Origin of the sequence: Bradyrhizobium erythrophlei (genome assembly GCF_042430365.1) — a bacterium.
Taxonomy (GTDB): Bacteria; Pseudomonadota; Alphaproteobacteria; order Rhizobiales; family Xanthobacteraceae; genus Bradyrhizobium; species Bradyrhizobium erythrophlei.
The window spans coordinates 1-56,725 of the sequence record NZ_JBHMET010000224.1; the positions used below are offsets into that span (position 1 = coordinate 1).

At 58.4% G+C, this 56,725-nt stretch carries 56 protein-coding genes and 4 pseudogenes (1 of these 60 cut by a window edge); 14 read left to right on the forward strand and 46 right to left on the reverse strand.

The features are described from left to right. Together ACFFWD_RS31175 and ACFFWD_RS31180 are read right to left on the reverse strand one after the other, a co-directional pair. Positions 1–345: LLM class flavin-dependent oxidoreductase (locus ACFFWD_RS31175; protein WP_376971934.1), on the reverse strand; the 345-nt coding region annotated here is incomplete at its 3' end. A gap of 764 nt (positions 346–1,109) precedes the next feature. Next, positions 1,110–2,837, reverse strand: a complete 1,728-nt coding sequence (locus tag ACFFWD_RS31180) for a hypothetical protein (RefSeq protein WP_376971936.1) — start codon at positions 2,835–2,837, stop codon at positions 1,110–1,112. Positions 2,838–3,513: 676 nt separating this feature from the next. Between ACFFWD_RS31180 and ACFFWD_RS31185 the strand changes: the two genes are divergently transcribed. Beyond that, positions 3,514–4,263 carry a P-loop NTPase family protein gene (locus ACFFWD_RS31185; protein WP_376971938.1) on the forward strand — a complete coding sequence of 250 codons (750 nt, stop codon included), beginning with the start codon at positions 3,514–3,516 and terminating at the stop codon, positions 4,261–4,263. A 59-nt stretch (positions 4,264–4,322) separates the two neighbouring features. Further along, positions 4,323–4,994, forward strand: coding sequence for a hypothetical protein (locus tag ACFFWD_RS31190; RefSeq protein WP_376971940.1), 672 nt, complete (start codon positions 4,323–4,325; stop codon positions 4,992–4,994). Between the two features lie 955 nt (positions 4,995–5,949). Here the strand turns inward: ACFFWD_RS31190 and ACFFWD_RS31195 are convergent. From ACFFWD_RS31195 to ACFFWD_RS31215, 5 genes and pseudogenes are all read right to left on the reverse strand, one after another. Then, positions 5,950–7,548 (reverse strand): hypothetical protein, encoded by a 1,599-nt coding sequence (locus tag ACFFWD_RS31195; protein WP_376971942.1) that lies wholly within the window; start codon positions 7,546–7,548, stop codon positions 5,950–5,952. Between the two features lie 425 nt (positions 7,549–7,973). Then, positions 7,974–8,293: pseudogene (locus ACFFWD_RS31200) on the reverse strand (cation:dicarboxylate symporter family transporter); the annotation flags it as partial. Positions 8,294–9,116: 823 nt separating this feature from the next. Then, on the reverse strand, positions 9,117–10,001 hold the full coding sequence (locus tag ACFFWD_RS31205; protein ID WP_376972315.1) for an omptin family outer membrane protease: 885 nt from the start codon (positions 9,999–10,001) through the stop codon (positions 9,117–9,119). A gap of 72 nt (positions 10,002–10,073) precedes the next feature. Further along, a pseudogene (locus ACFFWD_RS31210) lies at positions 10,074–10,730 on the reverse strand (outer membrane protein); the annotation flags it as partial. A 2,500-nt stretch (positions 10,731–13,230) separates the two neighbouring features. After that, positions 13,231–13,578 (reverse strand): hypothetical protein, encoded by a 348-nt coding sequence (locus ACFFWD_RS31215; RefSeq protein WP_376971944.1) that lies wholly within the window; start codon positions 13,576–13,578, stop codon positions 13,231–13,233. A gap of 666 nt (positions 13,579–14,244) precedes the next feature. Between ACFFWD_RS31215 and ACFFWD_RS31220 the strand changes: the two genes are divergently transcribed. The 5 genes from ACFFWD_RS31220 (at position 14,245) to ahpD (ending at position 18,098) form a co-directional block, all read left to right on the forward strand. Next, positions 14,245–14,790, forward strand: coding sequence for a hypothetical protein (locus ACFFWD_RS31220; protein ID WP_376971946.1), 546 nt, complete (start codon positions 14,245–14,247; stop codon positions 14,788–14,790). Further along, a complete protein-coding gene (modC, locus tag ACFFWD_RS31225) occupies positions 14,787–15,941 on the forward strand; it encodes a molybdenum ABC transporter ATP-binding protein (RefSeq protein WP_376971948.1) in 1,155 nt (384 codons plus the stop codon). Before ACFFWD_RS31220 ends, modC begins: the two co-directional genes overlap by 4 nt. Continuing rightward, positions 15,913–16,638: a DUF2478 domain-containing protein gene (locus ACFFWD_RS31230; protein ID WP_376971950.1), complete on the forward strand. Its 726-nt coding sequence runs from the start codon at positions 15,913–15,915 to the stop codon at positions 16,636–16,638. Before modC ends, ACFFWD_RS31230 begins: the two co-directional genes overlap by 29 nt. Positions 16,639–16,988: 350 nt before the next feature. Continuing rightward, entirely contained in the window at positions 16,989–17,543 is a 555-nt protein-coding gene (locus tag ACFFWD_RS31235; protein ID WP_376971952.1) for a peroxiredoxin, read from the forward strand. A 6-nt stretch (positions 17,544–17,549) separates the two neighbouring features. Next, positions 17,550–18,098 carry an alkylhydroperoxidase, AhpD family gene (gene ahpD, locus ACFFWD_RS31240; RefSeq protein ID WP_376971954.1) on the forward strand — a complete coding sequence of 183 codons (549 nt, stop codon included), beginning with the start codon at positions 17,550–17,552 and terminating at the stop codon, positions 18,096–18,098. A 194-nt stretch (positions 18,099–18,292) separates the two neighbouring features. Here ahpD and ACFFWD_RS31245 read toward each other — a convergent pair whose 3' ends face one another. The 6 genes from ACFFWD_RS31245 to nifW all read right to left on the reverse strand — a co-directional run bounded on the left by ACFFWD_RS31245 (position 18,293) and on the right by nifW (position 22,421). Continuing rightward, positions 18,293–18,589: a ferredoxin family protein gene (locus tag ACFFWD_RS31245; RefSeq protein ID WP_376971956.1), complete on the reverse strand. Its 297-nt coding sequence runs from the start codon at positions 18,587–18,589 to the stop codon at positions 18,293–18,295. 33 nt (positions 18,590–18,622) lie between these two features. After that, on the reverse strand, positions 18,623–19,930 hold the full coding sequence (locus ACFFWD_RS31250) for an FAD-binding protein (RefSeq protein WP_376971958.1): 1,308 nt from the start codon (positions 19,928–19,930) through the stop codon (positions 18,623–18,625). Between the two features lie 10 nt (positions 19,931–19,940). Continuing rightward, positions 19,941–21,050: an electron transfer flavoprotein subunit alpha/FixB family protein gene (locus tag ACFFWD_RS31255; RefSeq protein ID WP_376971960.1), complete on the reverse strand. Its 1,110-nt coding sequence runs from the start codon at positions 21,048–21,050 to the stop codon at positions 19,941–19,943. A gap of 15 nt (positions 21,051–21,065) precedes the next feature. Next, complete coding sequence (locus tag ACFFWD_RS31260; RefSeq protein WP_376971962.1) at positions 21,066–21,359, reverse strand: hypothetical protein; 294 nt, start codon at positions 21,357–21,359, stop codon at positions 21,066–21,068. 283 nt (positions 21,360–21,642) lie between these two features. Beyond that, on the reverse strand, positions 21,643–22,035 hold the full coding sequence (locus ACFFWD_RS31265; protein ID WP_376971963.1) for a hypothetical protein: 393 nt from the start codon (positions 22,033–22,035) through the stop codon (positions 21,643–21,645). Between the two features lie 44 nt (positions 22,036–22,079). Continuing rightward, positions 22,080–22,421, reverse strand: coding sequence for a nitrogenase stabilizing/protective protein NifW (gene nifW, locus ACFFWD_RS31270; protein WP_376972317.1), 342 nt, complete (start codon positions 22,419–22,421; stop codon positions 22,080–22,082). 412 nt (positions 22,422–22,833) lie between these two features. On the opposite strand from nifW, the gene ACFFWD_RS31275 reads away from it, so the two are divergent. Further along, entirely contained in the window at positions 22,834–23,064 is a 231-nt protein-coding gene (locus ACFFWD_RS31275) for a hypothetical protein (protein ID WP_376971966.1), read from the forward strand. 150 nt (positions 23,065–23,214) lie between these two features. On the opposite strand, the gene nifV is transcribed toward ACFFWD_RS31275, so the two are convergent. From nifV to nifH, 3 genes are all read right to left on the reverse strand, one after another. Beyond that, entirely contained in the window at positions 23,215–24,402 is a 1,188-nt protein-coding gene (gene nifV / locus ACFFWD_RS31280; protein ID WP_376971969.1) for a homocitrate synthase, read from the reverse strand. A 571-nt stretch (positions 24,403–24,973) separates the two neighbouring features. Next, positions 24,974–25,687: a nitrogen fixation protein NifQ gene (locus ACFFWD_RS31285; protein WP_376971971.1), complete on the reverse strand. Its 714-nt coding sequence runs from the start codon at positions 25,685–25,687 to the stop codon at positions 24,974–24,976. A 153-nt stretch (positions 25,688–25,840) separates the two neighbouring features. Continuing rightward, positions 25,841–26,725 (reverse strand): nitrogenase iron protein, encoded by an 885-nt coding sequence (gene nifH, locus ACFFWD_RS31290; protein WP_376971973.1) that lies wholly within the window; start codon positions 26,723–26,725, stop codon positions 25,841–25,843. A 413-nt stretch (positions 26,726–27,138) separates the two neighbouring features. Here nifH and ACFFWD_RS31295 point away from each other — a divergent pair, with 413 nt between their 5' ends. The 3 genes and pseudogenes from ACFFWD_RS31295 (at position 27,139) to ACFFWD_RS31305 (ending at position 29,201) form a co-directional block, all read left to right on the forward strand. Next, positions 27,139–27,405 carry a hypothetical protein gene (locus tag ACFFWD_RS31295; protein WP_376971975.1) on the forward strand — a complete coding sequence of 89 codons (267 nt, stop codon included), beginning with the start codon at positions 27,139–27,141 and terminating at the stop codon, positions 27,403–27,405. A 167-nt stretch (positions 27,406–27,572) separates the two neighbouring features. Further along, positions 27,573–27,985, forward strand: a pseudogene (locus ACFFWD_RS31300) (thioredoxin domain-containing protein). Positions 27,986–28,463: 478 nt separating this feature from the next. Further along, entirely contained in the window at positions 28,464–29,201 is a 738-nt protein-coding gene (locus ACFFWD_RS31305; protein WP_376971977.1) for an OmpW/AlkL family protein, read from the forward strand. 527 nt (positions 29,202–29,728) lie between these two features. Here ACFFWD_RS31305 and ACFFWD_RS31310 read toward each other — a convergent pair. From ACFFWD_RS31310 to ACFFWD_RS31385, 16 genes are all read right to left on the reverse strand, one after another. Continuing rightward, the gene (locus tag ACFFWD_RS31310; protein WP_376971979.1) at positions 29,729–30,076 is read right to left on the reverse strand and encodes a (2Fe-2S) ferredoxin domain-containing protein; all 348 of its coding nucleotides are present in this window, start codon (positions 30,074–30,076) and stop codon (positions 29,729–29,731) included. A 1,473-nt stretch (positions 30,077–31,549) separates the two neighbouring features. Then, complete coding sequence (locus ACFFWD_RS31315) at positions 31,550–32,023, reverse strand: Rieske (2Fe-2S) protein (RefSeq protein ID WP_376971981.1); 474 nt, start codon at positions 32,021–32,023, stop codon at positions 31,550–31,552. Beyond that, on the reverse strand, positions 32,020–32,238 hold the full coding sequence (locus ACFFWD_RS31320) for a hypothetical protein (RefSeq protein ID WP_376972319.1): 219 nt from the start codon (positions 32,236–32,238) through the stop codon (positions 32,020–32,022). Before ACFFWD_RS31320 ends, ACFFWD_RS31315 begins: the two co-directional genes overlap by 4 nt. Positions 32,239–32,585: 347 nt before the next feature. Then, the gene (locus ACFFWD_RS31325; RefSeq protein WP_376972321.1) at positions 32,586–33,740 is read right to left on the reverse strand and encodes a DegT/DnrJ/EryC1/StrS family aminotransferase; all 1,155 of its coding nucleotides are present in this window, start codon (positions 33,738–33,740) and stop codon (positions 32,586–32,588) included. 44 nt (positions 33,741–33,784) lie between these two features. Beyond that, on the reverse strand, positions 33,785–34,054 hold the full coding sequence (locus tag ACFFWD_RS31330) for a DUF6129 family protein (protein WP_376971983.1): 270 nt from the start codon (positions 34,052–34,054) through the stop codon (positions 33,785–33,787). Between the two features lie 33 nt (positions 34,055–34,087). Next, complete coding sequence (locus ACFFWD_RS31335) at positions 34,088–34,447, reverse strand: DUF3024 domain-containing protein (protein WP_376971985.1); 360 nt, start codon at positions 34,445–34,447, stop codon at positions 34,088–34,090. A 15-nt stretch (positions 34,448–34,462) separates the two neighbouring features. Continuing rightward, positions 34,463–34,702 (reverse strand): nitrogen fixation protein NifZ, encoded by a 240-nt coding sequence (locus ACFFWD_RS31340; protein WP_376971987.1) that lies wholly within the window; start codon positions 34,700–34,702, stop codon positions 34,463–34,465. Further along, positions 34,699–35,019 (reverse strand): nitrogen fixation protein NifZ, encoded by a 321-nt coding sequence (locus ACFFWD_RS31345; RefSeq protein WP_376971989.1) that lies wholly within the window; start codon positions 35,017–35,019, stop codon positions 34,699–34,701. Before ACFFWD_RS31345 ends, ACFFWD_RS31340 begins: the two co-directional genes overlap by 4 nt. Then, positions 35,016–35,435 (reverse strand): 4Fe4S-binding leucine-rich repeat protein, encoded by a 420-nt coding sequence (locus tag ACFFWD_RS31350; protein ID WP_376971991.1) that lies wholly within the window; start codon positions 35,433–35,435, stop codon positions 35,016–35,018. Before ACFFWD_RS31350 ends, ACFFWD_RS31345 begins: the two co-directional genes overlap by 4 nt. 346 nt (positions 35,436–35,781) lie before the next feature. Continuing rightward, positions 35,782–36,006 carry a 4Fe-4S binding protein gene (locus ACFFWD_RS31355; protein ID WP_376971993.1) on the reverse strand — a complete coding sequence of 75 codons (225 nt, stop codon included), beginning with the start codon at positions 36,004–36,006 and terminating at the stop codon, positions 35,782–35,784. A gap of 11 nt (positions 36,007–36,017) precedes the next feature. Next, a complete protein-coding gene (gene nifB / locus ACFFWD_RS31360; protein WP_376971995.1) occupies positions 36,018–37,559 on the reverse strand; it encodes a nitrogenase cofactor biosynthesis protein NifB in 1,542 nt (513 codons plus the stop codon). Between the two features lie 340 nt (positions 37,560–37,899). Next, on the reverse strand, positions 37,900–38,763 hold the full coding sequence (locus tag ACFFWD_RS31365; RefSeq protein WP_376971997.1) for an SIR2 family NAD-dependent protein deacylase: 864 nt from the start codon (positions 38,761–38,763) through the stop codon (positions 37,900–37,902). Beyond that, positions 38,760–38,984: a putative nitrogen fixation protein NifT gene (gene nifT / locus ACFFWD_RS31370; RefSeq protein ID WP_376971999.1), complete on the reverse strand. Its 225-nt coding sequence runs from the start codon at positions 38,982–38,984 to the stop codon at positions 38,760–38,762. The genes ACFFWD_RS31365 and nifT overlap by 4 nt, the downstream gene beginning before the upstream one ends. Then, positions 38,981–40,174, reverse strand: coding sequence for a cysteine desulfurase NifS (nifS, locus tag ACFFWD_RS31375; RefSeq protein ID WP_376972001.1), 1,194 nt, complete (start codon positions 40,172–40,174; stop codon positions 38,981–38,983). Before nifS ends, nifT begins: the two co-directional genes overlap by 4 nt. 11 nt (positions 40,175–40,185) lie before the next feature. After that, positions 40,186–40,476 carry a NifU family protein gene (locus ACFFWD_RS31380; protein ID WP_376972003.1) on the reverse strand — a complete coding sequence of 97 codons (291 nt, stop codon included), beginning with the start codon at positions 40,474–40,476 and terminating at the stop codon, positions 40,186–40,188. Between the two features lie 19 nt (positions 40,477–40,495). Continuing rightward, on the reverse strand, positions 40,496–40,816 hold the full coding sequence (locus ACFFWD_RS31385) for a HesB/IscA family protein (protein ID WP_376972005.1): 321 nt from the start codon (positions 40,814–40,816) through the stop codon (positions 40,496–40,498). A 282-nt stretch (positions 40,817–41,098) separates the two neighbouring features. On the opposite strand from ACFFWD_RS31385, the gene ACFFWD_RS31390 reads away from it, so the two are divergent. Further along, complete coding sequence (locus tag ACFFWD_RS31390; RefSeq protein WP_376972007.1) at positions 41,099–41,689, forward strand: hypothetical protein; 591 nt, start codon at positions 41,099–41,101, stop codon at positions 41,687–41,689. Between the two features lie 10 nt (positions 41,690–41,699). On the opposite strand, the gene ACFFWD_RS31395 is transcribed toward ACFFWD_RS31390, so the two are convergent. From ACFFWD_RS31395 to ACFFWD_RS31410, 4 genes and pseudogenes are all read right to left on the reverse strand, one after another. Next, positions 41,700–42,110: a Rieske (2Fe-2S) protein gene (locus ACFFWD_RS31395; RefSeq protein ID WP_376972009.1), complete on the reverse strand. Its 411-nt coding sequence runs from the start codon at positions 42,108–42,110 to the stop codon at positions 41,700–41,702. A 1,222-nt stretch (positions 42,111–43,332) separates the two neighbouring features. After that, entirely contained in the window at positions 43,333–44,196 is an 864-nt protein-coding gene (locus ACFFWD_RS31400) for a host specificity protein (protein WP_376972011.1), read from the reverse strand. Between the two features lie 202 nt (positions 44,197–44,398). Then, positions 44,399–44,680 (reverse strand): annotated as a pseudogene (locus ACFFWD_RS31405) (IS701 family transposase); the annotation flags it as partial. Between the two features lie 169 nt (positions 44,681–44,849). Further along, entirely contained in the window at positions 44,850–45,734 is an 885-nt protein-coding gene (locus ACFFWD_RS31410; protein WP_376972013.1) for a radical SAM/SPASM domain-containing protein, read from the reverse strand. Between the two features lie 1,051 nt (positions 45,735–46,785). Here ACFFWD_RS31410 and ACFFWD_RS31415 point away from each other — a divergent pair. Further along, on the forward strand, positions 46,786–48,027 hold the full coding sequence (locus ACFFWD_RS31415) for a cytochrome P450 (RefSeq protein ID WP_376972015.1): 1,242 nt from the start codon (positions 46,786–46,788) through the stop codon (positions 48,025–48,027). A 556-nt stretch (positions 48,028–48,583) separates the two neighbouring features. Here the strand turns inward: ACFFWD_RS31415 and ACFFWD_RS31420 are convergent. The 5 genes from ACFFWD_RS31420 to ACFFWD_RS31440 all read right to left on the reverse strand — a co-directional run bounded on the left by ACFFWD_RS31420 (position 48,584) and on the right by ACFFWD_RS31440 (position 53,537). After that, positions 48,584–49,354 carry a UPF0149 family protein gene (locus ACFFWD_RS31420; protein WP_376972017.1) on the reverse strand — a complete coding sequence of 257 codons (771 nt, stop codon included), beginning with the start codon at positions 49,352–49,354 and terminating at the stop codon, positions 48,584–48,586. 162 nt (positions 49,355–49,516) lie between these two features. Continuing rightward, the gene (locus ACFFWD_RS31425; RefSeq protein WP_376972323.1) at positions 49,517–50,347 is read right to left on the reverse strand and encodes a class I SAM-dependent methyltransferase; all 831 of its coding nucleotides are present in this window, start codon (positions 50,345–50,347) and stop codon (positions 49,517–49,519) included. Positions 50,348–51,402: 1,055 nt separating this feature from the next. Beyond that, positions 51,403–52,065, reverse strand: coding sequence for a nucleotidyl transferase AbiEii/AbiGii toxin family protein (locus ACFFWD_RS31430; RefSeq protein ID WP_376972020.1), 663 nt, complete (start codon positions 52,063–52,065; stop codon positions 51,403–51,405). Beyond that, on the reverse strand, positions 52,037–52,378 hold the full coding sequence (locus ACFFWD_RS31435; protein ID WP_376972022.1) for a hypothetical protein: 342 nt from the start codon (positions 52,376–52,378) through the stop codon (positions 52,037–52,039). Before ACFFWD_RS31435 ends, ACFFWD_RS31430 begins: the two co-directional genes overlap by 29 nt. A 715-nt stretch (positions 52,379–53,093) precedes the next feature. Beyond that, positions 53,094–53,537: a YbgC/FadM family acyl-CoA thioesterase gene (locus tag ACFFWD_RS31440; RefSeq protein WP_376972024.1), complete on the reverse strand. Its 444-nt coding sequence runs from the start codon at positions 53,535–53,537 to the stop codon at positions 53,094–53,096. Positions 53,538–53,833: 296 nt separating this feature from the next. On the opposite strand from ACFFWD_RS31440, the gene ACFFWD_RS31445 reads away from it, so the two are divergent. Next, positions 53,834–53,962, forward strand: coding sequence for a hypothetical protein (locus ACFFWD_RS31445; protein WP_376972026.1), 129 nt, complete (start codon positions 53,834–53,836; stop codon positions 53,960–53,962). Between the two features lie 532 nt (positions 53,963–54,494). Here the strand turns inward: ACFFWD_RS31445 and fdxB are convergent. The 5 genes in view from fdxB to nifN are tightly spaced (at most 12 nt apart) and all read right to left on the reverse strand, a layout consistent with a single transcriptional unit that may run on beyond the window. Next, a complete protein-coding gene (gene fdxB, locus ACFFWD_RS31450) occupies positions 54,495–54,791 on the reverse strand; it encodes a ferredoxin III, nif-specific (protein ID WP_376972028.1) in 297 nt (98 codons plus the stop codon). Positions 54,792–54,803: 12 nt separating this feature from the next. Further along, on the reverse strand, positions 54,804–55,004 hold the full coding sequence (locus tag ACFFWD_RS31455; RefSeq protein ID WP_376972030.1) for a CCE_0567 family metalloprotein: 201 nt from the start codon (positions 55,002–55,004) through the stop codon (positions 54,804–54,806). A 9-nt stretch (positions 55,005–55,013) separates the two neighbouring features. Further along, positions 55,014–55,484 (reverse strand): NifX-associated nitrogen fixation protein, encoded by a 471-nt coding sequence (locus ACFFWD_RS31460; RefSeq protein WP_376972032.1) that lies wholly within the window; start codon positions 55,482–55,484, stop codon positions 55,014–55,016. Between the two features lie 7 nt (positions 55,485–55,491). Beyond that, on the reverse strand, positions 55,492–55,887 hold the full coding sequence (gene nifX, locus ACFFWD_RS31465) for a nitrogen fixation protein NifX (RefSeq protein WP_376972034.1): 396 nt from the start codon (positions 55,885–55,887) through the stop codon (positions 55,492–55,494). Further along, on the reverse strand, positions 55,884–56,725 hold the 3' portion of the coding sequence (gene nifN, locus ACFFWD_RS31470; protein ID WP_376972037.1) for a nitrogenase iron-molybdenum cofactor biosynthesis protein NifN. The gene runs 565 nt beyond the window's last position; only the last 842 of its 1,407 coding nucleotides appear in the window; its start codon lies off the right edge, out of view; the stop codon is at positions 55,884–55,886. Before nifN ends, nifX begins: the two co-directional genes overlap by 4 nt.

Here is a 56,725-nt window from a genome sequence, read left to right on the forward strand (position 1 = left end):
CCTCGGGGTGGAGGAATTTGACTGACCATACCCGGAGGAATTTGAAGTGACCCGCGGGGGGCGCTCGGCGACGCGCGCCGGATGGTTGTAATTTGGCGCCGATAGACAAACACCATGACCGATGCGGATATTCTTTGTCCGCTGCGAAACGGCTCCCAAAAAGACCTCCGGTGCCGACGAGTGGGAGTATTCCTCCAGGAAATGATGCTCGACCTCCCACACGTGGTCGAATCCGATCCGATCTGCCAATTCGATCTGCTCCAGCGCGTCAGCGAACAGTTTTCGTTCGCTGCCCTCTTCCCAAGGCTGCGGCAACTGGTGTTCATAAAACAGTCCAAGCTTCATCCGTTCTTCCCTAGGGTGCGATGGGCGTAAGCCGTTTCATATTTCGCGGGCCGCAGCGCGGAACCACGCTATGGCAGCTTGCTGGAGCACCACGAAATGGCTCGGTTGAAGATCAAGCGTGTCTGTCGGAAGTCTGTCAGATACCTACCCGATTAGCCGGAACGGTCGCCGCCCTCACACCGAAGGTAATGCTCCGCATCTCATAAGTGCGGACCATCCCTACAGCCGCCTGAGTGGGAGCTGCCCAGCTTGTCACCAACCGAAACAGTGTGACAGGCCTCTCTGCCGACGCTTGGACCCGATAGGAAGCACCGCTGCTGGTCGAACGTCACCGCTATCCATCACGACGCGGCAAACTCCTAAGCTGCGGCACCGCACTCAGCGGTACAACGTCTACTAGTCGAACACGCCTTATCCAAGCTCCCGGGCCGGTAACTGCCCTCCTGCCACCTTGAGGATCCTTCACCGTCTCCTAGCAACCGGCGTGCCACAGCTCTCGTGCGGGAGGCTTACCCGGACAGGAAGAAAATATCCACGCCGGCGGAATACTAGCTCGATACTGTCGAGCTCAAGAAATAGGTGTCCTAAACGGGACAAGCCAAATACGACAATCGGGCCGTCAAATGAAACATCCTGGTTTGCGTGTCGAGTGTCGAGGTCATTCGAAGCTGATGTTTTCTACGTCAACCTCTCGCCGTTGGCGACGTCGCAGCATCGCCCGAGATGTTGTGCATGGCGCGGGTGTTTGCCGCAGATCCTCGTAGCTATCGTAATTGCAAACCATGGCTTTTGAGCTCTCTGGTTGTGCCCGCCAGCGCACGGTGGCACTCGGCCTCCCCAGGGAACATGCTGAAACCATCCACCAAGCTCGTCAGCTCCTCATGAGTAAAACCAGAGAGCGCCCCATCACGGTCGACGCGGCGAAGGACCTCGCCAGCGATTGCGACCCCAGCTTGGCGAGAAGCCAACTCTTCCGGCCGCTTGCCGAAGCCATTCAAGAGGCTTGCCAGATCCTGCCGAGTAAAGTCAGCAAGGCGCTCCTTGCGGTTGGCGCGGCGAAGGACTTCACCCGCGATCGCGACTATAACTTGACCAGACGGCAGCTCTTCCGGCCATTTGCAAAAACCGTCTACCAGGCTTGCCAATCCCTCGTGACTAAAACCAGAGAGACGGGCAGCACCGCACAGGACCTCACGGGCGAGTGCGACTGCAACTTGGCGGCAGGCAGCCTCGTCCGGCCACTTGCTGAAACCGCTCACCAGGTTCGCCAGGTCCCGCTGGGTAAAGTGAGAAAGCTCGGCGACACGGTAAAGGACTTCACGGGCGAGTGCGACTGCGGCCTGGCGAAACGCCTGCTCTTCCGGCCATTTTCTGATTCCGTTCACCAGACTCACCAATCCCTGCTGAGTATAACTGGAGAGCCGGGCGGCATCACAGTGAAGGACTTCACGGGCGAGTGCGACTGCAGCTTGACGACAGGCCGCCTCCTCCGGCCATTTGCTGAACGCGCTGACGAGATTCGGCAAGCCCTGGCGAGTATGGTCAGACAGCTGGGCGGCACGTCGAAAGATCTCCCCCGCGATCGACACTGCAGCTTGACGACAGTGGCCGTCCTCTGGCCACTTGCTGAAACCGTTCACCAGGATCGCCAAATCTTGCTGAGTAAAGCTGGTAAGCCAATCGGCACGGCGAAGAACCTCGACTGCGATCGCAACCGTGGCCTGGCGAGAGGCCGCCTCTTCCGGCCGTTTGCTGAAACCATTCACCAACTTCGCCAGTTCCTTCTGAGTAAAACTGGAGAGCCGGGCGGCACGGCGAACGAGCTCACCCGCGATCGCAACCGTGGCCTTGCGAAGGTCCTCCTCTTCCGGCCACTGGCTGAAACCATTCACGAGGCGTGTCATTCCCTGTTGAGTTAATTCCGAGAGCCGCGCAGCGCGGCGAATGACCTCTCCCGCAATCGCGATCGTCGCTTCCCGACAAGCCGCATCTTCCGGCCAGTTGCTGAAACCGCTCACCAGCATTGTCAGGTTCTGACTGTGCAGCTCCTGAAACGCTCCGCTATGATCGCGACAGAATTCGGCTATCCTGATCGTCCCATTGCGGCATTCCGTCACGCTGGAACGCCGAGCGAATGATGATGCGAAGAGCGAAAGAGCTCTGATCCCGATCTGCTTAATCCTGGCATTGTCAAGCTGTGACACACGCGCAGCCATGCGCTCGCAAGCTTGTATGCCCATAAGGCCTCCCGCTTCCCGGCTCACCGCGTTGCATGTCGTGGCATACCCCCACGACTCTCCGGCGCGGATGTTTTCCTCGAAGCTCGATACAAATCTGAGATAAAACTCCGCGGCAGCCTTTTGCAGAAATATTGTGCGCTCCGCCTTCCGCAGCTGCCTTTCATGCTTGACTAGTGCAGTTGAGAATTCGCGGATGTTGTGAGCGCGATCAATCTCGGTCAACGCTTTGCTGAATGTCGATACAACATACATAATCCCGTTCCCGCGAACGCTCTGCGCCCCCGCATGGTTGACGCGTATTAGTCCCGACCCAGAGTAAGGCTGGACACGGACACCGTCTGCAGCCGGAGCGCATTTGTTTGCGAAACTCTGGTTGCTAGTTCACGCTGGTCGGGCGCCGGCAGATGCGATCTCAACGCCCTTCACGAAGCACCACTCAACTCATCCGACGGCCCCTGCATCGAATGATCTGCCACCCCCCCCTGGGCAACAAACGTCGGATACTAACCAGCCTTCGCCAATCGACTTCGATTTATCTATCGGTCATAGAATCGCATCCGAAGGCCGTCGCTTTTCCAAAGCCTACAACCTGACGCCACGTGCGATTCAAGTCATTTAATGTCGATCCATGCACGAACTTCCGCGATATGATCTTATGTAACCTCATCGTGCAGTCGCTATTAACCGAGCCGCTCTTTTGATGTTCGTAACTCGTTGAGCATCACTATCAGCGACTGCCAATTGCTCTCGGCTTTCATCGTCAATGCGCTCAAGGTCCTGACGGTCTTCAGAAGAAACTCGTCCAGCAATCAAGTTGGCAACACCTCAAAGGTCAATCGTCCCTTGTTCTGCCATGTTCGCGGCCAAAGCAGACACTTGCCGTTGGCGCATGTCGCGTCAGCGATAGCGAGTGTCTCAGGGGAATTCCATGGTGAAGCCAGTTGTGATTGTGGTCGGTGCGGACAAGGGTGGCGTTGGCAAGACGACGGTATCCCGAACGCTTCTGGACTACTTCGGCACCAATACCGTGCAGACGCGCGCCTTCGACACGGAGTCGCCTCGAGGAACGTTGAAGCGCTTCCACCCAGAGATTACCGAAATCGTCGACATGACGACGACCGCGGATCAGATGAAGATCTTCGACACTCTGAACTCGGGGCTGTCCGTCACCGTAATTGATGCTCGCGCAGGCTTGCTATCTTCAGCGTTGGGCTCCCTGCGCGACATCGGTTTTTTGGACGCGGCGCGGTCCGGCCAGATTACCTTTGCCGTGTTCCATATTTTGGGTCCCTCTATCGCTTCGCTGGACGAGATAGCTGAGACCGCCAATTTCATGGGCGGCGCCAAATATTTCCTGGTCAAGAACTTCATCAACGACACTCAGTTCTTCCAGTGGGACCAGTCGACCTACAATTCCTATTTCCACCGCATCAAGCACGCGACCGAGTTGACCATACCCAAGCTCAATGCGATGGCCTATGAGCAGGTCGAAGTCGCTTCCGTCCCATTCGTGGATTTCGTCGCGAACAAGGCTCGGCACGATGAGCCCGCGAGCTACTCCTTCGTGCTGCGCGGCTATGTCCGGCACTGGCTGGCAAATGTCTGGAGCGAATACGACCGCATCAACTTGACTGAATTGACCGGCGCCAAGTCAGTGACCCGAGGCGGCGATAAATAGTCAAATACTTGGCGATAAGGGTTGCACCTACCTTAGAAACTCGACTGATTTTGGTGGCTATGTTAGCAACGCCCATCTACATCATCTGCTCTCCTAGCCCCCAGGTCGGTAAAACCCTCATCGCTCGCCTCGTGAGCGAATTCTTGCTGCTGAAGAACGGCACGGCGCTCTCCTTCGATGTCAATCTGAAGGAGCCGTCATTGCTCGATTACCTTCCCAACATTACGGAGACCGCAGATGTGATTGACACCTACGGCAAGATGCAGCTGATTGATCCGCTTATCGTCCACGATCGGGTGGCCAAGGTGATAGACCTCGGCTTCCATGCCTTCGACGAATTCTTCACGATGTGCGAGGAGATCGGCTTCATGGAGGAGACGATGCGCTGCTATGTCGTGCCGATCATCCTATTCGTCGCGGGCGCTGACCGGTCCTCGTGGCGCAGTTATGAGATGCTGCGGCGACGGATTCCGCCAGGAGCGCTGGTCGTCGTTCACAATGAATTCGTGCTGCGCGGCGGGTTACCTGAAGCCATGGATGGCGAACGTGTGCTTCACATTCCCGCGCTGCCGGTATTTCTAAAGGCCTACATAGACCGACTGAGCTTCTCCTTCACTGGATACCTGCACGACGAAAAGGATTGGTCGAGCGAGTTGCATCAATGGATCCGACGGAGCTACACCATGCTTCGCGACCTGGAACTGAGCGCAATCATGCGAAGATTGTCATGAAAAAACAAGGACACGATGTAAACGGCGCAGGAGCAAGCGTAGCACTCGCGATTTGATCGACGCTTGTACCAGAATGTGCGCTTGTGGGCATGGTCGTAGACTATTGGCCAAAATGGCCTCCGCGATGTAAGGTGACCACGCGACCGGCGATCGCGCAAGGGCAGTTGCGCGATACTGTTGTCAACCCTCCTAAGTTTTAAGGGCGGCAACTCCCTGTGCTGATGTCAGCAATGCACCACATCCATTCAAGCACAAAGAGCACGGGTCAGGTCGCGCCGTCCGTCTTCCTGGCTTCGATGATCTCCAGCGCTACATTCGTATTCAGGCCGCTACGCGCTCGACCTCGTTCGAAGTACACGAGACGTTCTAGTTGGCCATTCGGATTTACCGCTTCTTCTCAGCCATAAGAATGTCCTGACATGTCGCCTGCAGCCGGCCATCAGAGCTTGGCGATTACTTTCGAGTTCAGATGGGCGGCACAAATTTTCGTGAGCACCAGTCCAGTCGTCATCGCGCTCACCTTTTCTCGTGCCCGCCTCTTTCGCTATGCTCCCCATTCCAGCCGTCGGCAGCTGCATCAGCGGCAGGAATGCCGCTCGCTTGTTTCATATCAGGCGAATACTTCCTTACTGTAGTCGACTTGTGCCGCGACCGATGAACTCGAGCACGGACTGTGCCTTGTGGATCTCACGTGAGACTTGCCTCAGTATCCGGATCGTAGACGCCTTTGTCACGACCACTCCCGCTCTCTCACAGGCTAACCCGAAGTGGTGTACCACTTGTTCGTGGGTCGGCGCGGTGCCATTTTGCAGTGAGCTAGCCGTCAATGATGAAAGCATGTGCTCGACCACCTCTTTCTCGGCCTGGATCAAGGTTTGCGTCCTTCTGCTTGCTCAACTCTGCGACGTGCGGACCACGCTGAATAATCAGCCAGAGCCCTCCCACGTGTTTCGAGTTACGAACTCGTCGCGTCATGCACGTTGACAACGGCTTGTGCGGAACTGCTTCCAGCGATTCGCGGCTCACTCATCTGGTGATACCGCTTCTCCTCAACTCGATGCTGCACCGCCTGAAGATGTATGAGCTGTAGCTCCTTGGCGATATCCGTTATCGCAGGGTGGCATGCCGCCTCTTCCGGCCATCGACTGAACCCGTTGATCAGGTTTTCGGCTTCCAGCTGAGTGAAATCAAACAGCCGAACACCTCGACGAAGGACCTCATCGGCGATCGCGATCGTCGCTCGGCGAACGGCGCTCTCTTCAGGCCATCTGCTGAAACCGTCCACCAGACCTCTCAGGTCCTGGGAAGTAAACTCCGAGAGCCCCTTCTCGTGGTTGGCGCGTTGAAGGACCTCACCCGCCAGCGCGACGGTCACTCGGCCACACGGCAGCTCTTCCGGCCACTTGCTGAAGCCGTTCACCAAATTCGCCAGTGCCTGCGAAGCAAAATCGCAGAGCCGAGCGGCACGGCGCAGGACCTCACGAGCGAGTGCGACCGCGGCTTGGCGCGAGGCCGCCTCTTCCGGCCATTTGCTGAAACCGTTCACCAGGTTCGCCAATCCCTGCGCGGTATGATCAGGCAGTTGGGCGGCACGGCAAAGGACCTCACCTGCGATCGCGGCTGTGGCTTTGCGACAGACACCGTCTTCTGGCCATTTGCAAAAGCCGTTCACCAGGTTCGCCAGCCCTTGTTGAGTAAAATCAGTGAGCTGGGCGGCACGGCGAAGGAGCTCCCCCGCGATTGCGACCGTCGCTTGACGAGAGGCAACCTCATCTGGCCACTTGCTGAAGCCGTTTACCAGGTTTGCCAAATCCTGCTGGTTAAAATTGTGAAGCCACTTGGCACGTCGAAGGACCTCACCCGCGATCGCGACTGTGACTTGGCCACAAGGCGGCTCTTCCGGCCATTTGCCGAAGCCGTTCACCAAGATCGCCAATCCCTGCTGAGCAAAATCGCAGAGCCGGCCGGAACGGTGCATGACCTCTCCGGCGAGCGCAACCGCGGCTTGGCGCGACGCCGCCTCTTCCGGCCATTTGCTGAAACCGTTGACCAGGCTCGCCAGCCCCTGCTGTGTAAGATCAGAGAGCTGGATGCGGCTGCCTGCGCGGCGAATGACCTCACCTGCAATTGCAACTGCGGCCTGGCGAAAGGCCGCCTGATCCGGCCATTTGCTGAAGCCGCTTATCAGCGCTGCCAGGCTCAGATTGTTCAACTCCTGAAGTGATCCGTTCTCATCGCAACAAAACTTGGCGATTCTGATCGCTCCATTACGACATTCCACCCTCTTGGAGTGCCGACCGAATGATGCTGCAAGGAGCGAAAGGGCTCTGATTCCGACTTCCCTGATCAGGGCATCGTCGAGCCGCGACACACGAGAGGCTATCCTCTCGCAAGCCTCCCCGCCTGCCTGACCTCCGGCCTTCCGGCTCACCGCGTTGCATATCGTGGCGTATCCCCACGATTTCCCTGCGCGGATGTCTTCCTCGAAACTCGCTACGAACCTACGCTGAAAATCCACGGCCGCCTTCTGCAGGAACTCGGCGTGGTCCGCCATCCGCAGCTGCTTGTCGCGCGTGACTACTGCAGTTGAGAATTCACCGATATCGCGAGCACAGTCAATTTCGCTTAGCACTGCACTGAGGTTAGCTTGAGCGCACATAAGACCTTCCGAGCTTCCACCACGACGCTCTACGTAGCTACGTGCGGTCGATACGACCAGTCCGTCGCCTTACTTTGATGTGAACTGCCCATGCAGTGAGCGCGCGTCTGATTGCGTGTCTACAACCTGACACTACGTGAGATTCAAGACATAAATTCTGCTCTTTGTGCGTAGACGATGCTGATCCCGATCCCAGCATTCACCACCGGCGTTTCTTTTTCGCCAAACTGCTCCGGAAAGCACGGCCACTTACCTCGTGGCATTTGAGCTCTCGACACGGGCTGGTTCGCTGGTCTGATTGAACCTGGCGTGTAGCGCGCTCAAGCTCGGCCTTTCGAGCTGGACGCAAACATCCCGCCGACACCGTTCCCCGCGACACTCGTGAGCGGACGCACCTCACTCATAAACCTGTCGATCGAGAATACGATCGCCATGTCCGGCACCAGAGCGGGACTGATAGCCATCGGCGTAGCCACGAGCGTGAAGAAGCCGGCGCCGGTTAAACCGTTTTCGCCCTTAGAGGTGAGCATCGCCCCACAATTAGAATTGTAAACTTCTGCCCTAAGGTCAGATCAACGCCAAGCGCCTGGGCAATGAACAACCTCACCAACCTCATATAGATGTCGGTGCCATCAATGTCGTTGATACGGCCATTTTGAAGCGCGCAATGACCTCATGGAGATGCAGGAATTCCACAACGTACATGCGCGTGGCGCAGGGAAACTTCGCGATCTGCAGCAAATTCCTGTCACACGGGCGGCGATACGGCGCTATCAACTGATAAGTGCCTTACGTCCCGAACCATTTTTTGAGGCAATTGGCAGCGATATTGCAAGCTCTTAACCACACAAACCAATTGACAATCGCGCACAGCCTCATGGAGCGGCCGCTCACTGAGGAATGGTGCGAATGGTCAGCTTTCAACAATTAAGAGAACTAGGTCGGCATGCTGGATGACTTCGATTTATGATAGATTCAGTGAGATCAGATCGGTGCGGAACGACATTTGGCGTTGTCGTAAGTTGCTCGAAACGGAGTTACCTGATGCCGAGCGAAGGGTCGTTGAGAAGCGCCTGCTTGAACAGCATTCTGTCTTTGAGCGGCTCCTAGCGACCACATTTCCTTTGACGTGGAGGCTCTGAAGTAAATTGGGAGGCCTGTGTGCTCGATCCGACATCGCTGACGAGGCGCGGACACGATTCTACGTGAGTCCGGAAAACGTCCCCAGCGCCTCCATCCGCGGTCTCTCAGTCGCGAAAAAGGAAGGAGCTGCTCTGATAAGACCGCCTTTGGAATGAAGCAGCGCCGTTTCCGTGAGGCGGTGCAATCGATGCAAGCTTTCGAAAAGGCTTGCAAGTTCATTCCCGCCTTGCTCCCGTTTCGGCGCCGATGGCTCCAACCTTTTCGCGATCGTCCGATCGATACTCATCCGGAGCTTGGAGCTTGCCGACGGTCGAGCCCTTTCAGTCAAACCTATAGGCGACTTGCAAGAATATGCCCCAACGCTCCATGCAGTATTTCGCAAGCTCAGGCCCAATGATCTGGCCCGGGCCGCTGCAGCCGTTGCACATAAAATCGCTGTCCTTCTTGGTCCACATTGCCCAATAGCGGCCACCAACGCCGACGCTGAAATTGCTGGTGACGAAGTAGGACAGAATCCCTTCCACCTGCACACCCCCGCCACCGTTCCCGCGCTGATCGAAGAAGGTCGTGGTAGGACGCAGGAGATGGTTGTCACGACCATTGAAATCCGTCCAAGGCAGGTAGGCAACCTCAGCGCCTGCGCGCCAACGCTCAGCGAACGTGGTTTCGGCGCTTAGGCCGACGCGCGGCGCATTCCAATCGGTATCCTGGTTGCCGACGATACTGTTATTGCCTGGCGCCAGGCATGGAAAGGTTACGCTGGCAATCTGCACGCATCCCGGCGTGTCCGACTTCTGGCCGTAATAGCTCCAGCCGATGAATCCGCCGACCTTGTAGATGCTGCCGCGCAGGAAGTCGTAACCGGCATCGGCCGTGTAGTACGTGAACTTTCCGTTTGTCTGGCCAGATATCGTGTTGGAATAAGATGGCGAAATACCCCAATCTTCATCATTCATCTTTCCTTTGTTGAAGCGCCCGACGCCAATATTACCCTTCAGAAATATTCCCCACCGGCTGTCGAGACGGCCAAATAGTTCCCCCGAAAGTCCGTCCAGTCCGTGATAAGTGAGCCTCGATTCAAGAATACCGGGATCTCCAGGGATTGCTGGCACGGCGCTGTTGTCCCACTGGAATCGTCCCCGGCTGAGCCAGAGCCGTGAGCCACCTTCGAACGACCAACCGCCTGTGTAAGCAATCGGCGGCACGTTGTCGGTTGGTTTCGCGTATGCCGACGCATCGGACCATTGCGCCCGCGGGTTTGCGCCAAAACGGTAATTTAGGCCGAGCTCTCCGATGTGATAGTTGCTGGATAGGCTGGTTGCGTTCGCCGGAAGAACTGCAAGCGGTGGAAACTGCAAGGTCGGAGCCGTCGCCACACTCGGCCCGCCAAACTGCAGATAGTCATACTCAAATTTGACAGACCATGCAGGCGTAAGCGCTTGCTCGACGCCTAGCCCGATGAGACCGCCGACACGACCATGGTCGAAATGCGTTGCCCCCTGTCGCCCGAAACCAAAATATTCGCTGTTGTTGATGACGTCCCCGCGATTGTTTTGCCAAGCCACGCCTCCTTTGAGGTAGGCCAGTGTGTGGCCCTGCGGGCCAAAAGCGTAGCCTGCGCGACCGGTCCCGGTGACAAAGACGTTTGGACCCGCTTTGCAGTTTGCGCTCACAACAATGCCGGAGACGGCAAGGCAGCTATTTGTGCCATCGGAGACGGCACCGCTGGCATCCAGTTCGACGCCAAACACCCAGTTGTTCTTCTGCCAATCGTAGCCGACTTGGCCGCCTGCCAGGAATCCCGGGGTATCGACAATATCGCCATAAATTGATGGACCGTAGGGATTACTGAAGGATGTCCGGCCATAACCACCGCCGGCGTGCACGCCAACATATCCTCCGGACCAGCTCCACAGGGCCGATGGCAGCTTCACTGGCGGGTCGATGTCCGCCGAGTTGACCGCACCGCTTGCAACGAGCGCAACTGTTGCGACACCCCAAAAAAGACAGCCAGATCGCATCATAACCTCGCAATCACGGCGTGCACCATCTTTCTATGGCCAGATGGCAACCAGCCACTCACGCAGCAACTCCTCGGTGGACCAGCTGCGAATCTCGGGAGAGCGTGGCCTCTTCTATGCCAATCGATCGTTTTCGATTTACTCAGCTCCGAAGGCTCTAGTGCCGCGTCGGATCAGCCGCTTGTTGTCGTGCCGTTCCCAAACTTACAGATTGGATGCTCGCTCCCGACGGGAAATGCTCGAAGACGGAAGCTTGTTGACGCCGCCTCGTTTCGAGCCTCCTTTTCGCTCGGCCGCACTCGGAATCACGCGGCGACATTCGGCACGCAAGCTCATGAAGCTGTCTCTGAGACAAAACATAGCGGCGTCCGGATCCCCACGCCCTGTAAAGTGGTCACAGAAGCGTTCCAAGTCCGGCCTGCAGGCCGTTAGCGCCTCTTCCGCCCTCCGATCACGCGCCAGCGCGTGCTTCGCGTAGCAAGCTGTTATTGTCACAAGAACAGCAAGGGCTATCGCACAGCCATATGCTTTGCTGGTCGATCTGGTGTGCCGCCTTTGATTCACGACAACTCTCTTAAGCTGCGTGTGCTCCCGCATTGTTCTTCCATTGCAGTGCCCAACATCGCCCGTCTACCCGCAGACCGGCCGAAGCAGTCAAACGATCGACGACAGCGGACGCGCTCTTGCGCGACCGCCCCACCGCACCGACACTTCCGGATCATCGGTCCCGCCACGGAAATATCCTCAGAGCCGAGACCGGCTTCACTTGCGACTGAACAGCGGGAGAAATTGACATTTGTAGCTCTCGATGTTGGCCTGCCCCCGCGGCCGGTCTCGAGGAGGCCGCGTGGAGATAGCTCACCATCCGACAGCGAACCGATGACCCCAGAGCCACAAGCGCAAAACGGAACGACCTTTGCGATGCTTGACGAGCGACATCGCGACACGAGCGGTAAGAGACACGCCAAACGCGGGTAGACCCCACGTTCACCCGCGCCCGACACATCTGTGACGCTAGGGCCGATCAAAGAGAGTGAAACCATTGGCGGCTCACCCCAGTCGGCTCATCACATGGCTCCTACGGCCTCGCGGCCCAAATTCCGCCGTCTGCAGAGAGCGACACGCGGACCATCGAAGATCGCACTTGGCCCGAGCCTGCTCTCCCTCCAGTCCGGCATCGGCGACGCAAAGACGCCCCACTTTGGTCTCGAACTGCTCGTTCTGCATCGCCTGCGGCTGCACCGGCATCATCCATGCAGCCGATAGGCCACGTCGAGTACCACGCTCTCCCCGGGAGCGCGTAACGGACTCTCGCGGAGTGCGCTTCAAAACCTGGAACATTTGCAAGATTTACTATCTCATCGTGAAGCTTCTGGAGGCCATCACGGCCTGCTTCCAGATCGTACGACCTTACGCTACGTACGATTCAAGCCCTTTGAGTGCTGGGCGTGTGACTATGTCCTATCTCGCGTGTCTCGAAGCGCATCTGGCGCGAACCTGCAGTGTGGTCGCTACGATCGCCGAAGTCTAAATGCCCGTGTAAATGGCGATCCGCCCTCGCGTCATACCAGATAGCCTCAAGACGACTGATCCGTTAGCTGACCCCGGCCTGGGTCGTCGAACCGATTGATATTGTTGGACGGATCGATCCCATTCTCCTCCGCCAGATCGGCGCAGATCAAGCCGAGCCAGTCAGTCCAGGTAGACGTCCTCAGCTACAAGGCTTAGCTGTCGATAAGCTGACGAGCCTCGGAACGATTCACACTGCGCTGATAAACCCCATCGACGTCACTCCGAGCTGCAGCGTCAGCGGTCCCTTGAAGAAAGGCTGACGACGGCCATAGAGCTTCTAGCCGCCAAGCTGAGTCCGATGGCGGTACGCCGGCGGCGTGGTGCTCACGTCCGGCGAGCTTGGTGGTTTTGGCGGCCGAAGCGGCAAATCTCCCCAGTTCGTTCACCCCCCTCACATAGCTCGCCTGGCTTGATCTTGCGCGGCAAGTCTCGTGTAACGCCCTTGAGTTTTTGCTCCGAGGCGGAGCGCGTACTCCGACGAGATCAACGAAGACTGGCTTTGCCTCTTGGATGAAGAGCTCCCGTCTCGTACCGGCTTCCACAGGGTGCTCAGCCCTGCCGCCCGCAACGACCGATGTCCTCAGGCGATGATCAACAGCAGCAGCTATCCGCCGTTTGGCCTCGGCGATGATGGGCGAGTTGCGCGCCAACGGGCATCAAAACGAGGTGCAGATCAACTGCGCGGCGCAGAACCATGCGTTCCGAGCATATCTGCACCGGCCAGCTCACACATTCAAGGCCACAACGCTGTAAAGGCCGCGACGCTGCAAAGTAAGGACCCCGAGCAAGCCCAGATCGTTGCAGTGATTTTCGAGGCAAACGCGAATGCGGGGGGTGAGATTCACGAACGTGAGGGCCGCCTCTTCCTTCGCCACAGCCGCGGGCGTAGCCGCAACTCATCAGATATCCGACGGCTCTGCTTGGCCAGATCGTTCGTCCCGATCTCGACCGCGATCGAGGCCAGGCGGTAGGTGCCGCCGATCAGTCGGATGACCTCGTCTGCATTGACGATTCGTTGACTATCCCGGTGGCCCGGCGCGAGTGATGGGCTGCCGATGATTAAGCCGGTCTCGGCATCGATGCACATGGCCCTAGCCGGTGCCGCCGGATCCGCCGCCTCCAACATTGCGATGTCGCAGTCACGATAGGGGGATTGCGGGGCGGTGACGCGAAGCGGGACGATGGCCATGGCCTCTCCTATGTGCCCGTGTCCGGACGAGAGAGTGGTCCAGTGCGGCGGGCACAGTTGTACGTTCGCAGACGGGACCGCCTGCGTGCTGGCTAATGAGATCAGGAGACCATTCGAAAGTTCGCGCTTGGATGCCCCGTCCTCAGGCTTGGAGAGACGATGGCGAAAGACGTGCGGACAGGAGGTGGACCGTGATGCTCATGAACTCACGATACGTCGAAACCTTGAAAGGTCCGTCCAAGAGACCACTAAACTTCTAGCTAAGGGTTCAGATGCAGTCAGGGGCGTCGACAAACGCCGCCATTCTCAATGGCATGCCCGGCTGCTGGGGTCGCGCGCGACGATGTCGGCTTATCCTTCAATGGCGGGCATCTCGGTCGTGAGGTCACCAAAGACGTCATGTTTAACTGTTCAGCGCGAGAGCGCAACCGACATCGTCTTAAGCTTCGACCTCACCGGCCTTGCATGTCCAGTTCGAGACGTCAAAGTCGGAAACCTGACGAGACGGCGCGGTCATTCCAGGGCGCTACGCTCGCATCTATGCGTGTTTCAGTTGGGTCACGCAAGGCGCGCACCATATCCCGAGAGCGGCACGCAGCTTGCTGTGATGAGGAGCAAGAAGCTGCCGCGACAAAGGCGGTCGCAGCGGACCTGCTCGGAGTTCCGATGAGGCTTGTCCGATTATCTCTAATCAACGTCAATCTGATGCTGCTTACACTCGGGACTGCAGACGCGGTGAACATCAATTTGATAGTCGGCACGTACTTCACGATGCCCATCAAAGAGGTGGTAGCGCCGCTCAAGCTGAGCACCGGAGATGAGGCCAGGCTGAACTTCGGCGCGAGGCGATGGTTTTGTACTCAGGCCATGCAAACCGGACCACCTCAGGCGTCTACCGCTGTCGACGATTTTCGCCCGAGCAACCCGGTCGAGCATGGTAACCACCTTCGGGAAAGCAGCTTCATCTGTGCGATCGGCATGCGGCGGAGTCCGATTACTACGTTTTTAAATGGCGCGGAGACACTCAAGATGTCGCCTATCGTAACACTGCCGATCTGCAATCTCGCCGCCGCGCCTAACGGCGCAACCACCGTCTCGACGTCGCGCTGGAGCGAAACAAGCTGGCTTGCCGGCGGAATGGTAATGCTCGCTTTTGTCATCATCCTCCTCGTGACCTTGATCGATAAATACAGCGCGAGCATGAACAGGTGAGAATAGCAAAACCAGGCTGTATCGAAGTCGCCTTCAGCGGCTCTCTCGCCAGCATCCCACTCGATGCGCAGTTCACCGTACCGGCCAAAGGTATAACGGCGATTTTCGGTCCACCAGGCTGCGGCCAGACGACGGTGGCGCGCTGCATCGCCGGCCTCGAGCATCTACCGACTGGCTTCTGCGCTATCGATGGCGAAGTGTGGCAGGATGAGTCTACGTTCCGCCCGCCGAACCTGCGGCTCATCGGTTATGTGTTCCAGCAGCCGACCCTTTTTCCCCGTTTGTCTGTCAGGCGCATCTTGCTTCAGGGCGCGCCCAAATCCAATCGGGCGCTGATTGAGTTTGACGATTTGGTCGAATTGCTCGGCTTGGCGCCGCTCCTTGAGCGTTCTCCCTCACATCTGTCTGGCGGAGAGCGGCAGCGCGTCGCCATAGGCCGCGCCCTGCTATCCCAGCCCCGACTACTTGTGATCGAGGAGCCGCTTGCCTCGCACCACCGTGATATTCTGCCATTCATCGAGCGGCTTCATGAAAAGCTCACGGTGCCGATAATCTATATCAGCCATGACATGGCTGATATAGAACGCTTTGCCGACCATCTCGTCATGATGAACCACGGCACTGTGACGGCGGCCGGGCCCTTGCATGTCTTGCAGAGCGATCCTGCGCTGCCGCTCGCTGCGCGTCGCGATGCCGCCGTCAGCCTTGACGCTGTGGTCGGCGGCTATGACGGGCGCTACGGACTACTCATTCTCCGCCTCAAAGGTGCGCGCCTGTTGGTGCCAGGAACGCCGCTTACACCCGGCGTGCGGCAGCGGCTGTGCATCGCAGCCACCGACGTCAGCATCGCGCGCGAAGCACCGCGCGCAAGTTCCATCCTGAATGTCTTTCCAGCACGCATTAAAGCCTCTCTGCCGTTCGGCGCGGCTGAGATTACGTTGGTGCTTGCGCTCGAGGCTGGCGGTTCGGGCACGCAGATTCTGGCGCGTATCACGCGCCGCTCTTTTGATGCGCTAGGGCTCAGTGATGGACTGGATGTATTCGCCGAGATCGCGCGCATCTCGCTGGTGGTGGTCTGCGAACCACCAGTGCACGCCATGGCGGCCTCGATGCCAGAACGAGATGCTGGGCAGGCAAGCGCAGCGGGGTAAAACCAGCAACAAAAGGATCACGGGCATGATCACCAATCTTGACGAGATCGATCCGAATCTCGTGGCGGCACTTTTCTACGGGCCGGAAGACGACGTCGATACCCTGCTCGCCGATTTCGCCCAGAACCTCGCGCGTCAAGGCGCGCGCGTCGGCGGCATCATCCAGCGAGATTTGAAGAACGCAAACGGCACGACGACCATGCTCGCTCTTGACGTTGCGACCGGGCACGAGATTTCGATCTGTCAGCCACTCGGCAGCGGATCCACGTCCTGCAGGCTCGATACTCATGGACTTGCCGACGCCGCAGCCGTCGTGACCCGGGCGATTAACGAGAACGTCGACCTTCTCGTGATCAACAAATTCTCCAAACAGGAGGCGTCCGGCCAGGGTTTGCGCGCCGAATTTGCTACCGCGATCACCCGTGGCGTGCCGCTTCTCACGGCCGTTCCCAAAAAGTGCCTCGCCGACTGGCGAACCTTCACGGGGGATGTCGGCACGCTGCTACTTTGCGAGCGGCAAGTCGTGGAAGGATGGTGGCGCGCCATCGCCGGGCGCATGGCGCACAGGCGCTCATTCAATCCGCGCGTCGGCCATTTGGGGACGATCATACCCGACAGCTTGATCACGGCCGAGCGGGTATCGCCGACCTTGAAGCCGGGATCGTCCATCGGGCTCATTCGACGGAAGCGGCCTTAGCTCTCTCGGCTCCACTTTATAAGCCGTTTTGGTGCCCTTCGGAAGCGCTGACCTGCTAATCTGGCAGACCATGCGTGCGTTCGGCTTCATCTTATCAGTTTCACGACTGCTGCAGTGCCGTCACTTAGCCGCACTGGTCACTTCGAGCACTCGCTTACAATGCGCAATCATCAGGCATGCACACAGGATACGTCCTGCGAAAGCAATAGGATCTCTCAATCGACTCATGGGTTCAAATGCCTGCGCGATCCGGTCGCTGCACTTGCAACAAATATCTTGAGAATGAATGGCATATAGCTTGCTTCACGAATGACATCACGATCGGCGCGACACAAACTTGTGAGGAGAGCATGCTTGGAATTGGAAATAAGTTGCCATCGTTCGAAATCACAGGCGTGAAGCCCGGCTTTCACGCGCAGGAAGAAGAGGGGCAGAGCGCATTCGAGACGCTGACTGAAGAGAGTTTCCCCGGGAAATGGAAAATCATCTTCTTCTATCCCAAGGATTTTACCTTCGTTTGCCCGACCGAGATCGCCGAGTTCGCCCGGCTATCCAAGGAGTTCGCCGACCGTGACGCGGTTGTACTGGGTGGCTCGACTGACAACGAGTTCTGCAAGCTTGCCTGGCGGCGCGCGCACGAGAACCTGAACAATCTACCGATCTGGCAGTTTGCCGACACCAAGGGGGGGCTGGTTGATGGCCTTGGCGTGCGTTCGCCCGAGGGTGTTGCCTATCGCTACACTTTTATCGCTGACCCCGACAACACCATCCAGCACGTGTATGCAACCAATCTCAACGTCGGTCGCAGTCCCAAGGACACGCTGCGCGTTCTGGACGCGCTGCAAACCGACGAGCTCTGTCCCTGTAACCGCGAGATCGGCGGCGAAACGCTTAAAGTTGGTTGAGGTAGCATGTCATCGATCGAACATCTGGGGAAGCAAATCCCCGATTTCGCCAAGGACGTAAGGCTCAATCTGACGTCGATGGTTGCCGATGAGACGCTGTCGCCGCAGCGCCAGTACGGGCTATTGCTGGCGAGCGCCATTGCCACGCGCAACCCAGCCGTGATCGCCGCGATGGAGTCGGCTGCGGATGCCGTGATGACGCCGACGGCGATCGCGGCAGCAAAATCCGCGGCCTGCGTGATGGCGATGAACAACGTCTATTATCGCTTCGTTCACCTCGCCTCCAACCCGGAATACAAGACGATGCCGGCGCGGCTACGCATGAACGTGATCGCCAATTCCGGCGTGGACAAGTCCGATTTCGAGCTGTGGTCTCTGGCGGTCTCGGCCATAAACGGCTGCGGCGCCTGTATCGAGGCCCACGAGAAGGCGCTGCGGGCGGCGGGGGTCAGTTCCGAAGCGATCCAGACTGCGGTGCGCTTTGCCGCAACCGTGCAGTCCGTCGCGGTTGCGATCGAGGCGGCCGGGCACGAGTTATCCCGCGCGCCGGAGTGATCCACACTCTCCGTCGGTTTTTCGCGGCGCCGGAGTTGGTGTGATATCGGCAAGCTGACAAGGGGGTGTCCTCCTCGCCCATATTCGAGACGATTGAATTTTCGCTTCCTGCGCGCAAGCGGTGCGAGGCGAACTCGCCGCCGGTGAGATCGTCGCATTCAATGGCGATCACACGGCGGTCCTTCGTTCAACCCTCACCCGAACTTAAACAGCACCCCATATCCGCCACGCGGATAGCTCCACTCGATGTCGCCGCTATGCTCGCCGATCACGCGGCAGGTGCCGCACTCGATGCAGCCATCGACGGTTATCTCAACCTGGCCATTGTCGTTGAGCTCATAGCAGCGCGCAGGGCAAACCTTCAAAAGTGCAAGTAGCTGCGGCGAAGGGGTCGTGTGCGCGCGTACCTTGACGTGGGGACGACCGACGTCGACTAGATAGCGATTGTAGTACAGCTTGTCCTCGACGCGCACTGAAGATTCGACATGCATGTTTTAGCCTCCTTTGTTCGGCTTCGACTTTGGTCAGCGCCAGGCTCGAGCGAAACGGCATGCATCGCCGAACAGACCCGTCCATGATCGCGCTTTGACAAAGGATTTCAGTGTCAGCTTCTCTTTCTCAATCTTCGGCGTACCGTCGACCCGCACAAAGTTCTGCATCGCCCTGGAGACGAGCTGCGGATAGGTGAGAAAGAAGTTTTGCGAATTGGTGTGCATCAGCATCGGCAAATCCTTGTACTTCTTGAGATCCTTGATGACGAAGGACTCGTCCAGCATCTTCTTGTAGAGCGACAGATTTCTCGCGGTCATGCGGTCGCAGCGTGATTTCACCTGGACGATTGCTTCGGCCGCGATGCGACCTGAGGTCATCGCCAGATTGGAGCCCTCGCGATGAATGGCGTTGTTGAGTTGCGCCGCATCACCCACCACAACCCAGCCCTCCCCATAGAGCTGCGGGATCGCCTTGTAGCCACCTTCAGGAATGAGATGCGCGGAATACTCTTTGACCTCGGAACCTGCGATCAGCGGCGCCACGGATGGATGCCTCTTGAAGAGATCAAGCAACCCGTAGGGCGTCTCGCCGGTACGCTGGAAGTCGGCGACAAGACAACCGATACCCAGCGATATGCACTCCTTGTTGGCATAGATGAAGCCCATCCCGGTCATGCCGCGGGAAATGGTGCCCGCCGCCTCGATCACGGCGCCTTCATCGCCCTTGAGATTGAAACGAGCCTCAATGGTCTCGCGCGGCACAAAATGCATTTCCTTCACCGCGAGTGCCACCTCGTCGGCTGTAGGCCGCTTACGCAGGCCCGCACGCGTCCCGAGCAAGCCATTAACACCTTCAGCCAACACCACGACATCGGCGCGTATTTCCCCGTCGCGGCGATCTGTACGAACACCAACGACCCTTCCATCGTCGTCCCGTGTGAGCTCGGTGGCAGTGGTCTCGCACAGCACGGTCGCGCCGGCCTCCCGCACTTTTGATGAGAACCATTTGTCGAACTGCACGCGAATGATCGTGTAGCGGTTCGGCCGTTCCTCGTTGAAGTCGTCGGAGCGGTAATGCATGCCGACGTGGGAGCGATCGTCCATCATCCAGAACCGCTGCTCAACCAGATGACGTTCGAGCGGCGCCTCCTCGCGAAAGTCCGGGATCAGCTTTTCCATCATGTCGGCATAGAGGATGGCGCCCTGCACATTCTTCGATCCGGCATATTCGCCGCGCTCGAGCTGCAGCACCTTCATGCCACCCTTCGCCATGGTCAGGGCCGCCGCGTTGCCGGCCATGCCGGCGCCGACCACGATTGCATCGAACCTCTCCTCGATCATGATACCTCCTCTAGCTTGCGATCCGAGCCCGCGAATGCGGCAAGAGCCGCGCTCGAAATGCGGCCGTCAGCGCCGGTAACAACTGCATAGCGTCGTTGACGATCGCGATATGGGCGAAGTCGAAGATCGGCGCGTTCTTGTCGGTATTGATGGCGACGATCAGATCGGCGCCCTCCACACCGACCCGATGCTGGATGGCGCCGGAAATGCCGGCAGCGATATAGAGCTTTGGCCGGATCGTCTTGCCGGTCTGGCCTATCTGCCGGTCGGACGTAACCCAGCCCTTTTGTACCAGAGGACGCGAGCAGCCATACTCGGCGCCAAGCACTGCTGCGAGCTGGCGCACCAGGTGAAAGTTCTCCGATGATCCCAGTCCCAAGCCGCCGGCAACCACCACGTCGGCATAGGCCAGATTGGATATTTCGGAATCACGATCCGGGATGAACGACAGCACCTTGGTAACGATACTGTCTTCAACCAGACCAAGGGGATGGATAATAATGCGGGCGGCATCGCGCACAACGCGCTCGGGCATCGGCATGACGCGCGGCCGCACGGTCGCCATCTGCGGCCTATAGTTCAACGTATAGATCGTGCAGAGCAACGAGCCGCCAAAGGTCGGACGCGTGGCCGCAAGCGAACCATCTGCGTCGACGTCGAGGGCGGTACAGTCGGCGGTGAGGCCCGTCAATAGCGTGGTCGCTACAGAGCCCGCGAGATCGCGACCGAGCGTCGTGGCGCCCAAGAGCAGGATCTCGGGCTTGTAGGTGTTGACGAGATCGGTCAACGCTTTGGTGTAGGACTCGTTGCGATACTCCAACAACACGTTGTCGGTCACGAGATAGGTCAAGTCGGCGCCGTAGCAGAAGGATTCAAGCGCGGCGTTGCGCGTCGCCTCCCCCTCCGGACCGATTACAACCGCGGCGAGATCAACCTTCAGCTTGTCCGCAAGCTTGCGCCCCGCACCCATGAGCTCCCAGGAAACAGGATGCACCTGACCTCGCCCCTGCTCGACGAAGACCCAGACATGCTTGTAGGCCTTAAAGTGCTCCGGCAGTTCTTTTTTGGCTGCCGCACGGCCGCCTGCGGCCGGCGTGCCAGCTTTTGTGACGTTGCTCATACCTTTGAATTCCCCTCAGAACCTGCGCGGATGCCCCACGAGATTGCTCTCTAGCTTGGGCTGCTCCTTGAAGATGGATTTGATCTGCACCTGGCTCGCTTCTCCGCGATCTCCCCCAGCCCCACCTTCTAAAGAGCGGACCGAGGGCGCAAAGAGGCGCTTGACGATGCTACGTGAGCCGCGCAGGCCATATTGCGAGATATCCTCGACACCGGCCTCCTGCGCACTCCATTTCACGACCGGCAACGGCGCTGCGTGCAGGGCGTCGGCCATGCGACCGCAGTGAAACTCGCTGGTCTTTTCCGGCATGCTTGACCCTGCAGGTCCGCTTTGTGCGCAACACTCGCAACGCTTATTCGGCGCGGCGCGCCGCGCCGACTTTGGTGAGAACGGTGATCTTGCCTCCGATCTCGTCACGTAATTCGTGCGTGGCCTCCATTGCGAACAAGTCGCATAGGTCCATGACAATCGGCCCCGCTGACGCGAAATGCTGCAGGTCGTGGCGTGGACGGGGATCTTTGCAGAATCCGGGACCTGCTTGATACAGACGACAGCTTGCATGCCTTCTCCAGGTGTAGCGTGGACGCGCGAGTTACCCATTGACCGCCATTTCTCGGTCAATCCCCGCCTCAATAGCGTCAGTTTCGAACGGCATTACCGCGAGTGTGACCCAAAGATGATGCATGGCCCTGACGGCGAGCACTTGAAGCAATGTCATTGGTGTTCCTTCAAATCTCATCTCGGATGGCGACAATTCGGTATCGTCGGCGTCAATGGCGGACGTGGCAGGAGAACAGCAAGTGCTGTACCAGTTGCCGCACCATCGAAAATCGGGTGTCAAAGCAACGACTTGAGAAGAATTGAGATTGGCCCTTAACATCGCCGACAGGACAACTCCGGACATGGGTCGGGAATGCGACAGCGCCGCCTTGCGCGTCGCTGCAGAGACGATCTGGATAAAGACGAAGACCAGGCGACGCGCCATAACGACGTGCCTTAGGACAAACCGCACTGAGATGATGCACGACGTTACTTCAGTGCACTCAATGGCACGAAGGCCGCCGGCTTCTTGGGCTCCGCGACCGCATCCTTCAAAACCTTGAACACCCGCTGGTCGATCGGTGCCGACACCACGAACTCGGCATAGGACCGCTCCAGGATCGCCCTGCACCGTGCCGTGACCTCCACCTCCGCGGCACCGGTGAATTGTTCCTCGGCGAGATATTGCCCCATACGCTTCAAGATATGCAGGCGCGCGACATTGACGATCTTGGGGTCGTAATCGACGCCAAGCAGCGCAAAAAAGTCTTCCGCCGAGGAGGCCTTGTTGAGCCGATCCAGGATGCCGGCGGTCGCCCGTGCGTCGCTCATCGAAATATCTCCCTTGGGTTGGGCCGCCGGCGCGTGGTTGAGATCCGGCACAGCCTGACAAATTCGCAGCAAAATCGCCTCCCGTAGGCGCAGCATATCGCCTAACCGCGCCTCCAGAAGCTTGAGGGGATTGATCAGAATGGTACTGACCTCGCCGGCGGGATGCGGCGTCTGATGATAATGGAAGTGGATATCGTCGCCAGACCGGAGAAGACCGTGCTGCGGCTGCGCCACGCTCGCCCAGAGGCTGAGGCCGGTCACGTCGGGCTGAGTGCTCTCGATGACCAGCGAATTGGAGCCAGCCGACGCCTGTGCTGACGGCGATGGGATCAAACATCTTGGCGTCGGAGCCGACCACGATGCTGCATTCCAGGGCCGGATGGCGTTTGTCAGGCGCCCATGACACACCGCGTTGTCCGACGCCGTGATGGAGCGTCATATCGCTGCCCATTTCGGTGGTTTAGCCGATGACGACACAGGCGCCGTGGTCGATGAAGACGCCGCGGCCGTTGATCGCGCCGGGATCGATATCCACGGCCAGGAAGCGTCGGACCAGGACAAAGGCCGCGCTGAAGACCGCCGCCCGGCAACCCGGAATAGGTTCGCCATGCGATACCAGATCGCGCCATGCAGACTGGCATAGCACCGCGCGCTCTGGAGCTGAGGGCGCGCCGCAGGATCGCGCAGGCGGACGCGGGCGATGTTTTCGCCTATTAACGAGATCAGAGACCCCTTTCGGGGTGCCGCAATGGCTTCGAAAGGCGCGGCGGTGATGATGGTCGACATGACCGCCTCACGCACGATAGCTCAACGAGCGTTCGCAGACGTCGCGCCAGATCGCAACGACCGTCTCGCGCTGAACCAGCAGCTTATGCTTGACAGCATGCTTCCGCACCCGCGACAGGATTTGTCTCGCTTCATCGGCGCTGGCGGCAAGCTGCAATTCGTCAAGCAACGAGGTGATCGCCGAAATCCCGGAATGCTTGCCGATCACAAACCGGTTGGAGCGTCCAAACAATTGGGGGTCGAGCGACTGATAGGTGCGCTGATCCTTCAAAAGGCCGTCGACATGAATGCCGGATTCGTGTGTGAACACGTGCTCCCCTACGATCGCCTTGTTCAGAGGAATTGCACGTGCAGCTGCGGCCGCGACCACAGCGGCGACGTTCTCGAGCTCAGTCAGTATGATGCCGGTGTCGTGTCCGTAGAGCTGTTTGAGCGCGACCGCCACTTCCTCCAGCGGCGCATTGCCCGCCCGCTCGCCCAGCCCGATGACGGTCACCGAGGCGTGGCTCGCGCCACCCTTGATGGCGGCGAGCGTATTGGCGGTTGCGAGTCCGAGATCGTCGTGGCCGTGAAATTCGAGCTCGAGATCGGTGGTCGCGCGCAAACATCCGACCAGCGCGAAGGTGGAGTCGGGATCGAGCACACTGAGCGTATCGGCAATGCGAAAGCGTCGCGCACCTGCGGCCTTTGCAGTTGCGATCAGCTTGATGAGAAAATTCACGTCGGCACGCGAGGAATCCTCACCGCCGACAGCGACCTCGAGCCCCCGCTCACGGGCGTAACCTACAACCCGCTTCATCTGTTCCAGAGCCACTTCGCGATGCCCGCCAATCTTGGCCGCGATCTGCACATCGGAGGCCGGGATTGACATATTGATCATGGATAGCTTCGCCTCGATCGCCGCGTCGACATCAGCCTCGCGCATCCGGCACCAGCCGATGGCGGTTAGCGGGAGCCTCGCTTCGACAATGGCGCGGATGGCGGCGATCTCGTCACTGCCCATGGCCGGCGTCCCCGCCTCGAGCTCCGTGACCCCCGCCCGCGCGAGCGCCTGCGCGATTGCCAGCTTTTCGTCGGTGGTGAACGCAACGCCAGGCGCCTGCTCGCCGTCACGCAGTGTCGTGTCGTTGAGCACGATCGGCCTGGCACGTGCGGTTTCGGACCATGACGGGTTGGCAGCAGTAGCGGCGGTCATCACGAGAGGCTCCTTGCTGTGTTTGACTAAGGACCGCTTGAGCAACCGGCATGCCACACCAGCAACAACCTCAAATTTCTTGAGCAATCTGCATTTTCCGCCGCCATCGAATTGTCGCGAACGCTACAGCGTTGCAGAGCGGACGTCTCAACCTGGCTTTTGCCATGCTGAGTTGGCGATCAACTCGGCTAGCGGGCAGGTGGATGATTCGGAACACCTGGTGACCCAGCAGTCCCTCGGACATTCCTAATCAGGAAATCGGCTTCAGGAGTCTTGAACTAAAATGTCTTCGTCGTGCAGATGATAATGAGCTGCTGCTCGTACTGGTCTTAGAAAACGACATGGCGTCCGTCCCCGTTGGAACCGATCCAGCGCGGGAGGCCGCTACATGGACGGGTTCAAGGTGGTTGTAGACCTACGAAACCGGAGGGCCGGCATCGCGCGCCTCGGTAAATAGCATCCCTTCAATGACCTGCCGGTCATCCCCGGCACGAGCTCACTTAAGATCAGACGACGGCGCGCCCGCTGCAGCCTCCCCCTGAAGCCTAGACAACAGACATTCCATTCCGCCTCAGATGGGCCAGTCGCCGACAACCGGGCCAGCCGCCCGCAGCAGAACCTCGCGCCGGCGCTCGGCCATCCGGCTCTCGCCGCTTTCATCGCCAAAGCAGACGTTGAAGTCGTTACATTGCGTGCACACCGGCGTCGTGCACATCACAAGGCCATCGTCCTCGCAGAGCGTGCGATAGAAGAAGCGCTTCCAGCGCATATTGTTGATATTGCGCGCGGCGAGCGGCGCGAAATGGCGGCTTAGCAGCCGGGATAGTTCGCCGCGATTGCGCAAGCCGAGATCTTCCCACAAGTGATTTGGCTCTATGGCGCGACGTGCAATCATCGCAGCCAGCCAGCGGCCGATGTCCCCCTCGGTCGACCGCTGCCCGAGCAAGAGATCGTGCACCATTGCGAACTCGTCGTTCTCATTGCACTTGAAATGCAAGAGCTGCTCCTCGGCTTTGATTTGAACCGACGGGAAGTACTGCTCCAGCAACAGCGCCAGCTCTTGACCGGTGAGGCCGGCCTTCTCGGGGACTGGACCACCATCCATCGTGGCGGCCGCCAGAATGGACGCCAGAACGTGACGATCGAAATTGCTGTCACCGGTGATATCGGCATCCGCCGGATGCGTCCCGGTGAGCAGGCGGTAGGTCGCAATTCCGCCATGCACTTGACTGATCGCATCAGTGGCACAAGCAGCCACAAAGGGAACGAACTGCGCTTCCAGCATGGCTTTACGAACTTTCACAGCGGTCGGATATGCGCCGTCGCATCCTTGTTCCGGTCACGAGTGCATCGTTAGAATGCCGGTCTCCCTGGGATGGGGTGATTTTGGGAGACCGGCATCCGTCGCGCGCCCTTACGAGGCCGCGACTCGCGCCCCTTACGAGGCCGCGAGTTCGGCGGCGGTCTTGCCGACGATGGATTCGTCAACCGCCTTCATAATGCCGTGCTCCATCAGCATGTCCTCGAGCTCGTCCATGGAGATTGGAGTCGGAATGATGCCTTTGCCGCCATTGTTGTGGACCTTGGCCGCGAGATTGCGATAGTGGTCGGCCTGCGCGGACTCCGGCGCATACTCCAGGACCGTCATGCGGCGCAATTCCGCGTGCTGGACGATGTTGTCACGCGGCACGAAATAGATCAGCTGGGTTCCGAGCTTCTTGGCCAGCGCCTCTGCCAGTTCCAGCTCTTTATCGGTCTGCCGCTCGTTGCAAACCAGACCGCCGAGCCGCACCCCGCCAGAGTTCGCATACTTCAAAATGCCTTTTGAGATGTTGTTGGCGGCATACATCGCCATCATCTCACCGGACATCACGATATAGATCTCCTGCGCCTTGTTTTCGCGGATCGGCATTGCAAAGCCGCCGCAGACGACGTCGCCGAGCACGTCGTAGGAGACGTAGTCGATGTTCTCATAGGCGCCATTCTCCTCCAGGAAATTGATCGAGGTGATGACGCCGCGACCAGCGCAGCCAACGCCCGGCTCAGGCCCACCCGACTCCACGCAGCGGATGTCCTTGTAGCCGATCTTCATCACGTCCTCGAGTTCCAGGTCCTCCACACTGCCGGCGCTCGCTGCGAGGCTCAAGATCGTGTCCTGCGCCTTGGCGTGCAGGATCAGGCGGGTCGAGTCCGCCTTAGGATCGCAGCCCACGATCAGGATCTTGTGACCCATTTCGGCCAGCGCCGCCAGCGTGTTCTGCGAAGTGGTCGACTTGCCGATTCCGCCCTTGCCGTAGAACGCGATTTGTCTCAGTGAAGCCATGTTGCTCTCCATCAACCGATTTGCCAAAAGTTGCGCCGTTCAGCGCGAGCTTGTTTCTCTTTGAGAAACGAGGCACACGGGGGGAAGGAGAGCATCGCTCGTCTTGCGCGTCTGCGTGCACTCAGCCCTCACTCAGTGTTGCTTCATCTGAGTTAGCAATCGCCGTGCCAGCGCTTGTCCGCACTTCTTAAGCTCTTGATTATGTTTGGCAAAAGTTGACGAACCTGCGGGCAATTCCTGCTGTTTTGGACCAGACAGGATTTGCGCGGCTGTCAGACACCGAACAAAGATCCCGAGCATGAAACGGGCAAAAGCCGGCTTGCCGCGGACCATTTCGATGCGTGCATATGTGGAACGGGAATTGCTAATCCCTCTTGCAAGCCGGTTCTCGGCGCGATTTGAGGAGCGAGACAATGCAGCTCGGGCTCGTAGCGTCGAAAGCGGAGGACCAGCGACAGCTATTCGTGGTCGACAACGGCGAAATCACCTGCGCAGCCTTGCACATCACGCGGCATAACGAGATCGAGACGCACGGGCTCTACACGCCGCAAGAGCCTTTCGCCGAGGACGTCGAACGGTTGAAGCCGAATGTGGTGCTGCTCGGCGTCTCCTTTCTGAAGAATAAAGGACCGACGCCGATCGGCGAATTGTCGGCCCAATTTCCGGACGTTCGATCTTGATCGTCCGTGACAAATCCCATGAGGCCAGACCCATGGAAGTCGTCGAGGCGGGCGAACACGTTGATGATCAAGCCGCTGACTATGGAGGTCGTCTGCAAGAGGTTCGAAACCGTTCTTGGCGACGCCGCGCCGATCATGCCGCTCAACCTGTTTGAATAGCCAGCGCCATGGCGACGATCATCTTCTATTAAAGCCCGGCTGCGCTACCAATGCGCGTCAGATGCAGGCGCTGATGGCCGCTGGCCACGACGTGATTGCCAAAGATATCCTAAAGGAGCAGTGGCGTGCGGAGGACCTATGCCGCTTTTTCGGCAACACGCCGGTTGGCTCCTGGTTCAACCGCGCCGCACCCCGCATCAAGTCGGGCGAAATCAATCCCGATACAAGCGACGCAGCGGGCGCACTTGCGCGCATGCTGAGCGATCCGCTCCTGATCCGACGGCCACTGATTAACGCCGACGGCGCACGATGTGCCGGATTCGACCGTGAGCCCGTGCTGTCCCTGCTTGGGCAGCGCACGGGGGATGATTCCAAGGGATGCCCGCGCGAGAGAGCGGGCGCATACTGTCCGCATATGTGAGACGATTCCAGAACTCACTTGCCATGAGATCGGCGAGAAAAACAACACTTCCTCTCTCGTTCTTCGCAAGCTAGACGAAACGTTCGCACTAAGAAGGCCGGGGGTGACTGTCTAACCACCAACGCAGTATCCACCTCACCCGGATTTGTGCTCCGCGCAACTACGACCTCTCCCGCGAATGGGACTTAACAGGCGGCGCCCACTTCGAGGCTCTTGGTCGCACATAACCAGTGCAGATCGGGTGCATTCGAGCACGAATGTCAAAAGTCCCATGAGAAGATCAGCTCAACAAATAAACAGTCGAATAACGATCCGAAGACGACTCACGACGCTTCACGTCTGTGATCCTTATGCAACGTGGCGAGTTAATTGAACCACGCCTCGTCCAATTTGATCGGCATCAAATCCTCTAACGTCTCGCTTGTGTGACAGAGGCGTCCGCGCGACTCCTCGCGCTGACTTGGGAATGGAGACTTTGATGAGAACAAGAACAATTCTGACAACCGCGTCGCTGCTCGTGCTCACTACGGTGCTCGGTGGGGCCAACATGTCGGTACAGGCTGCGGATTTGGCGTCAGCGCCGGTCTATACCAAAGCGCCTCCGATCGAGCCGTTCAATCCCTGGATGATCCGCTTGCGCGTGCTCGGCGTGTTGCCGGATGCCGGAGGCAGCTCGGTCAATGCCGCGGGGATCCTGCCCTTGTCGTCGCCAAACTCCGGACTCTCAATCAGCGATCAAGTCATACCGGAGCTCGATATCACCTATTTCTTCACAAGGAACATCGCCGCCGAACTCATCCTTGGCGTGACCAGGCATCACATCACCGGCATCGGGACGCTCAACGGACTCGATGTCGGCAAAGCCTCGCTGTTGCCGCCGACGCTGACCCTGCAATATCATTTCACCGATTTCGGCGCGTTGAAGCCGTATATCGGCGCTGGCATCAACTACACCGTATTCTTCAACCAATCCGCGGCCAATACGCCTTTCGCCGGCCTGGCGGTGTCGAATTTGCACATCGGCAACCACGTTGGCTTCGCGGTCCAGTTCGGCTTCGATTACATGCTCGATCGTCACTGGGGCCTCAACTTCGATGTGAAGAAGTTGTATCTGCGGCCGGATTATTCGGCGACCGTAAACAACGCGATCCCCGTCACCGGTCGCGCCAATATCGACCCATGGCTGGTTGGCGGCGGCGTCACCTACAAGTTCTGACGCTAGAGCCGACAAAAGCGTAAAACGGTTTGATCAAACAAACGATCGAGCGAGATGACTCAAAGAAGCGTCACTCGCTCGGCGCGGGAGCTCGCGGCATCCGCCTTTGAGACATTAGAAGTGGCACGAGGCGGCGAACGCGATCGAATTGGTCAGACGTCTGGCCGTTTGCACCATTTCTTATCTCGGCGCATGTCGCAGATAGCAGCACAATGGACATCAAGGGTCAGTGATTCACACCGACGCCGCTCGCCGAGCGAGACAGCGCCAATCAAGAATCTGAAGATGGGCTCATCTACGGTGATAAAGCATCGCAGTGTGATCAGGACCAACCATCTCGCCGAGGATCGCGATGAAGTCGAAGGCTACGACAATCGTCGAAGTCCTGGCGCCGCGCACGGATCTCTTGACGAAGGCTGGCGCCGCACTCGCCATCGCCCTCGATCCAACGCTTTTGAGACGTTAGCCGTTGAACAGATAAACCGGACAGTCCTTATAGCCCGCGCAAGGTCGCGCCAAGCGCGACTCTAGCTTCGCTTCAACACCATCACGAGACGGTCGACTCGTTTGCCTTCCTTCAGATGGGACATGACGATCTCATCAACGTCATCAGGCGTAGTCGCGCGGTACCAAACGCCGTCGGGATAGACCACCATCAAGGGACCGGCGTTGCAAAAGCCAAGGCAGCCCGCTGTCGTGAAGCCGACATCGTTGAGGCCTTGCGCCTCGATCGCCTTGCTCATCCTATCCGACAGAGCTTGCGCGCCGGAGGCGCCGCAGCTGCCGTGCGGATGAGTGGGCGGGCGTTGGGTGTGGCAGGCAAAGACATGATACCTATAGAGTTGAGGAAGCTCGAATTCCGTTTCTGCGCTCATGCATCTGCCCTGCGATAAACTGGCCCCATCTGAAAAGCTGACAAGCCAGACTGGATCGCCCCTGGAGCCCATTTTCTCCGTCGAGCGCCGCCTAGACTACGTGATGCCGGCCCGCGCTTGCTTGCGAAGGCACACGAAAGGCGGTTCCCATAATCATCGCCGTCGCCGGCACAATCGATTCCGGACACCTCCGCCTCTGAAAAGACCTCCCTGATCAGGCCTTCAATGCCTGGTCCGGTTATCACGATCATCTTTGCTCCCGTTTGGCTTGCTCCACCATCCAACCTATCCATGCAAACTCCACACCATGATCCGTAAGGCTCGTTTCTGCAACAGTTCCTCTCTGCCTGACGACCGGCAACTGCCAATCATTGTTACGTTTGCGACAGTAGTGTTCTCTCTTGCTGCGGACGCGACCGACATCGGGCGGATTTTTTACGCTCACGGTCCAGCCCGACAAGGTTCATAGCTGTCGCAGAGGCCTTGACCAATCACAGATCATCGCCGAGCGCAGCTTATGCGAGGCGGCAAGCCGATCGGGGCTGGGACCCCGATTTGCAACAACAACACGCCATCACCGATCCCAGATTGCGCCGACAACCTCGCGATCTATGCTTTGAAACGCGTTTTTTGCCATTCACTTGCGGAACGACGGGCCGGACCACGCTCGCAGTCATGTAGGCGCTGAGATCACTCAGCCGATTGGACCCGGTCGGTCGGCTTAGTGTGACGACACTCGCTAAGAGCGTCGCATGACGCACGCGCTGTGGCATTGCAATTGCAACGCTTTGAAGGACGTCATGACATGACAAAGCTGGATATTCCACATGACCTCCTTGCCGAGCCGACGGCCCCCGCACTTGCAGCGCATGACGTCGTTTTCGACGAGGCCCCAAGAACTTCTGACACAAGAACTTCTGACACAGGATCGTCATTCCCCACCTCCCCCAGCGGTCCTGTCAGTCTGGGTCTCCCTGCTTCCACAGCCCAGACGGTGCCCTCGGCGGAGTCACGGCCGCCGGGGGCATTTTTTTGTCTCGAATGTAGTCCTATCCCCAGCAGCAAGACGTAAGTCTTGGCCTGCCACACCGTTTGGGCGAGATCGCGCTTGAGCACGTCGTTAACGCCGGCGAGATCAGCCGACTGCACGGCACGAATGATCTCCGCTTCGTCCACTGCGTCCGTGCGCGATGAGAACTTTCGATCAGCCGGTCGCTCCTCACGAGGCCGCCCGATACGCGCGAGCAACGATATGGCGAAAGCTCGTCACTCGCTGCTCAAGTATCCGTCCCATTCAGTCATGCTGGACCCCAGGATGACTTCCGCCAAAGCGGCCCTATAGCGCCCAAAAGATCCACAGCAGTGACACGCGGCAGACCTACGCCGATGTCTATGAGAACGACGGCTTCATCCGGCAGATCCCTCCAGCACCTAAGCGGCTCGAGCAATGGTCCCACGAGATCACAGGGCCTGCTAATCCGGATGGATCATGATCTCCATAGTTTCTTCGCTGTCCTCGAACGAATCGGCAAAGCGATGGTCTTCCACCAGCTTGACGCCGCACAGGCAGACGTCATCTTCGATCACCGCGAGCGCGACCGGCTCAAGGGTGTTCCCATTACATGGGCCATCGATGCAGAGCCCACTGTCGATCTCGAAGGTCGCACCGTGCCGGCTGCATCTGAGAAAGGAGCGCTCCGGAGAGAAAAACTCGCCGGAGCCTATGTTGAGCCAGACGCCGTCATGCGGGCAACGGTTGACATATCCGAAATAGTCGTTGCCGACGGTCCGTACCACAAAAATCGGAAACGGCCGGCTCTCGCCGATGTCGTCGATCCGCGACAGGCTGCCCCCCCTAGCGCCACCCCGCTCGACGGCATCCGCCGGACAGACGGCGAACACCTCAATCTCATGGCCCGCCCTGTTGTGGATGCTCTCTTCGCTCATGGCGTGACAGTTTCTCGCTTGAAGGCATCAACCGCAGCCCGGGTCAGCCGAAAAACGCCGCGGCCGCCAGCCAGTGGCCTATAGGCGGACCCGGCACGCGCGTTGAGAACATCAAACCATTGGTGCGGCGTGAGCCGCGCCGGGCGCTCGCTGATCCGGACCACCGTCCCGTTCGGGGCGAAGCGAACGTGAATGATGACTTGTTGCGAATTCATATCGTTCCCCGTTTTGGCCAAGTTAGAGCCCGAGCCGAAGCTGAGGAGCTCGATCGTGACGCGGTCGGTCTCGAGTACCTCTGCGTTGCAGGCGAGGCGCGACTTGGCGCCGGCCTCTGCGCAGAGATCCGAGCTTCACATGTTCTTCGCGTGCAACTTTGGAGAGCCCTCGCGTCCACCGGGACGAATGGCTGCCATGGCGTCGCCTCTGCATTTTTGACAGCGATCTCTGTGCCAAGCAGCGCCGCCGCAAGCGATGTGTCCTCGGCGACCGAAGTCGCCTTGAACGGCAAGTTGATGACCGCTTCTATTCAGTCCGCCTCTTCGTGTACTGGATAATGAGTAGCTCAATAGATCGCTGCCCCCGCGCCGATATTGATCGACGCATCTTTTATTGTCTCAACGATAAATTCGATCTGGTTGTTCGTGAGATGGGTGTGATACGGTAGCGCCAAGGCGCGATCGGCGATTTTTTCCGTGACCAGGAACTCGCCACGCCGATAGCCGCGATCAAAATAGTGACGCTGCAAATGTAACGGATGACAATAGGCGGCTGCTTCAACCTGCTCGACCCGCAGATCATCGACAATGGCGTCGCGGCTGGACCGCGTGAATCGCGTCCCGAGATGAACGAGATAAAGGAACCAGTTCACCTCGGTCACATCGGGACCGACATAGGGCGGCTTGATGCCCTCAAAAGATTGCATATGTGCGTTGTAGAGCTGCTCGATCAACCGCCGCCGCTCCAGGATGTCGTCGAGGCGCTTTAGCTGCGAAAGCCCCAAAGCGGCTGTAAGATCGCTCATGCCGGCCTGGTATGGTGCTGTGCTGCCGACGATAACCGAGGCACGCTCGTCCGGTCGGTGCGTGCGATGGCGACGCAGGCCAACGGCCAGTTCGATATCGTCGGTCACCACCATTCCGCCTTCTCCACAGCTCAGGGCAAGAGGCTGGGCAAAGTCGAAGACCGCGATATCGCCAAAGCCGCCGACAAGTTCGTCCTTGTACCTCGATCCGATCGCCTCGGTGGAATCCTCCAAGAGCGGCAGCCGATGGCGCTGCGCGATCGCGCGCAGCTCCGACCATGGCGCGGGGTGGCCGTTGGGATTGCCGGCAATGATCGCCCGTGTGTCGGCCGTAATACGCTCTTCGGCCTTCGCCGGAACCAACGCTCCGGACCAATAGTCGATGTCAACAAATACCGCCCGTGCGCCCGCGAGACTGATGGCATGGACCGTCTCGCGAAACGAATAGGACGAGGCGATCACCTCGTGCCCCGCCCCGATCTCGAGCGCCTTCAGCGCAAGCAAAAGACCAATCGTGCCGCTCGGGACGGCGACGGCATAATTTCGGCCAAGATAGGCGGCGAAAGCGCGCTCGAACGCCTCAACAATCGGCCCATTGGAAATTCGCCGTGAACAGAGCAGCGCTTCCACGGCAGAGAGCTCGGCGAAAGTGATATCAGGATCGGACAGCGGAATGAAGGATACATCCGCCTCCACCGCTTCGACGCCTTCGAAGTGACCTTGTGCGAGTCCAGTGCCGGTCACTGCCCAACGTTCCTTTTAGCCAGCACAATGCCGATCGCCCGCGCCGGCTCGGCCGTAATCTGCATGCAGTGATCGGATCCATCGATCAGGTGCAGGTCGAAACGCGGAAAACGCCGGAAGGGTTGCTCCGTCACATCAGACGCATCGCAGCGCACCCAAGTGAGCTGAGGAAAGCGGCGCCGTAGCTCGACAAGCGGGGATGGATCAGCGTCAGCCGTCGCAAGCACGCGTTCGATTTCGATCAGTTGGTCGGTGCCGAGCGCCATTGTGGCTCCTATATGACTGGTCCCGAATGAGCATCATTGCCAGAACAATCGCTCTGGATCCGTGTTCAATTCGTCGACCGCGGAGGTCAGTCGGTGATAGATGCTGTAAAATTCCCAGATTCCTCGTGCGTGATTTTTCCAGAACAGCTTCCAGATCCCGCTCACGGCATCATAGTGGATCAGCGCAACATCAATCCGACCGCCATTCTTATCGATATTGTGCGAACAGCAGGGACTCTCAATGAGATAGCCACCCCTCACCGGCGTCACGCTAGGCGAGACATAGCGATAGTGCCTGCGCGAGCTCAAGCCGCGCTCGATCCGCTTGCGATCGAGCTCGTTCGGGTGAGGGATCAAGCCGGCCGCCACCTTTTTCATCACCGCGGCATTCATTGCGAAACCCTCCCTTCAAAGCGCCGTGATTTCTTCTTCAACACAGCCGACGATCAGCTGCTCACCGAAATCTACGAGATAAATCGGTACGCTCGCTTCGGTATGCATGCCGACCCGAATGATCTCGCCGATCCCTCCGGCGCGGATCAGGAGCCCATCAGGTGACGCATTGGGAAACGAACCGTCGTTAATGAGGTCGACCGCGGTTTTGACGCGCTGACCGGATTGATATTTCGGAACGCGCGACTCAATCATGATGGGATCTCTTCCGGCAGCGGAGGATCGTCAACTTCTTCGCACGCGTCGACCGGATCGAGCTCCTTGCGCTTCATTCCGACGCGGTAGCCGCTTTCAAGAAATTCGACCCCATAGATATAGAATTGCTGCAGGAACGTGCCGATGGAAACGACGTACCCCGCCGCACCTTTCTTGGCCAAAATGTCGCCGATCTCCTTGCCGGGATAGGTGCCGTCATTGCGGATTGTGCGGTTGGCCCGAACCATTTCGCCAAACTTGAAGACAGGCGGCCCACCTAGCTCGACGACGTCACTGTCGCGAACGATGTTGCTCATGCACAACTCCCCCGCGGCTCTGCAGGGCGAACGGACGAGCGTGTGCGGGCGATCTCCTGCACCATACTTTCCTCGTCTTCGATGAGACCCGTCAACCCGTCTGCCACAACGCGGGGCGCGACTTCGTAGCGGACACGATGATCGTGGTCGCGCCGCAGAACGGTTAGAGACTGTGGTGACAGTCGCTGCGCGATCCCGAGCCGCACGGAGGCGTCCGGGTCGCTCACCATGGCAAGCAGCCGCGAATCGGGAGCACGTCGTGCCGCCGTGCGGCAGCCGTACCGATCGCTGACGCAGGCATGCAAAAGCCGGCAGCCGCCCGCTTTGTTCCACGACCGATGGGAGCAGGCGCTGTAGTTGACCTCATAGCCCCGCCAGTCGTGAGCCTCGTCAATGCCTGCTACATCCAGGTTCATCGGCAGCTTCGCTCTCCCAACGGGTGGTCTCTGCGACGTTGTGGGGCGGCACACCAGGTTTGGAGAAGGACACACCGGTCCGTGCAGCGATGTCGGCCCGATGGACGATGATACCGTCGAGCAGGATCCGGTCCTCGCTAGAAGCAACTCTGGACAGTTGCGCTCGCTGACGAGCGAGCCCGCTTCCCCGTGCCGACGCAACGCCGATATGGTCGAATATTTCCGAGCAACCGCCCGGTGTGACGGAGACCCGACAGTCGGAACCTGCGGCGCCATCAACGCGCGGCATTACGCTCGTTGGTTTGTTAGCGCCGTGGCCTGGCGTGAACTTCATGGGCTCACTCGTCTAGGCCTGCGCCTGGCAGCGCGGCAATGAGAGGTCGACGATACAGGTGTTGTCGACCGGACAGACCGCGACACATTGCGGCTCGTCGAAATAGCCGATGCATTCGGTACACTTCTTCGGATCAATTGCGAAGGTTCCCCCCTTCTCCGAGATCGCAACATTCGGGCATAAGGGCTCGCAAGCTGAGCAGCCCGTACATTGCGAGGCGATGATCTTGAACGGCATCGATTGCTCCCCTACGCCGCCGAAATCAGCGCTCCCTGCCGAATTGCCGCATCGCCGCGTTTGACATGCTGGATCTCACCGCTTTCCACCTTGTCGAGGTAGGACCTGAACCAGGCGATCGCTGCTTTCTCGATGAACTCGTGCGCGTATTGATCAACCGGTTCGATGCCAGCCTTGATCAGATTGCTTTTCGGGCAGCCGCCGATTTTGGCCACGAACACCGCATGGCAGTCGCTGATGGCCCGGATGATGGTCGCAAGCCTATCCTCCTCGCCATAGCCGTCCTGGCAGTAGACATCGACGCGACGGTGGCCGACGAATTTGGCGCCGGATGTCGAGAGTTCGTACACCTGGAATTCCTTGGCATGCCCAAAGTGCTCATTGATCAGGCCCGAGCCCTTGGTCGCCACCGCCACCAGAGGCGTGATCTCGCTCGTCTCTCCGGCGATTTCCGCAAGTTCCTCCTGCCTTGCCGCGATCTTGGCCGCGCGCTCATCCTCGACCTTGGCGTGATAGGCTTTTCGCATCTCAAGGTTATATTTGACGTCCATGGTCATGACCTTCTCGATTGTGAACTCAGCGCTGCGATCCTCTCCGAGCAGGCCGACGGCGTCGGCGCGGCACTGGCGGCAATGCCGCATCATGCTTGTCTGTCCTTCGCAAGCATCTTGCAGCGCCTTCAATTCCTGCGCCGTCGGGCATCGCTGGCCGTTGAGACCGAATACCGTGCCGTGTTCGCGCGCGGAGATCAGTGGCATTATGTTGTGCAGAAAGGCGCCGCGCGACTTCACCGCCTTATTGACTTCGACCAGGTGCTGATCGTTGATGCCCGGGATCATCACCGAATTGATCTTGCACAGGATGCCACGTTCGTTAAGCATCTTGAGGCCTTGCAGCTGGCGATCTGTGAGTATCTTTGCGGCTTCTCTGCCGGTGTAGCGCTTGTGGTTAAAGAAAACCCACGGATAGATCTCGGCGCCGATTTCGGGATCGATCATGTTGATGGTGATGGTGACGTGATCGATACTGGAGCGGGCGATGGCGTCGACGTAGTCAGGCAGGGCCAGCCCGTTGGTTGACAGACACAGCTTGATGTCGGGCGCCACCTCGGCGACCAGGTCGAATGTCTTGAAGGTCTTGTCCGGATTGGCCAGGGGATCGCCGGGGCCAGCGATGCCGAGCACGGTCATCTGCGGAATGCTGGTGGCAACAGCAAAGACCTTTCTCGCCGCCTGCTCAGGGGTGAGCCGCTCGCTCACCACGCCCGGACGCGATTCATTGGCGCAGTCGTATTTGCGATTGCAGTAATTGCACTGGATGTTGCAGGCCGGCGCCACCGCGACATGCATGCGGGCGTAGTGATGATGCGCTTCTTCGCTGTAGCAGGGATGGTCCTTCACCTTTTCCCAGATCTCGGTCGGCAGATCCCGTTGGCTGGCCTGTGACCCGCAGGTCGCCTTTCCGCTGCGGTCCGCGGTGGGGCACCCCTTATGCTCGGCGATGGCCAGCATCTCGCTGCTATCCACCGCATCTTTGGCCGCGACCGCGTTCATACTCAGTTTTTCCCCGCAAGTTGAACTGGCTTCCCAGGACGAGCCCCAAGCGAGCCACAGAGAGAGGTTAGCAACTCGCGTGCCATCACGAAGACAATGACATTTCTGGCTTATGTCAACGATTTAGCCGGAGCGTACTGCCCCGTTGCACGCGCGACAGCGATGACGCGCATGTTGGAAATGCGACAGCCGTCGCGATTTTGACAGAGAGGTGCCCTGCGTGCGCATTCGTCCACGCACCGAGCTCGGGCAGCCGCTCCCACTCACCGGCGGCCGCAGCTTCGATGCGGTGCCATCTCTCTCCATAAGCCGGCCGAGCTTGGGGGCACGCTTTGCGGCGCTACTTGGTAAGCAATATCTCCACCGCGCGCGGGAGCCACATCGCGAGCGGCGTCAGGCGTTGCTCAGCCAAAAAGCAGAGTTCGTTGCGCGAGAGCGCTTCCGGATCGACAAGTCCGTAATGGATGTCGGTCGATCGCGTGGTGATCTGCCGCGCATAGCTACGCAACAGCTGGTCGTTGAAGCGACAGCCGATGAAGAGAAAGCTTCGCCCGGTCCGCCTTTGCTTGATGATGTCGGGAATCGGCGTCTGGATATCGATCTCGGTCAGCACCTCGACATAATCAGCGTCGGTAATCAGGAAGTTCTTGACCGGCAGCACGCTGCCATGCGGCTTGTACAGCACAGTCGCCCAATCATCGGCCGCGGCACGATCAACCTCTTGGCCCGCCGAATCATAAAAGCGATACCAGCGGCTTTCGCGGAGGCCGACGCGGGAAACACCTTGCACCTCTCCCCATCCGTGACGGGTGCCGAGCGCCAAGCGCATGGCGCCATCGTACCAAACGTCGATTATCATCGGCAGCGATAGGGACGCAAGATGATGATGCAGCGGCGTCGGCTCGACCGGTAGAGCGAACGCCTGCGCCATCAATGCCGTCACCGTGGAACGATGCTTGCTGCTCTCGATATGCTGCGCCGATGCCCAGGCATTGCCCCTGACCCGGCGCGGCAGCGCGACCTTGCTTTCGAAGAAGGCTGCCAAGGCCTCAGGCGTCATCGGCACATCGGGTCCGGACAACTCGGCGAGGCCAGGCCCAAGATAGGGAACAATACTGCCGGATCTCAGCCTGGCCGTGAGGTCAGTGAGAATCGCCTCCGCATCAGCTGGGTTGACAAAATTGATTTCCGGGGCCGCCTTCACCAGTTATTCTCGTCCTCCCCACGCTTTCTGGCGTTGACTGTGACCGGCAGCGGCGTGTCGCTCGCCATCTCGGGCAGGTCGAGCATCCAGCCATTGGCTATTCTGATCCAGCCGCCCCAAAGCGTCTCATACTCGGATTCAACGATCGGCTCTTCGAGATCTTTCTTCGGCACGTAAATCGACAGCCCCGTGTCGGCAGAGCGGCGGATCATGATTTTCATGAGGTCAACTCCCTGGACGATGACGTATCGCTGACCGGATTAATCTGCTCTCGCGACATGGCGCGCAGATGAGCTACGATGTCGGACAGTGCACACACGACGTGATCGACCTCGTCGACTGTGGTTTCACGCGATAGAGAAAAGCGTACCGCGCCGCGCAGGCTCCTCGCCGGCAGGTGCATGGCTCGCAGAACATGCGATGGCTCCATTGAACCGGAGCTGCAGGCAGATCCGAGCGAAGCAGCAATGCCCGCACGATTGAGATGATGGAGGATAGCTTCGCCTTCCAGATGCTCGAAGGCAATGCTGGCGGTGTTCGGTAGCCGGTTTCTGGCGTCGCCGAGCACCACGCAGTCGTCGTTGCGCAAGATCGCCTGCTCAAGGCGATCGCGCAATGCACCAATGCGAACACGCTCCGGCTCGAGCCGCTCCGCCGCAAGCTCTGCGGCTTTTCCCAGACCGACGATGCCGGGGATATTCTCGGTCCCGCCACGGCGCCGTCGTTCCTGTGATCCACCCCAGATCAGCGGCCTGAATTTTGTACCTTTGCGCAAGTAAAGCGCGCCGATCCCCTTCGGGCCGTGCAGTTTGTGCGCGGAGAGCGACAGCATGTCGATAGCACTGTCCTTCAGGTCGATGGGCACCTTGCCGATAGCCTGCACCGCATCGGTGTGAAACAGCGCACCCGCCTCACGCGTCAACCCGGCCAGGTACTCAACCGGAAAAATCGTTCCGGTCTCGTTGTTGGCCCACATGACCGACGCAATTGCCGTGCGCGTTCCAAGCGCCCGGCGAAATGCTTCGATGTCGAGCCGGCCGAGCGAATCGACGGGGATCACATGCGTCTTGACACCCCTTGTCACCAATTGCTCGACGAGTGCAAGGGTAGCGAAATGCTCGACGGAGGTGGTGACGATCTCGTCGCGCCCGTCCTGGGTCGCAAGCGCAGAAAGGATGGCAGTGTTGTTGGCCTCGGTCCCTCCGGAGGTGAAAACGATCTCGTGATCGTAGGCATTCCCTAACAATCCCTGCAAGCTCTGGCGCGCCTGCTTCACGGCGGTTGCGACCTCTCTGCCAAAGGCATGGGCAGAGGAGGCATTGCCGAACTGCTCGGTGAAGAACGGCAACATGGCTTGCACGACGGACGGATCCGCCCTCGTGGTCGCATTATTGTCGAGGTAGATCGGCACTCGAACCTCGCTTAATGCCGCGCCTTGGCGGGGCCGGCAACCGGGATCAGGTGGACGAATTCACCGAGCTTTTCGACCAGCCGCGCCTGAATGCTTTCGAGCGTCGCGCTAGAAAGTTTGCAGAATACGCAGGCCCCGGTCAGCCTGACCGTGATCCTGCTGCCGTCGATCTCAACCAGCTGACAGTCGCCGCCGTCGCGTTGCAGATGGGATCGGACCTCCTCAATTACGCCGCGAATAAGTAGCTCCCGCTCGGGCCTAGTGGCCGACGGTTGCTTCAGTTGTTCGGGTTCGACCAGCATGCTTCTATTTCTCTTGTCGTCAGCTGAAGGATTTGCCGCAGGAGCAGTTCGAAGTGGCGTTCGGATTATCAAAGGTGAAGCCAGGGTTCTCCGGCGCAATCACGAAATCGATGGTCGTTCCGAGCAGATGCTCATGGCTCTTGTTGTCGACGAACACCTTAAGCCCGTCGCGCTCGATCACGGTATCGTCAGGCTTCGCCTCGTCAGCCAAGCCCATCATGTATTTGAACCCGGCGCAGCCGCCCGCCTCGACCATGATACGCAGGCCGCTTGCCGGCTGCGTCGCTGCTGAAATCGCGCTCTTGACCGCATTCACTGCGCTATCCGTCAGATTAATCATCGTTCACCTCTCATCTGCTTGGGTCGGTTGCCTGCGGATTGGCAAGTCGCATGCCAGCGAGCATAGGCCTGATAATGCGCGCCTTTTCCCAATAGCGCCCGTTGGCTTTGGAACTCGTGTCGTGTTCCTGACAAGGCTCCTTGAGAGGATCGCAGCACGCCTGCGTCCTTTCTTTAGAGCGACACCGATGAATCGTTACGGATGCGGCGGCAAACAATTTGCATTGCGTGTTGTGCCGGCCGAGGTGGCCGGTGATGTGAGCTTAGATCGAGGAAGATTTTCATGACCGCAATCGAGAATACCGCGCTCGGACGGCTGGACAGGGAGGGGCGCCTGCTGAACGCCGTATTCAAGGGAGGGACCACCAAGCCAGGGCGGTTTGGCTTTCGCGGCGATATCGCATTGAAATTCCAGGCCCAGGTCGCGGACGAGAAACGGCCTCCGGACTATTCGGTCGAGCAGGTTCTGACGGTTGCGCAGGAAGGTGAAAGCACTATTCCGGTGTTGGCCGGCTATCTGCACTCCTTCGCTTACCTTGCTGACGTCGTAGATATCCTTGGCGGCGCGCTCAGCCCGGATGGTAGCTATTTTATGTTCTGCAACAACATAGACCTGTTGGCGAAATACCGCACCAAGCTCGGTAATATCACCTTCCACGTGCTGCCGTGCGATGAATCCACAGTTTGGAAAGAGATGATGGACCTGGTCGGGCTCAGCAAGAACGACATCAAGAGGCTCGACGGGGGCGGCAAGCTCGACTACCTGCTCGACGCGGTCAAGTATCTTGATGCGTCCTATGACGAGATCTCTTACGAAGAGGGGTTGAAAAGGATGCAGCCCGTGAAGAACCGCAACGAGAATCGGCCGGTCTGAGCGCGGGCTTTTAGCGGTTGCCGGTGGGATCGTCCTCGACAAGCCGCACGCCGATAATGCAGATATCGCCGTCCAGAACTGTCAGTGCGATCGGCGTGAGCCCGTCGCCCTTACACGGGCCGTCGACGCAGCGGCCAGTGCCGAGCTCGAAGGTCGAGCCGTGCTTGCCGCACATCAGTCGGATGCCGTATGGATCGAGGAATTCGTTGTGTTCCCAGTCCAGATTGACGCCGCTGTGTGGGCATTTGTTGAGATAGCCAAGCACCTTCTTGCCCCAGCGCACCACAACGATGGGCCACGGCCTTTGGTTACCATCCTCATCGACGATCATGAGATGGAATCCCATGGCCCGGCGGCTCGGAATGTCGTTGAAGCCGCAAATCCCATAGACGGTATTCTGCCGCACCCATTGCTTGTTCATGCCGGGACGCCCTTAATCGATCACGCTGCCATCAGCCCTGCAAGAATCGGTCACTCTTCTGAGCACTCCGATGCGCGGCATCGCAAGCGCGACCACAACTCATTGAGACGGATGCACGCCGCGCCAGTATGGTGCTTTCCAGCCCTCCTCCTCGGACGTACTCCGCGGCCGCTGTGGAACAAGGTCTCTTTGCCTTCCGACTTTTCCGCCTCCTTGCTGGACGAGCTGAAGGCAAATGCGCTCGCATCGCGTCACACTACCCGCGGAATGTCACGGGTAGGCTAGCGCCTCGTATGAACGATCTGCCGCGCGGCCGAATCTGTAATTATCGTGATGAACTGGCATGACGCGTTTTTCTTCGGGGAGCACCAATGTTGAACGAGGAATTCAGGACGCAGCGCGCACGGCGCGGTGCGCGATCTTGGTGAAAACTCCATCGAACCTTTCATCAAAGCGCGCCTCGTTTGGCAACTCCCGCATGTTTGCGGCTTTCGGGGGAACGGGCGATGTGAATGAAAAGAGTCCACCACGCTCTACGGCCTGTTCGGAACACTTGAGTGCCAGTGCGATGACAATACTTCGAGCCCTCGGGGCAACTGGAGACTGGCCCCAAGGCTTTCAAGCAGTGTAGTCCTAATTGTTATTCCACTAGGCGGAACATTCGGCATGTTACAGGTACGGTAACAGTGTGAGACTCGTCGGCCAAGCTTGCTAGCTGAGCATCAGATGACAAAAGTTCCCCGATCGGAATCGCGAGCGGGGAAGAAGTCGCGGTGACGAGTTTTCGAAGCGTCGTGGCAATTCTACGATAACAGCCCCGCATGACAGTCGATCGACGCAATCCGCGCCCTCGCTAACCGTCCGCGCTTGTTCCCTATCAGGAGGACTGCAGTTTTTGCAGTTCACGATTGATGACCAGCTTGCTCGGCGGACCACAAGCTGCCTCAGGGCCGGGCGGGATCATCCCGGGGGCGAGATCTTGGAACCACGAGTGACGGCATTGCCAGCCCGCTGGGCTGACCGAGCAGAAAATGATTCTGGGCATCCAGCAAGTGGCACAACAGAGGATACTCGCGAAAGATGGCGGGTGAACCGTGCCAATTATCCCCACGGCGCATCATGAGGAAGCGGACGGGAGCACGCGCTGCTGGCGTGCGCAGCGCAACGACGAGATACCGATCACCTTCAGGTCCGGTCTCGTCGTTGCGATCACAGCCAATCCTCAGCGTATACTGAGGGCGCGCTCGAGGTACCAACTCGGGTCATCGCCCGTCGAATCCGTCCGGATACTTGCTTCACTCGACGTTTCTTCGATATCTGCTTCGGTATCGCTATCACCGCTCTCAGCTTTGGAGAGATATCGTTCAGGCTTGTCTGCCCTCTGCCATTCACCGTCAGCGTTCTTCGTCCACTTTTCGGGATGCTGGGTCGGATCAAGCACCCAGTGATTACGTCCCATATGAACAAACCCCATCTCCGCTAGACGGGGTTCTATGCCCGGCCAGGCAGGACGCGACATGACCAACGGCCGATCGCCGTCGAGCCGAAGTTGATGTTCCAGCAGAATATCGCCCGCGTTCTCGACAAGCGGATGGGTAACCCGAAAGTCTACAAATGAAGTGATCTCATTGCGCCCGGGAAACTGCTGTTGAAACTGCTCTCCTTTGATGCGATGTTTGCCTCCTACTCTTAGAAGCCCTGCGGTCTTGTCGCCCAATTCATAGCGGAAAAATCGCGCCTCCTTGTTCGGATCATCGAAGTTGCTAGCGTAACCTCTAGCAACCATTGCTGCGCGCCCTGCTTTTGTGGATACGAAATCCGAGTACTCTTGCGGATTATCGGCGATGCGTTTGATGTCAGCGCCAAAGAAATCCCTCACCTCTTCATTGAAGGTATCCCTGCCGATCTCCGTGATAGGGGGTTCGGAAACGAGCGAATATGGCCGCGTTGTCGCCGCAGACGAACTGCCTGGCTCCATGCCTGCAACTGTTTCCGCAAAGCGGTGGCTATCTCCTGATAGTCCCGATTCATCAGCCTGGCTAGCGCTTGTGGACTGGCTGGATGAGCCAATGATTCGGCCATACATCAGTATCTACTCCTAGTTGTTTGCTGCCGGCTCGTGCCGCTTAAGCCCTGGGAACGACAATATGCAGCCTAGCTGACCATAACCTGACGCGCGGCGCCGAGCATCTGTCCCCTCCCCCACCTCTAGTCTTACTGCGTCCACAAATCATGACGGTGCATGGGCCTCGATTTGGATTGCGCAGCACGGACATCTACGTAACCGCCTAACCAATGCGCTCGCGAGGCGCCGCCGCATGGTAGTGATCGAATTCGGCATGTGACGCTCGGTTCTGAGCGGGAGCGCCGCGGGGCTTTTGATTTTTGGAAAGCGCAAATTCTTTGACGAACGCGGGCCGATGAGGTCGTAAGGGGGGAATCGTCTCCCTTTCGGAGATCAGGAAACCGTAGGCGGCGATGCATAACGTGGCGTGGTGATGGAAGCCGCGCCAACCACGCCCTTCGTAATGGCCGAGGCCGACCTCTTGCTTGAGCTCTCGCGATCGTCTTGACCTTCAGATCTCCATCGCGGCGATCAAGGCACTACGACCGCGACGGCGGCTCGCCAATCGGCGAGTTTCCGATAGTTGTCGGCGCGGCAAAACCGACGCAGCGCGACGCATCGCGTATGGTCGTATCATTCCCCACAGGTCCATAGCACGGGTATTCGCGGGCCGCTCAAAAGGCTTGGTCGGCATCCATCGTGCCTGCAGACGCCCGCGGCTTGGCAAGTTCGCACATCCTGCAAAGCAGAAAGCCGTCCATTCCATTCATGCGATTGACGATTTCGCGAAAGATTGGTCCTTCGAAGAGATCTTCGTATTCGTCGCGCAGAAGATTGCCCAGGATATGACGCCGCTCAAAATCCATGCAGCACAGAGTAATGTCGCCGTTTGGGAGAAGGACATTCCGATACTGCTGCTTGCCAACACATGAAAGAGTTCCAACGACCGGCTGTCGTGGTTTGATGATATTCGGATCAATACGTCCTTGCCTGCTACTCAGCGGCCGCAAGCACTCGAGCGTTTTGGCGGGAATGATGTCGGCGAGATCGGGATGGACTCTGCCCAGGACGACGAATCGAATTGAGGGAATGTTTGCCTCGACCAGTCGACGCATGACGTTGAGATAGGTCTTTCCGACGAGGCGGCTGTTCATGTAAGTGCCGTCATCAAGAACGTGCACGATGAAAGCCTTGAACTGCAGCATTTGCAAGCGCCGGACGTCACTCCCATTCATCCCGACAAGGGTCGTGAAAATTCGGATGTCATGGCCGCGTGCGTAAGCATGCTCAACCATCCTGGTGCACTCCGGATGCAGCCAAGGCTCCGAGTAGCCGGCAAAACTGATGTCGGTAGCGGTTGGTACGCGTGCCAGACATCGCTCGAAATCTTGAAGACCCAGGTGTTTGGCTTGGGACACAGGTCTTTGGTGATCGGCGAACTTGTCCTGAGGGCAATAAGAACATCGGACGATGCATCCTGCGGTCGTGGTTATCTCCAATACCCTGCCACCAGGATTGGCTGCGCGTAAGTTCTGTAACACCATGGGGTATGCCGTCATTCTGTCTGGTCCTTTCAGGTTCCGGAGCAAGAAATGCCGGAGAAGGAGCGCAGTGTTGAGTGCGCGGGGCTTGCTTTGCTGCTCACGGATTGCAAATCCAAGGTGGGCCGGTTGGCGAATGCCCTAGACGAAGCTCTTATGTCATCGCCAACAATGCGCCGAGTTCGACAATCCGCTACCGAAGGTGGGAGCCTCTACCCCGGTGTCGACTGGCCTCCCAACGCGCCGACTGCCGCTTAGTATCCTGGGCCGCCACTGACATCCTCGTTTCGAGTAGGCACACGCCAGATGGTGGGCTGGTGGCCTCACCAGGAGGGGCTACGGAGACGCTTCCGAAATCGTGACGATGCGGAACCAGCATCTGACCCGGCCAAACGGGACATCCTATTTTCTCCCGACGGCGGCGCGGGTTCCGGACCCCTCTTTTCATTAGTCGCGCAGGCGACAGCCCTCGCGAACGGTCCGGACGATCTGAATGTGGTGGAGCCGGCGAGCATCGCAGCCCTTGACGCCGATCGTCCGCGAAAGCTTCCTGTCCCGTCAAGATCGCAAGTTGCTAGTTAGGATGATGGATAAAGCAGGCTTGTTGCCACGTTGTAGAACAAATTGCCATATTTCGGCAGAGCGGTGGTGACCGACTGCGTCGATGACGATCAGTTTTCGCAATTGTCACCGCACGATCCTCCGGCCAACAGGTAACTACTTCAAGTGTGGCCGTGAGGAGCCAAAGACGTCGGCTTTAGCCATTGTAAAGAAGAAGGAAGCTGCGGTCACATTGCGTCCTCTTTGATAACTCAAGCAGCGATGCAGCTGCCATTGGGCGATGCCTGTGTAGCGGTGGTAGTGCTCATCCATCCACTGGAGCCGATCGATTTAGAAAGTCAATGCGATCCTTACTGCCGGACATGGTAGGGGGAGGCTGTCTGCACTTTGGGATACTCTGTTCGAGCGACGACCCGCTCGCAACCAAAAAGGCTACGGCAGCTCGAACCATGAATCGCGACCTGCGGATCCGCAAGCTTTCGAGAGAGAAAATTCTGCGGAGAGGATCATGAAAACGCGATTGGCAGGCTATAGAGCCGATAATGCGTGTCATATGCCGCTGAGCAATCTGGATGTAAGCGAAGCCAAGCGCTTTCAGGATGACAGCATATGGGGCTGCTTCGAGCGGTTGCGAATGGAAGATCCCGTTCACTACTGCCACGGCAGCCCTTATGGTCCATATTGGTCCATAACGAAATACCGAGATATCGTCGCGATAGATACAAATCATAAGACATTTTCGTCAGAGCGAGGCATCACAATTGTCGATGTGCCGGACAAGCACTGGACTCAAAGTTTCATCAAGATGGGGCCTCCCAAACATGGCGAGCAGCGCGCTACTGTAAGCCCGATAGTCGCGCCGGAAAATCTGACGAAGCTCGAAGGCTTGATCCGCCGTCGGGCTAGAACGATTCTGGACGGCTTGCCGCGGAATGATACCTTCAATTGGGTGGATATGGTCTCCATTGAGTTGACGACGCAGATGCTCGCCACGTTGTTCGACTTTCCATTTGAGGATCGGCGGCTCTTGACCTATTGGTCGGACGTAGCTGTTGCTAATCCGAAAGTAGGTCATGCGATCGACAGCTGGGACAAGCGAAGCACGATCTTGTCCGAGTGCTTGGATTATTTCACGCGGCTTTGGAACGAGCGCGTGAATGCCGAGCCCCGCTTGGACCTGATTTCCATGATGGCACACTCGCCTGCAACTCGACACATGGAGCCGAGCGAGTTTCTCGGGAATCTGATTCTGCTGATCGTGGGCGGGAATGATACCACGCGCAATTCGATTACCGGTGGCCTCCTGTTCATGAACCAGCACCCCTCCGAGCTGCGAAAACTACGCGATAACCCCAAGCTGGTGTCGAGCACGGTGTCGGAGATTATTCGGTATCAGACGCCCATCGCACATATGCGGCGCAACGCCGCGGCCGATATCGTCGTGGGTGGGAAACAAATCAGGAAGGGCGACAAGGTCGTCATGTGGTATATCTCTGGTAACCGCGACGAAGAGGTCATCGAGAACGCCGACAGCTTCGTCATCGACCGCAAGAACGTGCGGCAGCATCTCTCCTTCGGATTCGGTATCCATCGTTGCGTTGGGCGACATCTTGCGGAGCTGCAGTTGAAAATCCTCTGGGAAGAAATCTTGAATACGCGGCTGGAGGTCAGGGTTGTCGGCGAACCCGAGCGAATTGCGTCGAACTTTGTGCACGGTTATTCCGCTCTCCCTGTGCAGATTAGAGCTTAGGCTGTGATGCTCCGGCTTGAGAGTCGCCCAGCAGCACGGTTTCGTCCCCTCTTTAACGGCTCTCGTCGCTGCACAGTACCGAAAGCGGTTGATCGGCGTGAAGGAATGACTGCATCTCGGGAACCGGGCAGCCATCGGACAGGCGTTGAAGTGACCTGCGAGCAGCGATGAACGGTGGTGCCCAGCACTGATTGATCCTCTCACTGAGAAGCAGACGACAATGACGACCGATATGTCAGCCTACGGTGTGGCCGACCTACTGTCAAAGAAGCCTCTTCAACCTCGCGAAACGTCCTCAAGGAGCAGTTGGCGGAATATTCCAGGCGGCAGCCACCGTAGCCGGTGACAGGCAGCGCCCATGATCAGCGCGCCCCGCCGCCAGCAACTGTCCGCCGTTCCTTTCAAGCTTACGCTCTAGCAGAATGTCAAAATCATTGCTCGTGGGTCGGCGCTACGCCACACCCGGACACTACTGAAACGTCGGAAGGTAGCCACACTTACGTCTCATCGGCTGATGGTCCGCGGTAAGCGGTATTAGCTACGACGTCTGCGGTGATCAGCGTGCGTAGCGGATCGGCATCCAATATTGGCGCAAGGCCTCGACGGCCGCTGGGATGTCGGCGTGAGCGTTAGGCAGAAAGTTTCTGGTCCCGCGACCGCTTTGTGGCGCTCCGAGCCGCGGACCGCTCTGATCATCGCGACTGTGCAGCAGGATGGGCAGCAGCAGGCCGTGATTGACGTTGCCGGCGTCCAGCAACGGCGCCCACGCGGACAGTCTGAGCTGCACCGCGGCATAGAAGCCCTGACACCAGGGGCGCGGATCGATATCGCCATTGACTTCGCGCCGGTGCATCGGCTCGAACCGATCGGGCGCGGTCGAGAGGGTGTTGCTGATGTCGTTGTGGCGCAGCGCGACGGCGGAGATCGCGGCGAACTCCGGCGTGCCGCCATGGTTGAAAGCGTCGGCGTCGATCGCGAGCAGCGGGCAGATCCAGTCGATCGGGCTCATCGACACCGGTCCGGCGACGATCGCGGCGGCATAGCCGTCGAGCATGGGAATGCTGGTGGCGGCAGGATGCCGATTGCGAGCCTGGAGCCATCGCTCGAGCTCCGCAAGCGGCATCGCGGCTGACGCCATCGACGATGTTGTTTTATGGCGACGCGCGCTCATGCGGCAGCCTGTGTGGTGCGATGGCGCGCCGCCTTCCAGTTCCAGGCGAGCAGCTCGTGCAGTTGATGGCTTTTGGTTCGCCCGGTGCGCGTGATCTGCCGAAGATACTTGCATTCCCGTGGTAGCTACATGGTAGCTTTGCACGATCAACAACATTTCGGATTCGTCTAAGTGTCTGAATTATCTGGTACAGTTGGGTGGGCCCGAACCACCGACCTCCTGTTCCACAGGAAGTAACCGTGCAGGAAGTCAGGGCATGATCTACTTCGGTACACTGTTCTAGGTCACCTCCACGGCCATCTTCGGAAAAGGAACCCGTCACGGCTCCAACGCGACCTGCAAGCCCTCATTGCCTTCAATATGCACATAACGGGGCCCGATCGGCCGACCCCTGCCGCTGGCGACGGTGACAATGTCTTCCAGAGGGGTGGCGCGCGCATCCATCTCAGGGCGGGACAAGAGCAGATCGGCGTGAAACAGTCCTTCCGACTCAAGAGCGGTAGCATCGACGCCAAGAGCCGCCAAGGTGGCCAAGCAACTTTCAAACTCTTCAGCATCGCGAAAGCGACGCTGGATAAATGTCGCACTGGTAAGACGTTCTGTCACAAGGCCACGCTTTGCGAACGTCGCAGCCAACGAATCAAATGGGAACATTCGTAGCACGAAGGAGATGATCCATGGACGCTTCTCCGTCGCATCGAGAATCTTACTGAACGTCTTCTCGGTAACGTAGCCGATGCACCCCGTCGACATGATCACATCAGTGGAGCGGATGATAAGCGCGCTGTCCGTCGATAGCGTCTCCTTTTCAAGATCAGCGACAATGCCCTGCTCAAGGAGACCAACAGCTGTTGCATAGCTGATCGCCGGCGCCGATACATCGAGACCGATAAATCGCGCGAGTCCGACATCAGGCCAAGCCGCATAGAAATTGCGATCAAGACGCACCAGTGTCTCAGAACTGATTGCCCTCATCTCGCGCCGAGCGTAGCGATGACGCAAGCCCCCGAACGTCAGTGGAAACCGATGCACCGCCGCGTTGATGCCGTATGAACAGCCGACGTCAAGCACGGTCGGCTTAACGCCAGTTGCCGATGCTTTCGCTGCCAGAATCTGGCGCACAACCGGCTCAGCCACGTCCGGGATCATATAATCGAGTTCGCCCAGGACAGAGAAATATGCCCTGGGATCATCCGAAGCATAAATATCATCGAAGACAGCTTTAGACCGATTGATACGCGGAAAATCTACTCGCAACCCAATGCCTCCTATTTCATTTTGCAAGCCAGTCGACGGCTGTGCCTTCAAGCGACTCGGTGCCTTATCGCAGAGATTGGCCGACGCATAAACCCCACTGCTTTTTCAGTCTCGCTTCATGAAGTAGGGGGCTTGCCTGCTAGTACGTTTGTCTACTATGGGAGTTTTTGGGATGCGCTGCGCTTTTCCGGCTGAAATAGACTGTGCGAGGCCATAGACTTCCCGGCCCTCTTGCAACCGCTTATTGTCGATCTTTCGGCAACGGGACTCCGGACTGAAGTGATCCACGCTCCTGATATGACTTGTCAGAGCTTGATATCGGCGGTCGATCCTCGGAACACCAAAGACGAAGATGGCCTAAGTAAACACTTTAGCGATCTCCGCCAGGGGCAGGAAAAGCCGTCGTCCAGACACTACTAGTCGCCGAAAATTATGCGCCTCGTAAAAGCTCCTTGAGGCCGCCTCATTGGCCTCAACTATAAAAGCATAAGTACATTTCGAGCTGCGCAGCGTGCGGCCAGGCAACCATGCTCGCAAGAAACCAGGGCACTTCGCGCTCCAGTACGGATCTGATGCGGGAGCAGCATTCGCTGGGGCTCTCGGAGATCGGCCGACGGTTCTGGACCCATCTGAGGTGATGCGCCTTCCTGGAAGGCGGTCGCTGGTGCTGTTCCGCAGCGATGCGGTGCGTTATCCGGTTCTTGCGTCCAAGGTCATCCGAGGCCTGCTGCTTGCTCGTCCGACACGCTGGAATCGAATGCGTCGTCGATTTCGTCGCGGAGGAGTGATGCTGGCTTGGCTTGGGTGTTCGACGACAAGCGCCAACACACAGTCGAGGTCTCGTTCGTCTAGTTCTTGGAGCGCCACTGTGGTACAAGGAACATATTCTATAATGAAGATTATGCGAGTCGCCGACGTGCGCCGGTGGCATGGCGTAATTTCGATCCCTATTTCGGGTCTGGGATAGCTTGGGCGATTTCCTTCATGCGTTGAAGACACGTGCTCGCTAGCGGCCGCCATTCGTCAGCGATGGCGAGTTCATCAAGCTGCTGGCGCAGGAATTCTTCTGATATCCCAGACAACCTATCGCAGATTGCGCGTTTCAGGTGAGCCACGTAGTGCAAGTTGTCGCGCAGCAAATCCGGGAAAAGAGAATCGACGACCACGATATCGAAGACATCGCGTATCTTGAGCATGTTTCCGCGATAGTTCAGCTTCTTAAGCGCGATTTCGACCGGATGCTCTACTTCTATGGTGTGCGAGGTGCCTGGCCTGACCTCGATCGTTTTCCATTCGACAGGAAGCTCTGTCACCGAGCCGGCAACGATAAAATCAATTTCACCCTCTGGATAGACAAGCTTGAGATAATGAGCTGCTTCGTCGTAGGCGTCGCATGCCCAGACCTCTTCGCCTCCGAGACGCGGCGACATTAGAGCGACGTATTGCGGATCGTCGATGAAGGCATCGATGTCCTTGCTGAGGCGGTGGCCGCTGTGGATCATCAACGCGGTACCGCCCCCGAGCACCCAATCGGGAACGGGCTTTCCGTTCGCTCGAAAGTGGTCTAGACCCGCAACTGTTCTATCGAGCAGAAGTTGCCAGTGGGACAAGCTCGCTCTCCAAATCAGGGTTGTACTCGCCCGTCTTGGTTTTGATGAGAACGTATGCCTTGGCGAGTTCGGACTTGGAGATACCGTGTAGTGCTGCAAAACCGAAAACCAATTGCGGCGATACGTCGGTAAAGAACGTCGTTACATGGACCCGCCAGTCGGCGAGCTCGGCCCGCGCAATGCACTGGTGAAGTATTGCCGCGCTGATGTCTCGCTTGAAAGGTGCATTGACGGTCGCCAATACAAGTTTGTCCACGGCCGAACTGCCTTCGGCCCAGCCAATGTAGTGTCCCTTCTCCGCCACGAAATCCATCCGCCTATCATAGGATTTTTCTCAACCTTAGTCGACCTTTGGTTGACCAGTAGGTTAAGGTTTCCCGACTGACCTAAGCCACGTAAATGGCTGATTGTTCCACTAATTCGGTACGGCCGGCTCAGATCCCCTACTCCGACCGAGAACCTAGTTCGGGTCCGCCGGGGCATCACAGCGATGAAGCTTTTGGCGTCTGCCACCCTTGCCCAAAACTTCGCGCCTTCGGACCGAGGCTGCCGCCGCACCGGAGCGGGTCGAGCTTTCGCAAAGTTGAGGAAGCCCGGGACGCAGCCTAATGATCTGCGTTCGGATTGCGGTGCTGAAAGGACTGACATGCGCCCTCCTTAGCTAATGAAGGGTGCGCAGTCAGCTGCTTATCGCGAGACCATCGGGAGGAGCGTTCGGTACAACGCACGCACGTCGCCTGTGCCTCTGAGCTGCCGTTTCGGTTTCACAGCTCAAGCCGTTTGAATGCACCTGAGATCTTTGCGCGGAGAACCAAGAGGTCCGCGATCTCCGGCAGATCCCCCTCCGCACAGATTGGCATCGTCGCCCGGTCCTGCATCCCCTCTCGCTCCTCCCGGTCCACCCGCTCCACCTTTGGGACATGATAAAATCGGGCTCGTAAACTCTGACTTGACGATATCGCAACAGAAGGCCAACGCATTGATTTCATTGGGTCGCTGGAGCGTTAAAGCGTGAACGAAAGGCAGATTTATCTGTGCTCTTCCATAGCAAGCCTCAGAGCCTTTGGGATGCGCTGCGCTTTTCCACCTGAGATAAACGCGACCCGTACACGCGCCGAGACCAAGAGATCGCCCCCGCGCCTGCACTCCTGCAGCAAGCCAATCGACGCGCCTCTCACCTCTTGCGGGACCGTGACAATGTCAAGGAGGTCGTCCAAGACTGCCGGTTTTAGAAAATCGATTGTCATCGGACGGACAACGAAGGCGAAGCCCGGGGCATCGTTCCACGTTTCCTCGAGCAGCGCTTGCTGATTGGTGCCGAGCAGGCGCAAGTAATTCGTTCTGCCACGTTCCATGAAACGCAAAAAATTGGCGTGATAAACAATCTGGCCGCAGTCGGTATCTTCGAAATAGACGCGGACCTGCATGTAATGCCGTCCGTCTCGAATTTCGCCGTTAAGAGAGACTGTCACAGCGCGGTTCCTCTTATTGCGCGTACTCCGGCATTGGCCATGCCCAGCATGCACGCGCCGGATGTGTCGCACGTCAAGAGCGGCATGCCGCCTGTCTCGCCCCTTGACGCGCGACGCAGCCGGAGCCTCGTTTCTCAAGCGCGCGCAGCCTTCGCAACGGCCCGATCAAGTGGACGTACGCGACCGAAAAGCCTGCGCCAAGATGGCGAGCGCCTGTCCCTCGGCCCTTCATTCGTCTAGTCAGCTTCTCGAAAGCTAGCCCCCTAGGATACGAAGGCGGGACCCCGGAGATGCTCGTGACCTTCAAAGCGTTGGCTCTAAAGCTAAGGGATGAAATACCGAACGATCCCGAAAAGGCGATGGCGGTGCTGCTCGGCGAAATGCTCAAGTCTACCACAAAGAAAGACGTCAAACGTGGCCGCTAGCGATTTCTAGCTAGGCGAAGACCAGGCTATCGCGGTCGCGCAAACGCACGCGGTTCGTACACTTCCACCGGCAATCAACGTGCGCCCGAGAGACGACGCTAATCGCTTGTGATTGCCCATCGCGGCAATAACGAAAGGACTCGGACTTGAATAAGCATGGACATCAGACACGTCTCAATCGCTGCAAGCGTACCGGCGCTTGCTAGGAACATCTCTTTCGCCGAATGCTCCAATCTCTGAGCGAGGAGTGCGTGGTATAGCCGGCCGCTGATCTCGCAAACGACAGGCCCGCTCGATGGCACAAGTCCGCGCAACGGCACTCGCATCAGACCGGCGTCACTTATTGAGCGGCGACGTCATTCCGCACAGGCACATTGACCAATGCGCAGTACGTCCAGGGCTCGCGCTTGACGAACATGTGCACGTTTGCCACGAGGTGCTCTTGCGTTGGGTTGCTGGCTCATCTGGTCAACAACAGGTCCATTTCCTCCCCGCGCCGCCTGCCCGCAAGAAGAGGTCAACATAGGCGCCCTTAAGCTGCTTCCGCTGCGGCAGAAACATGAGTTTGGCAGTTCGTCGGACACACTCTGGCGCAGGCGCCGCAGCCGATGCAGGCGCCCTGATCATTCATCACCATAATTTTCTTCTCGATCTCATCGTCATCGTCGTCGAGGTCGACAAGCTCACCCTTCTCGTCGATCCCCTTCAATGTCATGACATCGCGACCACAAACCTTGAAGCAGCGACCGCAGCCGATGCATTTCTTGGCATCGATTGAAGTCAGGTAGTCCGGCGTCCAGTCGCGGCCGTCGCGCGTTGCAAATGACATGATTAAATACCTTTACGCCTTTTCCAGTTGCTTTAGATCCTGGCTCTTGCGCTCGAGTTCGGCAAAGGCATCATGCGCCTTCTGCGCCACGGCCATGATCGAGGTCCAGTTGACGGGCAATTCCTCCGAAAGGTCGTGCAAATCCATTTTGGCCTGGATCGCTCTTGCCGACAGCTTCTTTAATTCTGCTTTCAGTGCTTCACGATCGCTCATGAGCTCCCCTCAATAGTTCGCCACGTCGGGAAATTTCCGAATCATGTTGATGCCATCCCTGACATACTTGTCACCCTCGTCCGCAAGCTTCGCGAGATTGTCGAACCCGAAGCGATGCACATCGCGCAGCTGCTTGTTCACCGCTATGAGCCGCCCTCCGATCAGCACCATCCGACCAAAGCCTTCATGGTGCATCTTCAGCATCGGCTGGATCATCACGCCGGTCGCCTTCTCGATCGAGATCCCGACCGCATGGAAGAACAGCTCCAGCCGCCAGACCGTATCAGGATCCGGATCGCCGACGATCGGCAGGGCGCGCCGCTTCTCCTTATCCAGGATATAAGGTTCGAGCAGGTTGAGATCGCTCTTATTCTCCCAGGCGCCGTTGGTGTCCTGAGCACGCCAAATCTTGACCAACTCTTTGACGAACGGCGCATCGAGAGCGATATTGGATTGCACTATTTCGCCGCCCTCAGCCATTTCATCCTCATTCGTCGAAATCGAATGTGCGCTTTTGATCCTTCGCCAAAGCTTTGCGCAGCCAGGGCGGCGGCGTCCCCTTCAGCACGCGCTCGAGCTTTTCGAGCAGTACCAGGATGTTCTCGGGCTTGTTCACCTTGATGGGATGAATATTATTGGCCACAACCCGCGCTGCACCGGAGCCACCGATAGCGGCGACATAGAGGATGGTGCAATCCTTGATCGCCTCGATCTTCGGCGCAAGCTTGTCCTCGTCGCCGTCCTCTTTGAGATCGCCGTCGAACTCAACCACTTTCAGGAACACGTGCCCACTCGGCGCGACATCGTAGATGGCGATGTTCCTGGCCCAGCCGAAATGCGCATCGACGCGCCTTAGATCCTGGGTCGCGAATGCAACCTTCATGCAATCGACCTTTCTGTTGGGTCGATGAAGCTACGGCGGCCGGACCTTACGGGCAGTGTCGTGGTCCGCCAGCTATCGGGCGTAGGCTGATGGTTCTCCTCTCGATCGGCGATCACGAGATTGGCGATATCGAAGATCAGATCGCGCGTGCCACGATAGCCGACGGATAGCTGGTGTCCTGCGCCGATCCGATCGAACATCGGAAAGCCCGCACGATAAAACGGAATCTTCAGCCGCGCCGCCGCTTGCCGGCCATGCGAATGCGTGATCAGCAGGTCGCAATTCTTGCTCCTGGCAAGCTCTTCCAGATCCTCCAGGTCGCCGATCAGCACCTCCGGAATCTTGATCCGCTCCAACACCGTCGACTGTGTGGTCGTCACGGCCGCAGTCACCTGAGCGCCCATCTCGTGCAGCATGCCGGACAGGTCGAACAAGAGGTCAGGCTCGGCACCGATCGCAAGTCTGCGACCGCCGATATGGAAGTGCGTATCCAGCATCGAATCAGCGAGCTGCCCGCGCTGGCGCCGATATTTTAATGGCACAGGGCGGTCGCTGATCTCACTTAGAAAAGCAATGAATTCATCATTGGGAATCAGGCCGCATAGTCGCTCGAACAGGCGAAATGGCACCCCGGTTTTAGCCTGCATGGCTTCAGCCGCCCGTCGCATCTGCGCACCGATGGCAATGGTCCAGCCGGCCCGGCCCATCCTCGCGACTTCGTCGACGGCGATGCCGCCGATGGTTGTCGGTGTAAACTCATCGGGGATATGCCCATCCAGCGATCCCGCCAGATCAGGCAGGAAGGATGGCTGCAGCCCGAAGTCCTCAAGGATGGTTC

Coding starts and splice junctions, on each gene's coding strand:
- ACFFWD_RS31180 (WP_376971936.1), bottom strand. CDS start 2,837: ATGTATGTTGTATCGACATTCAGCAAAGCGTTGACCGAGATTGATCGC.
- ACFFWD_RS31185 (WP_376971938.1), top strand. CDS start 3,514: ATGGTGAAGCCAGTTGTGATTGTGGTCGGTGCGGACAAGGGTGGCGTT.
- ACFFWD_RS31190 (WP_376971940.1), top strand. CDS start 4,323: ATGTTAGCAACGCCCATCTACATCATCTGCTCTCCTAGCCCCCAGGTC.
- ACFFWD_RS31195 (WP_376971942.1), bottom strand. CDS start 7,548: ATGGCGGACCACGCCGAGTTCCTGCAGAAGGCGGCCGTGGATTTTCAG.
- ACFFWD_RS31215 (WP_376971944.1), bottom strand. CDS start 13,578: ATGGCCATCGTCCCGCTTCGCGTCACCGCCCCGCAATCCCCCTATCGT.
- ACFFWD_RS31220 (WP_376971946.1), top strand. CDS start 14,245: ATGAGGCTTGTCCGATTATCTCTAATCAACGTCAATCTGATGCTGCTT.
- ACFFWD_RS31230 (WP_376971950.1), top strand. CDS start 15,913: ATGCTGGGCAGGCAAGCGCAGCGGGGTAAAACCAGCAACAAAAGGATC.
- ACFFWD_RS31235 (WP_376971952.1), top strand. CDS start 16,989: ATGCTTGGAATTGGAAATAAGTTGCCATCGTTCGAAATCACAGGCGTG.
- ahpD (WP_376971954.1), top strand. CDS start 17,550: ATGTCATCGATCGAACATCTGGGGAAGCAAATCCCCGATTTCGCCAAG.
- ACFFWD_RS31245 (WP_376971956.1), bottom strand. CDS start 18,589: ATGCATGTCGAATCTTCAGTGCGCGTCGAGGACAAGCTGTACTACAAT.
- ACFFWD_RS31250 (WP_376971958.1), bottom strand. CDS start 19,930: ATGATCGAGGAGAGGTTCGATGCAATCGTGGTCGGCGCCGGCATGGCC.
- ACFFWD_RS31255 (WP_376971960.1), bottom strand. CDS start 21,050: ATGAGCAACGTCACAAAAGCTGGCACGCCGGCCGCAGGCGGCCGTGCG.
- ACFFWD_RS31260 (WP_376971962.1), bottom strand. CDS start 21,359: ATGCCGGAAAAGACCAGCGAGTTTCACTGCGGTCGCATGGCCGACGCC.
- ACFFWD_RS31265 (WP_376971963.1), bottom strand. CDS start 22,035: ATGGCGCGTCGCCTGGTCTTCGTCTTTATCCAGATCGTCTCTGCAGCG.
- nifW (WP_376972317.1), bottom strand. CDS start 22,421: ATGAGCGACGCACGGGCGACCGCCGGCATCCTGGATCGGCTCAACAAG.
- nifV (WP_376971969.1), bottom strand. CDS start 24,402: ATGACCGCCGCTACTGCTGCCAACCCGTCATGGTCCGAAACCGCACGT.
- ACFFWD_RS31285 (WP_376971971.1), bottom strand. CDS start 25,687: ATGCTGGAAGCGCAGTTCGTTCCCTTTGTGGCTGCTTGTGCCACTGAT.
- nifH (WP_376971973.1), bottom strand. CDS start 26,725: ATGGCTTCACTGAGACAAATCGCGTTCTACGGCAAGGGCGGAATCGGC.
- ACFFWD_RS31295 (WP_376971975.1), top strand. CDS start 27,139: ATGCAGCTCGGGCTCGTAGCGTCGAAAGCGGAGGACCAGCGACAGCTA.
- ACFFWD_RS31305 (WP_376971977.1), top strand. CDS start 28,464: ATGAGAACAAGAACAATTCTGACAACCGCGTCGCTGCTCGTGCTCACT.
- ACFFWD_RS31310 (WP_376971979.1), bottom strand. CDS start 30,076: ATGAGCGCAGAAACGGAATTCGAGCTTCCTCAACTCTATAGGTATCAT.
- ACFFWD_RS31315 (WP_376971981.1), bottom strand. CDS start 32,023: ATGAGCGAAGAGAGCATCCACAACAGGGCGGGCCATGAGATTGAGGTG.
- ACFFWD_RS31320 (WP_376972319.1), bottom strand. CDS start 32,238: ATGAATTCGCAACAAGTCATCATTCACGTTCGCTTCGCCCCGAACGGG.
- ACFFWD_RS31330 (WP_376971983.1), bottom strand. CDS start 34,054: ATGGCGCTCGGCACCGACCAACTGATCGAAATCGAACGCGTGCTTGCG.
- ACFFWD_RS31335 (WP_376971985.1), bottom strand. CDS start 34,447: ATGAATGCCGCGGTGATGAAAAAGGTGGCGGCCGGCTTGATCCCTCAC.
- ACFFWD_RS31340 (WP_376971987.1), bottom strand. CDS start 34,702: ATGATTGAGTCGCGCGTTCCGAAATATCAATCCGGTCAGCGCGTCAAA.
- ACFFWD_RS31345 (WP_376971989.1), bottom strand. CDS start 35,019: ATGAGCAACATCGTTCGCGACAGTGACGTCGTCGAGCTAGGTGGGCCG.
- ACFFWD_RS31350 (WP_376971991.1), bottom strand. CDS start 35,435: ATGAACCTGGATGTAGCAGGCATTGACGAGGCTCACGACTGGCGGGGC.
- ACFFWD_RS31355 (WP_376971993.1), bottom strand. CDS start 36,006: ATGCCGTTCAAGATCATCGCCTCGCAATGTACGGGCTGCTCAGCTTGC.
- nifB (WP_376971995.1), bottom strand. CDS start 37,559: ATGAACGCGGTCGCGGCCAAAGATGCGGTGGATAGCAGCGAGATGCTG.
- nifT (WP_376971999.1), bottom strand. CDS start 38,984: ATGAAAATCATGATCCGCCGCTCTGCCGACACGGGGCTGTCGATTTAC.
- ACFFWD_RS31380 (WP_376972003.1), bottom strand. CDS start 40,476: ATGCTGGTCGAACCCGAACAACTGAAGCAACCGTCGGCCACTAGGCCC.
- ACFFWD_RS31385 (WP_376972005.1), bottom strand. CDS start 40,816: ATGATTAATCTGACGGATAGCGCAGTGAATGCGGTCAAGAGCGCGATT.
- ACFFWD_RS31390 (WP_376972007.1), top strand. CDS start 41,099: ATGACCGCAATCGAGAATACCGCGCTCGGACGGCTGGACAGGGAGGGG.
- ACFFWD_RS31395 (WP_376972009.1), bottom strand. CDS start 42,110: ATGAACAAGCAATGGGTGCGGCAGAATACCGTCTATGGGATTTGCGGC.
- ACFFWD_RS31400 (WP_376972011.1), bottom strand. CDS start 44,196: ATGTATGGCCGAATCATTGGCTCATCCAGCCAGTCCACAAGCGCTAGC.
- ACFFWD_RS31410 (WP_376972013.1), bottom strand. CDS start 45,734: ATGACGGCATACCCCATGGTGTTACAGAACTTACGCGCAGCCAATCCT.
- ACFFWD_RS31415 (WP_376972015.1), top strand. CDS start 46,786: ATGAAAACGCGATTGGCAGGCTATAGAGCCGATAATGCGTGTCATATG.
- ACFFWD_RS31420 (WP_376972017.1), bottom strand. CDS start 49,354: ATGTTGTTGATCGTGCAAAGCTACCATGTAGCTACCACGGGAATGCAA.
- ACFFWD_RS31425 (WP_376972323.1), bottom strand. CDS start 50,347: ATGATCCCGGACGTGGCTGAGCCGGTTGTGCGCCAGATTCTGGCAGCG.
- ACFFWD_RS31435 (WP_376972022.1), bottom strand. CDS start 52,378: ATGGATTTCGTGGCGGAGAAGGGACACTACATTGGCTGGGCCGAAGGC.
- fdxB (WP_376972028.1), bottom strand. CDS start 54,791: ATGTCATTTGCAACGCGCGACGGCCGCGACTGGACGCCGGACTACCTG.
- ACFFWD_RS31455 (WP_376972030.1), bottom strand. CDS start 55,004: ATGAGCGATCGTGAAGCACTGAAAGCAGAATTAAAGAAGCTGTCGGCA.
- ACFFWD_RS31460 (WP_376972032.1), bottom strand. CDS start 55,484: ATGGCTGAGGGCGGCGAAATAGTGCAATCCAATATCGCTCTCGATGCG.
- nifX (WP_376972034.1), bottom strand. CDS start 55,887: ATGAAGGTTGCATTCGCGACCCAGGATCTAAGGCGCGTCGATGCGCAT.